The following is a 55,690-nucleotide window of genomic DNA, read 5'->3' as shown; positions in this document are numbered from 1 at the left end:
CGTAGCCGGAGGCGCCCGCCATGATCGCGTCGAAGAGGGCCTCGTCGTCGGCGAAGGAGGTCAGCATGAGGCACCGGACGGACTCGTCCCGGGAGCGGATCTCGCGGCACACCTCCACGCCGCTGCCGTCCGGCAGCCGCACGTCCAGCACCGCGACGTCCGGCCGGGTGGCCGGGACCCGGGCCAGCGCGTCGGCCGCCGTGCCGGCCTCGCCCACCACCTCGATGTCGGGCTCGCCCGAGAGCAGGTCGTGCACCCCCCGGCGGACGACCTCGTGATCGTCGAGGAGGAATACCCGGATTTTTCCGTCTTCGCGCACGCGCTCAGTCTCACACACCGACTCTTCCCGTGCCCGGGGTGGCCGGGATAACGTGCCGTTGTTCCGGCCCCCTGCGAGGCTGTGACCAGTAAAACTTCCGCACTTCGCCGATTTACTTGGAAATCCGAGTAAAAACGCAGGTCAGGAGGGGTTTCACAGAAATGTGGAGTACTGGGTAACGTGCCTTTCGCAGGGCGCTCGCCGGGGCACCTGTCACGCCTGTTCCCGACCGGGCCGCACCCACCCTTGTGCGACCGCCGGGCCGCAGGTGAGCCGCACTGGCTTCCGGCGAACCCGGGGGCCGGACCGACGGAGGAGCACACGTGACCGAGAGCACTGCCGCGCGCAAGCCGCGACGCAGCGCCGGAAGCAAGGCGGCCGGTACCACCGGCGCCAGGCGCACCACCCGTACCGCTGCCGCCAAGAAGGGCTCCGAGACGGAGCTGGTGCAGCTGCTGACACCCGAGGGCGAGCGCGTCGAGGACCCGGCCTACGCCGAGTACGCCTCGTACGTCGCCGACATCACCCCCGACGAGCTGCGCGGCCTGTACCGCGACATGGTGCTCACCAGGCGCTTCGACGCCGAGGCCACCGCGCTCCAGCGCCAGGGCGAGCTGGGCCTGTGGGCCTCGCTGCTGGGCCAGGAGGCGGCCCAGATCGGCTCCGGCCGGGCCACCCGCGAGGACGACTACGTCTTCCCGACCTACCGCGAGCACGGCGTCGCCTGGTGCCGCGGGGTGGACCCGACCAACCTGCTCGGCATGTTCCGCGGCGTGAACAATGGCGGCTGGGACCCCAACAGCAACAACTTCCACCTCTACACCATCGTGATCGGCTCGCAGGCGCTGCACGCCACGGGCTACGCGATGGGCATCACCAAGGACGGCGCGGACTCGGCGGTGATCGCCTACTTCGGTGACGGCGCCTCCAGCCAGGGCGACGTCAGCGAGGCCTTCAACTTCGCCGCCGTCTACAACGCCCCGGTGGTCTTCTTCTGCCAGAACAACCAGTGGGCGATCTCCGAGTCCAACGAGAAGCAGACCCGCGTGCCGCTGTACCAGCGCGCCCAGGGCTTCGGCTTCCCCGGCGTCCGCGTCGACGGCAACGACGCGCTGGCCGTCCTCGCGGTCACCCGCTGGGCGCTGGAGCGGGCGCGGCGCGGTGAGGGCCCGGCGCTGATCGAGGCGTACACGTACCGCATGGGCGCCCACACCACCTCCGACGACCCCTCCCGCTACCGGCACGACGACGAGCGGGCGGCCTGGGAGGCGAAGGACCCGATCCTGCGCCTTCGCCGCTTCCTGGAGTCCGCAAACCACGCGGACGAGGGATTCTTCGGGGAACTGGAAGCGGAGAGCGAGGCGTTGGGCAAACGAGTGCGCGAGGTGGTCCGTGCCATGCCGGACCCGGACCGGTTCGCCATCTTCGAGAACGTGTACTCGGACGGGCACGCGCTCGTCGACGAGGAGCGGGCCCAGTTCGCCGCCTACCAGGCGTCGTTCGCAGAGGCAGAGGGGGTCTGACATGGCTACGGAAAAGATGGCACTGGCCAAGGCGATCAACGAGTCGCTGCGCCGCGCGCTGGACACCGACCCCAAGGTCCTGATCATGGGCGAGGACGTCGGCAAGCTCGGCGGTGTCTTCCGGGTCACCGACGGCCTCCAGAAGGACTTCGGCGAGGACCGGGTCATCGACACCCCGCTGGCCGAGTCCGGCATCGTCGGCACCGCGATCGGCCTCGCCCTGCGCGGGTACCGGCCGGTGGTGGAGATCCAGTTCGACGGCTTCGTCTTCCCGGCCTACGACCAGATCGTCACCCAGCTGGCGAAGATGCACGCCCGTTCGCTGGGCAAGGTCAAGATGCCGGTCGTCATCCGCATCCCCTACGGCGGCGGCATCGGCGCGGTCGAGCACCACTCGGAGTCGCCCGAGGCGCTGTTCGCGCACGTGGCCGGCCTCAAGGTGGTCTCCCCGTCGAACTCGGCGGACGCGTACTGGATGATGCAGCAGGCCATCCAGAGCGACGACCCGGTGATCTACTTCGAGCCCAAGCGACGCTACTGGGACAAGGCCGAGGTCGACACCGAGGCCATCCCGGGCCCGCTGCACACCGCGCGGGTGGTCCGCGAGGGCACCGACCTCACGCTGGTGGCCTACGGCCCGATGGTGAAGCTCTGCCAGGAGGCCGCCGACGCGGCGGCCGAGGAGGGCCGCTCCCTGGAGGTCGTGGACCTGCGCTCGATCTCGCCGGTCGACTTCGACACGGTCCAGGCGTCGGTGGAGAAGACCCGCCGCCTGGTCGTGGTCCACGAGGCGCCGGTGTTCCTGGGCTCGGGCGCGGAGATCGCCGCCCGGATCACGGAGCGCTGCTTCTACCACCTGGAGGCCCCGGTGCTGAGGGTCGGCGGCTACCACGCCCCGTACCCGCCGGCGCGCATCGAGGAGGACTACCTGCCCGACCTGGACCGGGTGCTGGATGCCGTCGACCGCTCGCTGGCGTACTGAGGAGAGGGTCGTGACGACGATGACCGCAGGGTCCGTACGCGAGTTCAAGATGCCCGACGTGGGCGAGGGACTCACCGAGGCCGAGATCCTCAAGTGGTACGTGCAGCCGGGTGACACCGTCACCGACGGCCAGGTGGTGTGCGAGGTCGAGACGGCGAAGGCCGCCGTCGAGCTGCCCATCCCCTACGACGGCGTGGTCCGCGAGCTGCACTTCCCGGAGGGCACCACCGTCGACGTGGGCACGTCGATCATCGCGGTGGCCGTCGGGGACGCCGGCGCCGCGCCGGAGCCCGCGCAGGCCCCCGTGGAGGACGCGGCGGCCGACGGGGAGGAGAAGAAGCCGGAGGGCCGCCAGCCGGTCCTGGTCGGGTACGGGGTGTCCACCTCCGCGACCCGCCGCCGCCCCCGCAAGGGCGCGGAGACCGGGGCCCGGCAGGCCGCCCCGGCCGCCGCCGCGGTCCAGGCCGAGATGAACGGCCACGGGCCGACGGCCCCGGCCGCACCCGAGCCCGCCGCTCCGGCCACCGCCGGGCGCCCGCTCGCCAAGCCCCCGGTCCGCAAGCTCGCCAAGGACCTCGGCGTCGACCTGGCCTCGGTCACCCCGACCGGCCCGGACGGCGTCATCACGCGCGAGGACGTGCACGCCGCGGTGGCCGGGACCCGGGCGCCGGAGCCGGAGGCGGCCCCCGCGACAGAGGCGCCCGCCCCGTCCCCGGCGGCGGCCCCGGCGTCGTACGACACGGCGCGCGAGACCCGCGTCCCGGTCAAGGGCGTCCGCAAGGCGACGGCGGCGGCGATGGTCGGCTCGGCGTTCACGGCGCCGCACGTCACCGAGTTCGTGACGGTCGACGTGACGCGCACGATGAAGCTGGTCGAAGAGCTGAAGCAGGACAAGGAGTTCACGGGCCTGCGGGTGAACCCGCTCCTGCTGATCGCCAAGGCCCTGCTGGTCGCGATCCGGCGCAACCCGGACATCAACGCCTCCTGGGACGAGGCCGCCCAGGAGATCGTGGTCAAGCACTACGTCAACCTGGGCATCGCCGCCGCGACCCCGCGGGGCCTGATCGTCCCGAACATCAAGGACGCCCACGCCCAGACGCTGCCGCAGCTGGCCCAGTCCCTGGGCGAGCTGGTGTCGACGGCCCGGGAGGGCAGGACCAGCCCCGGCGCCATGCAGGGCGGCACGGTGACCATCACCAACGTCGGCGTCTTCGGCGTCGACACCGGCACGCCGATCCTCAACCCGGGCGAGTCCGCGATCCTCGCGGTCGGCGCGATCAAGCTCCAGCCGTGGGTCCACAAGGGCAAGGTGAAGCCGCGTCAGGTGACCACCCTGGCCCTGAGCTTCGACCACCGCCTGGTCGACGGCGAGCTGGGCTCCAAGGTCCTCGCCGACGTGGCGGCGATCCTGGAGCAGCCGAAGCGCCTGCTGACCTGGGCGTAACCGGTCACGACGGAGTCGCGCCCCCCGACTCGGGGGGCGCGGCTCCGTCGTGCGGGCGTTCAGCGAGGGGACCGGTCGGCGGTCATCGCGTTGAGCAGCGCCGCGCCCCGTTCGGCGTCGTCGACGCTCACCGCGAAGTCCGTGCGGCGGCCCCGGGGGCGTACGACCAGGCAGTCACCGGCGCGCAGCATCACCGTGGTGCCGAGGCCGCCGACGCGGTAGCCCCAGCCGCCGACCTGGGCGGGAGCGCGGACCTCCGCGCGCGCCGACTCGATGTCGCCGGGCGCCCAGCGGCGCCGCGGCCAGCCGAGCGGACCGAACGACACCTCCAGGCCCCGCTCCGAGACCCGGGCCCGCACCGAGCAGAACAGGGCGCAGGACAGGGACGCGACGGTGAAGGCCGCGAACAGGCCCCACAGGCCGCCGGGTGCCAGGCCGCCGATCAGGGCGACGAGCGCGGCCGCGGCGACCAGGCCGGTCACGGCCGCCACGAGCCGCAACCACGGGTTGGCCGCCCGGGCGAACCACGCCAGCCGCCGTCCCTCCGGGACGTCCAGGGCAGGCGTGCCCGAACCCGGCGCGTCGGGTGCCGCCGGGGCGGTCGTCCGCCGGGCGGCGACGAACCAGGCGGCCACGCCCGCCAGGAGGGCGGTGGCGAGGACCGCGACGATCCACCCGGTGACCTGACGGGCGTCCTGCCAGTGCGCGCGGTCAAGGTTGGCCCGGACGACGGCGGCCTGCGCACCGGTGAGCGCGATGCCGGTGGACAGGAGGATCGCGGCGGTCCACGGGCGTACCGCCGCGCCGTCGGCGCGCAGCAGCGGGACGGTGGCCGCCGCCGCCGTCACCAGCCAGAGCGCCGCCGGGACGAGGGACGCCGCCCACAGGGGCATCGACCCGTCGGGGGCCCCTTGGCCCAGGCTCCAGTGCGTCGCCAGGCGGTCGGGCAGCCGCTCCCGCGCCAGCAGCGGCAGGCCGGCGAGCACGGCCGCGACACCGGCCGCCCAGACCGCCACCGTCGCCCGTACCGCCGTCGTCGTGCTTCTCATGGCATCCCCCTGATCATGTCGATCACATCGGTCTTGCTGTAACCCAGCCGTGCCGCCTCGGCGACCAGTTCCCGTACGCGGATCCGCAGGCCCGAGTGCCGGTGGGCGCCCTCGGCGACGGTCACCCCCCGGCCCCGGCGGAACTCCAGCAGCCCTTCGTCGCGCAGGCCGCGCAGGCCGCGCAGCACCGTGTTGACGTTGACGTCGAGGGCCTCGGAGAGGTCGCGGGCCGAGGGCAGGCGGTCACCGGGACCGCACTCCCCCTCGGCGATGGCACGGCGGACGGCGCCGGCGACCTGCTCGTGCAGGGGCCGGGTGTCGTTCTTGTCCAGACTCAGCAGCATGGTGCTAATGAAACTATCACCATGTGCTTCATGAGTAAACGGGAACGGGCCCGTCGCGGTGGCGACGGGCCCGTTCGGGAGGGGCGGGAGGGTGTGGCGCCGGGTCAGCCCAGCTTGGCGAAGCCGTAGTTCATGAGCTTCGTCGCGTCCGTGGCGCGCTGGGACGAGGACGAGGAGGTCAGGACCGTGCCGATGACGGTCTTGCCCTTCCGCGTCGCGGCGAAGACCAGGCAGTACTTGGCCTCCGGACCCGACCCGGTCTTCACACCGATCGCCCCGCTGTAACTGCTCAGCAGGGTGTTGGTGTTGGTCCAGGGCGCCATCGTGCGGGTGCCGCCCTTCTTCGTGATCGTCTTCGCCGTGTACTTCTTCGTCTTCACGATCGTGCGGAAGGTGGAGCTCTTCATCGCACTGCTCGCGAGCTTCGTGAGGTCGCGCGGCGTGGAGTAGTTCTTGCCGTTGCCGATGCCGTCGAACGAGTCGAAGTGCGTGTTCTTCATGCCGAGGCTCTTGGCGGTGGAGTTCATCTTGCCGATGAACGACTTCACCCGGGCCGCCCGCGTCGTGCCGGTGCCGAACTTGTCGGCCAGCGCGTACGCGGCGTCGCAGCCCGAGGGCAGCATCAGCCCGTACAACAGCTGACGTACCGTCACCTTGTCGCCGACGATCAGGCGGGCGGAGGACGCGTTCTTCGACACGATGTAGTCGCTGTACGCCATCTGGATCGTGACCTTGGCGTCCAGGTTCAGCTTCGGCTGCGCGAGCACGACCTTGGCGGTCATGATCTTCGTCGTGGAGCCGGTGGAGCGCTTGGTGTCCGCGGCCTTGGTGTAGAGCGACGCGCCGTTCGCGTTGTTCATCACGAAGCCGCCCTTGGCGACGATCGAGGGCACGGCCGGTGCGGCGAGCGGCCGCGCGAGCGCGCCCTGTGCGGACGCCGACGCGGACTTGGTGGGCGCGGCCTGCGCGGGCGCCGTGGTGAGGGCTCCGGTCGCGAGCACGGCGCCGCCGGTCAGGGCGACGGCGACGGCTCTGCGGAGGCGGATGCCCCGAGTGTTCCTTATCAAGTTGATTACCCCGATTGTGTTGAATTCCCCTGGAGCGCGGCCCGGTTGAGGTCGGTGCGTTTCGGTGCGGTTCGGTCCGCGACTGTGCGACACGTGAATAGCACGAATGGTTGTGCCGTGGTGAGAGGGGGCCGCCCCGTCCTCCGCACGGGTGGCCGTGCGTCCGCATCGTGGACCCGTCCCCGCATGCGTCCCTGTTGTATCTATCCTGTCGGCATGACCACGGCAGTGAGGCAACCCCCAGCGGCGGACCGCGTCTACACCCACGTCAAGCGGGGCGTCCTCGAGCGCCGCTACGAGGGCGGGACCCTGCTCACCGAGGGCGAGCTGGCCGAGGCCGTGGGGGTCTCCCGCACACCGGTGCGCGAGGCGCTGCTGCGGCTGGAGGCGGAAGGGCTGATCCGGCTCTACCCGAAGAAGGGCGCGCTGGTGCTGCCCGTCTCCGCGCAGGAGATCGCCGACGTGGTGGAGACCCGGCTGCTGGTCGAGGAGCACGCGGCCAGGAAGGCCGTACCCGCCCCGCCGGGACTCGTCGAGCGGCTGGAGGCGCTGCTGGCGCGGCAGAAGGAGCAGGCCGCCGCCGGCGACTTCGCCGCCGCCTCCGTCACCGACCGCTGCTTCCACGCCGAGATCGTCCGCAGCGGCGGCAACGAGATCCTCTCCCGCCTCTACGACCAGCTCCGCGACCGCCAGCTGCGCATGGGCGTCGCCGTCATGCACTCCCACCCCGACCGCATCGCCAAGACCCTCGCCGAGCACGAGGAGATCCTCGACGCGCTGCGCGCGGGGGACGCGGAGGCGGCCGTCGAGGTGGTCCACCGGCACGTGGGCTGGTTCTCGCACCTGGCCCGGGGGGAGGTCCGATGAGTTCGGCCACGTCGGCCGGGAAGGTCCTGCCCGGGGATCCCCCGGGCGGTCGGCGCGCGCTCGCCGTCTGGGGGATCGGCGTCGCCGTCTACTTCGTCGCCGTCATCTTCCGCACGTCCCTGGGCGTGGCCGGCCTCGACGCGGTCGACCGGTTCCACGTCAACGCCTCGGCCCTGTCCACGTTCTCCATCCTGCAGTTGCTGGTCTACGCCGGCATGCAGATACCCGTCGGCCTGCTGGTCGACCGGCTCGGCACCAAGAAGGTGCTGGGCATCGGCGTCGTCCTGTTCACGGTGGGGCAACTGGGCTTCGCCTTCTCCCCGTCGTACGGCATGGCGCTCGCCTCGCGGGCGCTGCTCGGCTGCGGCGACGCGATGACGTTCATCAGCGTGCTGCGGCTGGGCACCCGCTGGTTCCCGGCCCGGCGGGGGCCGATGATCGCCCAGCTCGCGGGGCTGGTCGGCATGGCGGGCAACCTGGTCTCCACCCTGGTCCTGGCCCGGCTGCTGCACGGCGTCGGCTGGACGGCGGCGTTCGCGGGCAGCGCGCTGGCCGGGGTCGTCGTGCTGGTCCTGCTGCTGCTGTTCCTCAAGGACCACCCCGAGGGACACGAGCCGGAGCCGCTGCCGCACCAGGGGGCCGCGTACGTACGGCGGCAGATCGCCACGTCCTGGCGGGAGCCCGGGACGCGGCTCGGGCTGTGGGTGCACTTCACCACCCAGTTCCCGGCGATGGTGTTCCTGCTGCTGTGGGGCATGCCGTTCCTGGTCGAGGCCCAGGGGCTGACCCGGGGCACGGCCGGCGGGCTGCTCACCCTCGTCGTGCTGTCCAACATGACGGTCGGCCTGGTCTACGGCCAGATCATCGCCCGGCACCACGCGGCGCGGCTGCCGCTGGCGCTCGGCACGGTGGGCGCGACGGCGCTCCTGTGGGCGGCGACGCTCGCCTACCCGGCCGACCACGCGCCGATGTGGCTGCTGGTCGTGCTGTGCGCGGTGCTGGGGGCGTGCGGGCCGGCCTCGATGATCGGCTTCGACTTCGCGCGGCCCGCGAACCCGCCGGAGCGGCAGGGGACGGCGTCCGGGATCACCAACATGGGCGGTTTCGTGGCGTCGATGACGACGCTGTTCGCGGTGGGCGTGCTGCTGGACGCGACCGGCGACGACTACACCGTCGCGTTCTCGTCGGTGTTCGTGCTGCAGGCGGTGGGGGTGTCGCAGATCCTGCGGCTGCGCGGGCGGGCGGCCCTGCGGGAGCGGGAGCGGCTGGTGGCGAGCCGGGTGGAGACGGTGCACGTGCCCGTGTAGGCGCCCGGCGTCCGTGCGGGCCCGGCTGGGGGCTGCCGCCCCCAGACCCCCGCTTCGGCCTGGACGGCCTCGTCCTCAAGCGCCGGACGGGCTGGGATCGCTCACCGGCGTCACTGCGTCACCACGAAGTTCCGCAGGATCGCCGCCGTCAGGTCCGGGTCGCCCTCCGTCTTGATGCGGTCCGCCGCCGCCTCCGGGGACACGCGGCCGCAGGCCAGGCGGACGTAGGTCTCCCAGTCGAGCGCGAGGGTCGCGGCGGGGCCGAGGGCCGGGGACGACTCCAGGGTGCCGCGGCCCTGGATGTCGACGCGGATGGTGCGCAGGAACTCGATCGGGCCGTGCACGTCGAAGACGACGGCCGAGCTGCGCGGCGCGTCCGCCCGCTCGGCGACGACGCCCGGCAGCGCGTCGAGCAGCACGTCACGCGCCACGTGGGCGCCGGGCGAGTCGAGGTTGCCGGGGCGGCCGAGGGCCGTACGCAGGTCCTGCTCGTGCGCCCACACGTCGAAGGCGTGCCGGCGCATCGCCTCCAGCAGGGTCAGCTCGGTGCCGAGCGGCCCGCGCACCTTGGCGCCGGGGTCCCGCGACTCGTTCCGCAGCTGCCGGTTGCGCCGGATGATCATGTACTCCAGCTCGGACGTCATCTCCGGCGCCGTGTGGTGGCGGCGGACGTCCACCTGCATCTCCATGTACCGCTGGTGGTCGGTGGTGACGTGGAAGAGGTCGCGCGGGAGCGTGTGGATGGGACGCGGGTCGCCGAGCATCTCGGAGTCCAGGCCCAGCACATGGGAGACGACGTCGCGCACCGACCAGGCCGGGCAGGGTGTGCGGCGGTTCCACTCTGCTTCCACAAGCGGCTGGACCAGCTCGGATATCGCCTCGATGGAGTGAGTCCAGGCGTCGGCGTAGGGCTGGAGGGTGGGATGCAGACTCACGGAACGGGACCCCTCGGCGGTCGGTACACGGGCGGTGTGGCAGGTGGTGGCGGCGGTGCCAGTGGGAGGTGGCTGCGGTCGGCGTCGTCTTGAGGCTCCCCCGGCTCTCGGCTGCGCTCGATCCGGGAGGACCCCCAAGTTACGCTGCTGTGCGGCACCCCGGCAGTGCTTTCGTGTGACGATCGTAGGCCCGTGTGGACGGCTCGAATGCCAGGACGGTGGTAGTGTGCGCGCCTCTTTGCTCCAAATCGCTGTGAATGAGGACGAATCGGTCCAAGCGCGTCGCCTGCGCGTGGCGGCGCTGGTACGGGACCAGGCGGGGGCCGACCTCGTCGTGCTGCCGGAGCTGTGGACCACGGGCGCGTTCGCCTTCGAGGAGTTCGGTGCCGAGGCCGAACCGCTCCAGGGTCCGACGTACGAGGCGATGGCGAAGGCGGCGAGCGACGCGGGCGTGTGGCTGCACGCCGGGTCCGTCCCCGAGCGCGCTGCCGACGGGCGGCTCTACAACACCTCGCTCGTCTTCTCGCCCTCCGGCGACCTGGCCGCCTCCTACCGCAAGATCCACCGCTTCGGCTTCGACAAGGGCGAGGCCGTGCTGATGGGCGCGGGGAGCGAGCTGGTGACGGTCCGTCTGCCGGGGACCACCCTCGGCGTGGCGACCTGCTACGACCTCCGCTTCCCCGAACTCTTCCGCGGCCTCGTCGACGCGGGTGCCGAGACCCTCGTCGTCCCGGCCGGCTGGCCGGAGCGCCGCCGGTCCCACTGGACGCTCCTGGCGCGGGCGCGGGCGGTGGAGAACCAGGCGTACGTCCTCGCCTGCGGAACGGCCGGGACGCACGCCTCGGTTCCGCAGGCCGGTCACTCGATCGTGGTCGATCCGTGGGGCGAGGTGCTGGCGGAGGCCGGCGCGGACGAGGAGGTCCTCACGGTGGAGTTCGACCCGGCGAAGGTGGGCCGGACCAGGGAGCAGTTCCCGGCCCTCAAGGACCGGGTGCTGGGGCTCGGGACGCCGCGGCGGTAGCGGGGCGCCGCGCGTACGGGCCGGGAGGCGTGCGCGCGTTGCCTAGGATCCCGCGCATGGCACCCAGCGGTATTCCTGACATCCGTCGCGTCCGGGTGGATCCCACCGGCGCCCACTTCGCCTCGGCGTTCGAGCTGCCGGTCGCCGGGCTGCCCCGGCTGACGTCCGAGCAGTGGGTCCGCGCCAGCTTCGAGGACATCCCGCGCCCACTGCGCGAGCTGATCCGGACGGGCTGGTCGGGCGTGCTCGGCCTGCGGCTGGGACCGCGCTCCTCGCCCCGGCACGTGGTGGGGTGGCGCCGGACGGAGTGCCGGCCCGACAGGGTCGCGCTGGAGGCGCGCGCCCCGTCGCTGACGGTCCGCAATGTCGTGACCGTCGAGGAGGCACGGCTGCTCTGGGCGACGTACGTGCGCTACGAGCGCCGGGCGGGCCGGACGCTGTGGGCCCTGGCGGCGCCGGTGCACCACCTGGCCGTACCCCTGCTCCTGGGCCGCGCCGTCCGGCGCATGGGGTGAGGGCCGCGGGGGCGGCGGCCCGTCACCGTCATCGGTCGTCCCCGTCGCCGGTCACCCCCGTCGCCGGTCACCCGTCCTCTTCCCGCTCCTTCTCCGCGAGGTGGATCACGCACACGGTCAGCGCGATCAGCAGCGCCGGGTCGGCGTCGTCCCGGACGACGTCCACGCCGTAGGTGTCCCTGACCGACAGCCACCGCCGCGAGACGACGGCCAGCAGTTCACCGTCGTACTCGATGGCGAACTCCCGGTCGAGGATCTTGCCGCTGACGTCCAGCTCGGTGCCGTCCGCCAGGGCGACCCGGTAGTGGTTGCGCAGCAGGGACAGCCGCTTGCGCTGGATCCGCGCCAGCGGCTCGCCGGCCCGCTCGATCACCATCGTGTCGCGCAGGGCGAACATCTTCTGGTGGATGTCGATGAGCACCCGGCCCTGGGCGTCCTTCAGCTCCCAGGTGTCCCGCAGCCGCATCGCCTTGCCGTCGACGAGGTACGCCTTGTCGCCGTGGTCGTCCTCGATCCAGTAGTCGTCACCGAAGCCGAGGAGCCGGTCGTACACGAGGAATCTCATGTCCGACCGCTTCCCCGTCACGCGCCCGGGGACGCGGCCGGTAGGCCGACAGGAGGACGGCGCGGCGGGACGGCGGGGCGACGGGACGGCCCGGCCCCCGAGGGCTCAGGCGCCGTAGCCGTTGTTGTACCCGTCCCGGGTGTGGTGGTGGGGCCGGTCCTCGACGACGGGGGTCGTCGGCGGCATCACGACGCGGCGGCGCCGGGCGATGCTGCTGAACGTCGCTACGCCGATCAGGCCGACGATCATGAAGATGACACCGACCAGATCGAGGTTGACGCCCTGCATGTCCCAGTCGGTCGCGAACGTGAGGATGGCTCCCACGGCGATGAGGATGATGCACCCGCCGAGGCCCATGAGTGTTGCCTCCCTGTCGAATCCGGTCGGTTCCGGGTTTCCGGTCGATCCGGTTCCGTTCGGGTACCCCCGGCGGGAACACCCATGCGACACAGGGGCGTTCCGGCCGGGACGCGCCCGGGAGACTCAGCCCTCCAGGAACGCCACCAGCGCGTTCGCCAGCAGGTACGGGTCCTCGGCGCCGCACAACTCCCGGGCGCTGTGCATCGAGAGGATGGCCGCGCCGATGTCGACGGTGCTGATGCCGTGCCGGGCGGCGGTGATGGGGCCGATGGTGGTGCCGCACGGCATGGCGTTGTTGGAGACGAAGGTCTGGAAGGGGACGTCCGCCCGCTCGCAGGCGGCGGCGAACACCGCGCGGCCCGAACCGTCCGTGGCGTAGCGGTTGTTGACGTTGACCTTGAGGATGGGGCCGCCGTTGACCCGCGGGTGGTGCGTCGGGTCGTGCCGCTCCGCGTAGTTGGGGTGGACGGCGTGGCCGGTGTCGGAGGACAGGCAGACGGTGCCGGCGAAGGCGCGCGCCCGGTCCTCGTACGACCCGCCGCGCGTGAACACCGAGCGCTCCAGCACGCTGCCGAGGAGCGGCCCGTCGGCGCCGGTGTCCGACTGGGAGCCGGTCTCCTCGTGGTCGAAGGCGGCGAGGACCGGGATGTACGGCAGGTCCGGGCCGGCGGTCGCGACGGCGGCCAGGGCGGCCACCCCGGCGTGCACGGACAGCAGGTTGTCCATGCGCGGGCCGGCCACCAGGTCCCTGTCGCGGCCCAGGTACGCCGGGGGCTCCACGGAGTGGGTCATCAGGTCCCAGCCGGTGACCTCGCCGCGGGTGAGACCGGCCTCGTCCTCCAGGAAGGCGATCAGGTCGCCGTCGCGGACGGTGTCGCCGAGGCCCCAGACGGGCTGGAGGTGACGCTGCTTGTCGAGCTTGAGGCCCTCCGCGGTGACGTTGCGGTCCATGTGGATGGCCAGTTGCGGGACGCGGAGCAGCGGGCGGTCGACGTTCACCAGGCGCGTCGAGCCGTCGCGCAGCGTCAGGCGGCCGGCCAGGCCCAGGTCCCGGTCCAGCCAGGAGTTCATCAGCGGCCCGCCGTAGATCTCCACGGCGACCTGGCGCCAGCCGTACGACCCGGTGTCGGGGCGCGGCTTCACCCGCAGGTTGGGGGAGTCGGTGTGCGCGCCGACGACGCGGAACGGGGTGTGCGGGCCGGCGCCCTCCGGGACGTACCAGGCCACGATCGCGCCGCCGCGCAGCACGTACCTGCCGCCGGAGGTCCCCTCCCAGGCGTCCGTCTCCGCGACCTGCCGGAAGCCCGCCTTCTCCAGCCGCTCGGCGGCGTTCGCCACGGCGTGGTACGGCGTCGGGCTCGCCGCCAGGAAGGACATGAGGTCGTCGGTGTGGCCGCGGTCGAAGCGGGAGGGTGCGCTCATGGGTTCACCTTAACGACGCGCGAGGGCCCGCCTCCGGTAGTCCGGGAGCGGGCCCTCGTGAGGGGTGTGTGGGATTGGTGGAGGCCCGGGAGGGGCCCGCGACCGCCCTAGAACGCCGCCTCGTCCAGCTCCATCAGGTCCAGCTCGACACCCTGGGCGACCTTGCGGGCCATGGTGACGCCGGGCAGGACGTTCGCGGCGAAGAACTTCGCGGCGGCGATCTTGCCGGTGTAGAACGCCTTGTCCTTGGCGGAGGCGGTCGGCAGCTTCTCGGCGGCGATCGCGGCGCCCTTGAGGAGCAGGTAGCCGACGATCACGTCACCGGAGGCGAGCAGCAGGCGGGTGGTGTTGAGGCCCACCTTGTAGATGTTCTTGACGTCCTGCTCGGTGGCGGCGAGGTCGGTGAGCATCAGGCCGACGATGGCCTCCAGCTCGACGGCGGCCTTGGCGAGGTGCTCGCGGGCGCCGGACAGCTCCTCGCCGCCGGTGCCGAGGGCGAGGAACTTCTTGATGTCCTCGGCGAGCGAGTTCAGCGCGGCGCCCTGGTTGCGGACGATCTTCCGGAAGAAGAAGTCCTGGCCCTGGATCGCCGTGGTGCCCTCGTACAGGGTGTCGATCTTGGCGTCGCGGATGTACTGCTCGATCGGGTACTCCTGGAGGAACCCGGAGCCGCCGAAGGTCTGGAGCGACTGGGCGAGCTGCTCGTAGGCCTTCTCCGAGCCGTAGCCCTTGACGATCGGCAGGAGCAGGTCGTTGAGGGCGTGCTCGGTGGCGGCGTCCTCGCCGTTCGCCTCCTTGACCTGGATCTCGTCCTGGACGGAGGCGGTGTACATCACCAGCGCGCGCATGCCCTCGGCGTACGCCTTCTGCGTCATCAGGGAGCGGCGGACGTCCGGGTGGTGCGTGATGGTGACCTTGGGGGCCGTCTTGTCCATGAAGTTGGCCAGGTCGGGGCCCTGGACGCGCTCCTTGGCGTACTCCAGGGCGTTGAGGTAGCCCGTGGAGAGGGTGGAGATCGCCTTCGTGCCGACCATCATGCGGGCGAACTCGATGATGCGGAACATCTGGCGGATGCCGTCGTGCTTGTCGCCGATCAGCCAGCCCTTGGCGGGGTGGCGGTCGCCGAAGGTCATCTCGCAGGTGTTGGAGGCCTTCAGGCCCATCTTGTGCTCGACGTTGGTGGCGTAGACGCCGTTGCGCTCGCCCAGCTCGCCGGTCTCGAAGTCGAACTCGTACTTCGGGACGAGGAAGAGGGACAGGCCTTTGGTGCCCGGCCCGGCGCCCTCGGGGCGGGCGAGGACGTAGTGGAGGATGTTCTCCGACATGTCGTGCTCGCCGGACGTGATGAAGCGCTTCACGCCCTCGATGTGCCAGGAGCCGTCCTCCTGCTGGACCGCCTTGGTGCGGCCGGCGCCGACGTCCGAGCCGGCGTCCGGCTCGGTGAGGACCATGGTGGAGCCCCACTGCTTCTCGACGGCGATCGAGGCGATGTGCTTCTGGACCTCGTTGCCCTCCTCGAAGAGGATGCCCGCGAAGGCCGGGCCGGAGGAGTACATCCACACGGCCGGGTTGGCGCCGAGGATCAGCTCCGCGTACGCCCAGATCAGGGAGCGCGGCGAGGTGGTGCCGCCGATCTCCTCGGGCAGGCCGAGCCGCCAGTACTCGGAGTCCATGAAGGCCTGGTAGCTCTTCTTGAAGGACGCCGGGACCGGCGCGGTGTTGGTCTGAGGGTCGAAGACCGGCGGGTTGCGGTCGGCGTCGGCGAAGGACTCGGCCAGCTCGTTCTCCGAGAGGCGGCACAGCTCCTCGAGGACGCTCTTGGCGGTGTCCGTGTCCATCTCCGCGAACGGGCCGCTGCCGTACACCTTGTCGCGGCCGAGCACCTCGAAGAGGTTGAACTCGATGTCCCGGAGATTCGGCTTGTAGTGCCCCATGGCGACGGCTCCGTTGAGAGATCGGCGAGGCACTGACTCCTCGCATCTGTACACATACCGACTGCGCGTACCAAGCAGTGTCTACGATGATGCTACCCGTCGGTAATAAGAAGCAACCCCGAGCCCGTCATCTGTGACGCGGCACTCGCTACTCTTTGCGGCATGTACGGCTACGACCAGACCGCTGGCCAACAGCAGCAGCAGTACGCCCCGCCGCAGCAGCCGATGTCCGGTGGGTACGGGCAGCAGCCGCCGCTGTACCCCGAGCCGTCCCCGCCGTCGCTCGCGGACGCGGTGCGCGCCTTCACCACGGGCCAGATGTCCGCCGAGGACTTCCAGCAGGTCTTCGCGACCTCGAAGGTCTACTGCCCGCGCGGCGACAACCCCGGCTTCCTCGCGCTGCACAACACCCAGCAGCCGGTGATCCCCATGTTCACGGGGCTCAAGGAGCTGCGCCGCTACGCCGGCAAGGAGTCCAAGTACTTCGTGATCACGGGCGCCGAGGTGATCGACCTCCTGCCGACCGGCTACGGCTTCGTGCTGGACATGGAGGGTGAGCACCGGATGGTGTTCGACGCGAAGGCCGTCGAACAGATGGTCGATTTCGCGATGCGCCGGATGTACGGCTGACCCGCTGTCGTCGCCGAGGAAGCCCGGAGGGAATGCCCTCCGGGCTTTCTCGGTTTGAGGTGGCAAGAAGTTCAACGCTCAACTAAAGTGGGGCGCACACCGCCCGAGGAGGACGACATGCCTGCCGTGACCGTCGAGAACCCGCTGACGCTGCCCCGCGTATCCGCGTCCGCCGACGCCGTCGCCCGTCCCGTGCTCACCGTCACGACCGCGCCCAGCGGTTTCGAGGGGGAGGGCTTCCCGGTGCGCCGCGCGTTCGCCGGGATCAACTACCGCCATCTCGACCCGTTCATCATGATGGACCAGATGGGTGAGGTGGAGTACGCGCCCGGGGAGCCCAAGGGCACGCCCTGGCACCCGCACCGCGGCTTCGAGACCGTCACCTACATCATCGACGGGATCTTCGACCACCAGGACTCCAACGGCGGTGGCGGCACCATCACCAACGGCGACACCCAGTGGATGACGGCGGGCTCCGGCCTGCTGCACATCGAGGCGCCGCCGGAGCAGCTCGTCATGTCCGGCGGGCTCTTCCACGGCCTCCAGCTGTGGGTGAACCTCCCGGCCAAGGACAAGATGATGGCCCCCCGCTACCAGGACATCCGCAGCGGCTCCGTCCAGCTGCTCACCTCCCCGGACGGCGGCGCGCTGCTGCGCGTCATCGCCGGTGAGCTGGACGGCCACGACGGACCCGGCATCACCCACACGCCGATCACGATGGTCCACGCGACCCTCGCGCCCGGCGCCGAGGTCACCCTGCCCTGGCGGGAGGACTTCAACGGCCTGGCGTACGTGATGGCCGGACGCGGGTCCGTGGGCGCCGAGCGGCGTCCGGTCCGCCTCGGCCAGACGGCCGTCTTCGGCGCCGGCGGTTCGCTGACCGTCCGCGCGGACGACAAGCAGGACGCGCACACCCCCGACCTGGAGGTCGTCCTGCTGGGCGGCCGGCCGATCCGGGAGCCCATGGCCCACTACGGCCCGTTCGTGATGAACACCAAGGACGAGCTGATGCAGGCGTTCGAGGACTTCCAGAAGGGCCGCCTGGGCACCGTCCCGGCCGTGCACGGCATGTCGGAGGCCGGGCCGGAGGCCTGAGACGCGGGGCAGGACGACGCGTCACCCGGGCGGGCCGTCCGCGCAGGACAGCCCGCCCGGCGCGTGATCGGCTGAGGGCGTGCAGCTGCTTCCCGGTCCGGTACGTCGGTTCGCCGCCTGGTGCGCCGTCGTCCTGCTCGCCAGCGGGGTCGTCTACGTCGCCATCCGGCTCTGCGTGGAGTTCCGTACCGCGGTGACGCCGGCCCTGCTCGCGCTGCTCGGCACCGCGCTGCTCCGGCCGCTGTACCGGCGGCTGGTCGAGGCGCACGTGCAGCGGTCGCTGGCGGCCGGGCTCACCTGTGTCGCCGTGGTGGCCGTGGTCGGCGGGGCCGTGTACATCGTGGTCTCCGCGCTCGTCGAGACCGGCGACCAGATCGTGGCCTCGCTGCGGGACGCGGCGCAGGGTGTCGCCGACCACTTCGGGGCGGCGGGGACCTCGCTGGACGACCTCGCCTCCAACGCGCGCGAGCTGCTCGGCAGGTTCGGCGGCACCGCCGCCTCCGGGGTGATCACCGGGGTGAGCGTGGTGGGCGAGATGCTGGCCATGGCCGTCCTCGCCCTGCTGCTCGTCTTCTTCTTCCTGCGGGACTCCGACCGGGCCGTCGGCACCGTGCGGGCGCTGGTGCCGGCCCGCAGCGCCGACATGGCCGAGGCGATGGCCCGCCGTGCCTTCGGGGCCGTCGAGGGCTTCATGCGGGGCACCACCCTGATCGCCCTCATCGACGCCCTGTGCATCACCGTCGGACTGCTCGTCTTGCGCGTGCCCGGCGCGGTCGGGCTCGGGGCGCTGGTCTTCGTCGGCGCCTACATCCCCTACCTCGGCGCCTTCCTCTCGGGGGCCGTGGCCGTGCTGGTGGCGCTGGCCGACCGGGGGTTCGTCATCGCGCTGTGGGCCGTCGGGGTGGTGGTGGCCGTGCAGGTGCTGGAGGGGCACGTGCTCCAGCCGATGATCCAGAGCCGGACGGTGCAGATGCACCCGGCGGTCGTGCTGCTGGCGATTACGGCGGGGGCGTCGGTGGCGGGCATCCTGGGGATGCTGCTCGCCGTCCCCCTCACCGCCGCCGCGTTCGGCGTCGTCCACGAACTCCAGGCGCGTTACGCGGCCGCGGGGCCGTCCGCCGCCGCGTCGACAGGCCCCGGGGACTCGTAGACCTCGTACCAGATGCTCTTGCCCTCGCCGCGCGGGGCGACGCCCCACGCGTCCGCGAGCATCTCGACCAGCATCAGGCCCCGCCCGGAGGACGCCATCTCCCCCGGCCGGCGCTTGTGCGGCAGGTCGTCGCCGTTGTCGGTGACCTCCACCCGGATCCGCCGCTCGCCCGGCTCGCCGGTGACCTCGGCGACCAGCAGCGCGTCGGCGTCCGTGTGGACCAGGACGTTCGTCAGCATCTCGGAGAGCAGGAGCACCGCCGCGTCCAGCTGGTCCTCGCTGGGCCAGTCGTGCAGCAGGTCGCGCAGGTGCTGCCGGGCGGTGGCGATGCGCTCCGGCTCGGCCTGCGCGACCGTCAGCATCGTGCGGCGCAGCGGGGTCCGGACCACCGGGCTGTCGCCGCAGCCGCAGCCCTCGCCCTGCCGGCACAGCAGCAGCAGGGCGATGTCGTCCTCCCGCCGGTCGGCCAGCGGGCCGGTGGTGTGGTGCGAGGAAGGGCCGTGCACGGCCTGGACCAGGGCGTCGGCCAGCTCGTCGAGGTCGCCGTCGTGCTGCTCCAGGATGACGCGGAGCCGGTCCCAGCCGGAGTGCAGGTCGTGGCCGCCGGTCTCGACCAGGCCGTCCGTGCACAGCATCAGGGTGTCCCCGGGTTCCAGGGCGAGCCGCGTGATCGGGTAGTCGGAGTCCGGGTCGATGCCGAGGGGCAGGCCGCCCGCCGTGGCCCGGATCAGCGCCGTCCCGTCCGACATGCGGACGACAGGGTCCAGGTGCCCGGCGCGGGCGCTCTCCACGGTGCCGGTCGCGGGGTCGACCTCGGCGTAGTAGCAGGTCGCGAAGCGCGAGTCGGCGGGGTCGTCGTCGGACTGGGCGAGACCGTGGAAGAAGTGGGAGGCGCGGGAGAGCACCGCGTCGGGCCGGTGGCCCTCGGCGGCGTAGGCGCGCAGGGCGATGCGCAGCTGGCCCATCAGCCCGGCGGCGCGTACGTCGTGCCCCTGGACGTCGCCGATGACCAGGGCGAAGCGGCCCCCGGGCAGCTGGATCATGTCGTACCAGTCGCCGCCGACCTGGAGGCCGCCGCCGGTGGGGACGTAGCGGGCGGCGACCCCCATGCCGGGGATGTCCGGGCCGAGCACGGGCATCATGGAGCGCTGCAGCCCCTCGGTCAGCTCCCGCTGGGTCTCGGCGGCGCCCGCCCGGGACAGGGCCTGGGCCAGCATCCGGGCCACGGTGGTCAACACCGACCGTTCGTCCGGCGTGAACGCGACCGGATAGGCGAAGGCGGCCATCCAGGCGCCCATCGTGCGGCCCGCCACGGTCAGCGGCAGGAAGGCCCAGGAGCGGCGGCCGTACTGCTCGACGAGCGGCCAGGTGAGGGGGTAGCGGGACCGGTACTGGTCGGGGGAGGAGAGGTAGACCGCGCGTCCGGTGCGGACCACCTCGGCGGCGGGGTAGTCCGTGTCCAGCGGCATGTTCACGAACGGGTTCATGTCGTTGCGGGGCTGCCCGTGGTGGCCGATGACGGTCAGCCGGTCGCCCGACGCCCCGAACACCGCGAGTCCGTCCGGTGAGAACCCCGGCATCGACAGGCCCGCCGCGACCCGCAGCACCTCCTCGGTGGACCGCGCCTCGGCCAGTGCCCGGCCCGCGTCCAGCAGGAACGCCTCCCGCGAACGGCGCCAGTCGCCGGTGACCGCGCTGCGCCCGGCGGGTGTGCCCGGCGTGGGCTCGGCGACCTCCTGGAGGGTGCCGAGCAGCTCGTACGTCCTGCGTTCCGGGTCGAAGGTGGGCCGGGAGCGGCTGCGCACGATCCGGACGACGTGGCCCAGCTCGTCCATGATCCGGATCCTGACCTCGGCGAGGGTGCCCTCCGCCACGGCGAGCTGGACCACTCCGGTGACCTCGTTCCAGTCCACCGGATGCAGCCGGGCCCGTACCTGCGCCTCGGTGAGGCAGGCCCGTTCGGGGGGCAGCCCGAGCAGCCGGGCCGCCTCCGCGTCGACCGTGACCTGCCCGGCGGCCGTGTCCCAGTGCCACAGGCCGGTCGCGAGAGCGGCAAGGACGTCCCCCACCTCGGGCAGGGGCTCACCAGTGCGCATTTCCCCACTGTAAGAAGAGGTGATCGCACGCTGCCACCGCTCGCTCGCCCGCCCGCTCGCCGCAATGGGGAAGAACGGAGCCACAGGTCCCCGGTACGCTGGGGGTTGTTTCACGCTGGGGTTGTTTCACGTGAAACGCGAAACACCATCCCCGATCCACGAAGGCTGGATGAACGACGATGCATCGGTACAGGTCCCACACCTGCGGCGAGCTCCGCTCCTCTGACGTCGGCACCGACGTCCGACTGAGTGGCTGGCTGCACAATCGGCGCGACCTGGGCGGCATCCTCTTCATCGATCTGCGCGATCACTACGGCATCACGCAGCTCGTGGCCCGTCCGGGCACCGAGGCGTACGAGACGCTGGACAAGCTGACCAAGGAGTCGACCGTCCGGGTCGACGGCAAGGTCGTCTCCCGGGGCGCCGAGAACATCAACTCCGACCTGCCCACCGGTGAGGTCGAGGTCGAGGTCGGCGAGGTCGAGCTGCTCGGCGCCGCCCAGCCGCTGCCCTTCACCATCAACACCGAGGACGGGGTCAACGAGGAGCGGCGGCTGGAGTACCGCTTCCTGGACCTGCGCCGCGAGCGCATGCACCGCAACATCATGCTGCGCACGGCGGTCATCTCCGCCATCCGGCACAAGATGGTGGCCCTCGGCTTCAACGAGATGGCGACGCCGATCCTGACCGCGACCTCCCCCGAGGGCGCCCGCGACTTCGTCGTGCCCTCCCGGCTGCACGCGGGCCGCTTCTACGCCCTTCCGCAGGCGCCGCAGCAGTTCAAGCAGCTGCTGATGATCTCCGGCTTCGACCGGTACTTCCAGATCGCGCCCTGCTTCCGCGACGAGGACGCCCGCGCCGACCGCTCGCCGGGCGAGTTCTACCAGCTCGACGTCGAGATGAGCTTCGTCGAGCAGGAGGACGTCTTCCGCCCGATCGAGCAGCTGATGACCGAGCTGTTCACCGAGTTCGGTGACGGCCGCGAGGTCACCTCCCCCTTCCCGCGCATCCCGTTCCGCGAGGCGATGCTGAAGTACGGCTCCGACAAGCCGGACCTGCGCGCCCAGCTGGAGCTGGTCGACATCACCGACGTCTTCGAGGGCTCGGAGTTCAAGGCCTTCGCCGGCAAGCACGTGCGCGCGCTGCCCGTCCCGGACGTCGCGGGCCAGCCCCGCAAGTTCTTCGACCAGCTCGGCGACTACGCCGTCTCGCAGGGCGCCAAGGGCCTGGCCTGGGTCCGCGTCGGCGAGGACGGCTCGCTGACCGGGCCCATCGCGAAGTTCCTCACCGAGGAGAACGTCGCGGAGCTGACCAAGCGGCTCGCGCTGGCCCCCGGCCACGCGGTGTTCTTCGGCGCCGGTGAGTTCGACGAGGTCTCGAAGATCATGGGCGCGGTGCGGGTCGAGGCCGCCCAGCGTGCCGGGCACTTCGAGGAGAACGTCTTCCAGTTCTGCTGGATCGTCGACTTCCCGATGTACGAGAAGGACGAGGAGACGGGGAAGATCGACTTCTCCCACAACCCGTTCTCGATGCCGCAGGGCGGCATGGACGCCCTGGAGAACCAGGACCCGCTGGACATCCTGGCCTGGCAGTACGACATCGTCTGCAACGGCGTCGAGCTGTCCTCCGGCGCGATCCGGAACCACGAGCCGGACATCATGCTCAAGGCCTTCGCGATCGCCGGCTACGACGCGGAGACCGTCGAGCGCGAGTTCGCCGGCATGCTGCGCGCGCTGCGCTTCGGCGCCCCGCCCCACGGTGGCATCGCCCCGGGCGTCGACCGCATCGTGATGCTGCTGGCCGACGAGCCCAACATCCGCGAGACCATCGCCTTCCCGCTCAACGGCAACGCCCAGGACCTGATGATGGGCGCGCCCACGGAGCTGGACGAGACCCGCCTGCGCGAGCTGCACCTGACGGTGCGCAAGCCGCAGCCGAAGTAGCCACGACGGACAAGGGCCCGTCGGCGGAGCGACTCCGCCGACGGGCCCTTGCCTGCGTCATGTCGCTTCGCAGCGAAGTAGACCCTGAGTGGAATGGTGATCGGTCCGGCAGGCGCGGCGTTACCCCCGGCACCGTCCACGTCCGCGACTCCAAGTACCGGGATGTCAGCCCCCGCCTCGCCCTCGCGCCGAAGGCCCCGGACGGGGTTCGTGGCGTGCACCTGCGGGAGCTGACCTCTCGGCTCACTTCTCGGGGAGATCCGCCGCGCCGGTGCCCGGGGTGAACAGGTCCTCCGCGCGCTCCACCGTGCCGGCGCGGTCGAGCCAGTCGTTCAGGAGGGTGAGGTCGGCGCACGTGGCGATGCGCTCACGAACGGCATCGGTGATCACCAGGCCCCGCACTTCCAGCACCCGCAGCACGCCTTTGGCCTCGCCCTCGGCCTTTCCCTCGGCCTTTCCCTCGGCCTTTCCCGCGAGGTACTTCTCCTCGAACAGCGTCCCGTGACCCGGGAAGTAGGTGACGGCGTTCTGCATCAGTTTTCTCCAATGCTTCTTGGTCGGCGTGGATTCGAGACCGACTTCCACCATCTCGAACCAGTACCTCGTGATGTCCTGCTCGAAGGAGAGCAGCCCGCGCGCGACGGTTTCCAGTATGGCGGGCGCGCGGCGGCTCTCGCTGTGCACGATGGCGGAGAGCACCGCGAGGGCGGGACGCCGGGCCACCATCGCCTCGTCGGTCACCTCGGGGACGGTCTGGGGCCCCAGGACGATCGGCCGGGTGGTCTGCGTCGGCCAGGAGGCCACGGCGCACTCGAAAGGGCCCATGGCCCACTCCGCCGTGGCACGGTCCCGGCAGACCGCCACCAGCACGACCGGCAGGTCGTACTTCGCGCACAGGTACGCGACGTAGTACGACCAGCTCCGCGCCTTGTCGGGGTCCTTCTTCGTCTGGGACTCCACGGCGAGCAGGAAGTGCTCCCCCATGTCGGGCGCGAACCTGAGCACCGTGTCCACGCGGCGCTCCAGCGGCCGGATCTCGGTGGCGTCGGGGGACAGTTCGTCGAAGTTCTCCTTCGAGGGCGGCGGGAGTCCCAATGCCTCGAAGACGGGCGCGAGCGCCTCCGGATGCTCTTGGAAGAGACGGTGGGAGGCCTCGTGTGTCGATGTGACCATGCGCGCTAATCAAGCGCGCTGACGGCAGGAGCGCCTGGCATATGCCGACGCATTCACCCGTTCGGGGAGTGGGGAAACGTTCGCTCCTGCCGGGTGCTCGCGGGTGCTCGTGTCAGCGGGCCACGAACTGGGTCAGGATGGCCTGGACCTCGTAGATGTCGACGCCCTTGGTGAAGGTCTTCTGGATGGGGGCCGGGGAGCCGGAGAGCCAGATCTTCAGTTCGGCGTCGAGGTCGAAGGTGCCGGCCGTCTCGACCGCGAAGTGCGTGATGCTGCGGTACGGGATGGAGTGGTACTCGGTCTTCTTGCCGGTGATGCCCTGCTTGTCGACCAGGATCAGGCGCCGGTCGGTGAACAGGATGGTGTCGCGGATCAGCAGGTACGCGGCGTGGACCTGCTCGCCGTGGCCGAGCAGGCGCGCGTACTCGTGCTGCGCCTGGGCCGGGTCGATGCTGTGCGCGTTGCCGAAGAGTGCCATGGATGTCCCCCCACGTGAGCTGGTTCTTCCTACGATCCTCGCAAACGCGGAAGGCCCGGGAGAAGCGTCTGCCTCTCCCGGGCCCCTGCTGTAGCGAGCGCGTTACGCGGTCGGCTTCTCCTCGAGACGGGGGAAGAGGACCGCGCCCTTGGTGACCGTCGAACCGGCCGGCAGGCGGCCCCAGTCCGCCGCGTCCTGGACCCGCTGGTCCGCGAGGGCGCCCAGGTTCGCCTCGGCGCCGAGGGAGTCCCAGAGCTTCTGGGAGGTGTCCGGCATGATCGGGTTCAGGAGGACCGCCACCGCGCGGAGGGACTCGGCGGCCGTGTAGAGGATCGTCGCCAGGCGGGCCTTGCCCTCCGGGGAGTCGTCCTTGGCGACCTTCCAGGGCTCCTGTTCGGTGATGTAGCCGTTGACCTGCTTGACGAAGTCGAAGACGGCCAGGATGCCGCCCTGGAAGTCCAGCTCCTCGCCGATCTTCCGGTCGGCCTCGGCGACCGCCTTGGCCAGGCCGTCGTGGATGGCCTTCTCCGCGTCCCCGTCGGCCGTCGCGGCCGGCAGCTCACCGCCGAAGTACTTGCCGACCATGGCCGCCACGCGCGAGGCGAGGTTGCCGTAGTCGTTGGCCAGCTCGCTGGTGTACCGGGCGGAGAAGTCCTCCCAGGAGAACGAGCCGTCCTGGCCGAACGCGATCGCGCGCAGGAAGTACCAGCGGTACGCGTCCACGCCGAAGTGCGAGGTGAGGTCCTGCGGCTTGATGCCGGTCAGGTTGGACTTGCTCATCTTCTCGCCGCCGACCATCAGCCAGCCGTTCGCGGCGATCTTCCCGGGCAGCGGGAGGCCCTGGGCCATCAGCATCGCCGGCCAGATGATCGCGTGGAAGCGGAGGATGTCCTTGCCGACCAGGTGCACGTCGGCGGGGAACGTCGACTCGAACTTCTCCGGGTTCTCGTTGTAGCCGACCGCCGTGGCGTAGTTCAGCAGGGCGTCGACCCACACGTAGATGACGTGCTTGTCGTCCCAGGGGACCGGCACGCCCCAGTCGAACGTCGAGCGGGAGATGGAGAGGTCCTGGAGGCCCTGGCGGACGAAGTTCACGACCTCGTTGCGCGCGGACTCGGGCTGGATGAAGCCCGGGTTGGCCTCGTAGTGGGCGAGCAGCTTCTCGGCGTACGCGCTCAGCTTGAAGAAGTAGTTCTCCTCGCTGAGGATCTCCACCGGCTTCTTGTGGATCGGGCACAGCTTCTGGCCCGCGTACTCGCCCTCGCCGTCGAGCAGCTCGCCGGGGAGCTTGTACTCCTCGCAGCCCACGCAGTACGGGCCCTCGTAGCCGCCCTTGTAGATCTCGCCCTTGTCGTACAGGTCCTGTACGAACTCCTGGACGCGGTCGGTGTGCCGCTGCTGCGTGGTGCGGATGAAGTCGTCGTTCGCGATCTCCAGGTGCTCCCAGAGAGGCTTCCACGCCTCGGTGACGAGCTTGTCGGCCCACTGCTGCGGGCTGACGCCGTTCGCCTCCGCGGTGCGCATGATCTTCTGACCGTGCTCGTCCGTGCCGGTGAGGTACCACACCTTCTCACCGCGCTGGCGGTGCCAGCGGGTGAGCACGTCGCCTGCGACGGTCGTATAGGCGTGGCCCAGGTGAGGAGCGTCGTTGACGTAGTAGATGGGGGTCGAGACGTAGTACGCCTTCGTCCCCTGCTTCTCGGTTCCAGTGGCCGCCATGGTCGAAATCCTACTGGTCGGACGGAGATCGACTCACACGCGTTTCGGCGGGCGGACGGAGGGGTCTTCCTCGTCTCCCTCTCCGTCCGCCCGCCCGCGCGGGGCCCTACGGGCGCCAGGTGGCCAGTACGCCCTCGTACAGCTCCTTGTCGGTGAGCTCCTTGGGGGTCTCGCCGGCGAGGAGGTGGGAGGTGTTGGGCGTCTTCAGCTTGCGGAGGTAGTCGAAGGCCTTGTTCTCGGGGTCACCGAAGGCGACGAAGGAGAAGTGGACGTCCGGGTGGTCGGCCGCGGCCTTGGTGAGGGCCTGGGTGGCCGGGGTCTTGGCGTCGGGGGCGCCGTCGGTCTGGAAGACCACCAGGGCGGGGGTGCCGGGGGCTTCCTTCGCGTGGTGGGCGAGGACGGCGTCCACGGCGGCGTGGTAGCTGGTGCGGCCCATGCGGCCGAGCGCCGCGTGCAGCTCGTCGATCTTGTTCTCGTGGTCGGTGAGGGTGAGGTCGCCGGTGCCGTCCAGCTCCGTGGAGAAGAACGTGACGTGGACCGTGGCCTCGGGGTCGAGGTGGGCGGCGAGGGCGAGGGTCTGCTCGGCGAGGGCCTGGGCGGAACCGTCCTTGTAGTACGGGCGCATGGAGGCGGAGCGGTCGAGGACGAGGTGGACCTTGGCGCGGGTGCCGGTGAGGTCGTACTTCTTGAGGGTGGCGGCGGCGGCCTTGTAGGCGGTGGTGAGGCCGGGGGCGGTGGAGCGGATGCGGGTGGCTGGCGTCGCCGACGTGGCCTCCGGCTGGGGGGTGGGGGTCGCCTCGGCTTCGCCTTCGGCGTCCGGGTTCCCACCCGCACCACCCGTGCGGGATTCAGTGTCGGGTGCGGGTGGCCCCTGTGGGGCCTTGGCGCCGTCGGCGGCCGCGGGTTCGGGGGTGGGCTTCGCCTTCGCCTTCGGCTCGGCCTTTACCTCCGGCTCCGGCTCCGGCTCCGTCTTCGCCTCGGGTTCGGGCTCCGGCTTTGCTTCCGGCTCCGGCTCCGTCTTTGCCTCGGGCTCGGGCTCGGCTTTCGCTTCCGGCTGGGGCTCTGGGGCCGACTGCGGGGCGGGGGTGGGCTCGGGGGCCGGTTCGGGCTCCGCCTGTGCCTCCGGCTGCGGCTTCGGCTCGGCCGCCACCTTCGTCTCCGGCTGAGGCTCGGGCTCCGCCTCCGGCTCGGGGGTGGGCTCCGGCTCCGGGGTGGGCTCCGGCTCCGGGGTGGGCTCCCGCTTTGCCTCCGGCTCCTGCTCCTGCTCCCGCTGCGGGGACGCGGGCGTTTCCGGGGTTTCCGTCGGCTTGGGGACTGTGACGTTGGCGAAGGCAGCCTTGACGAGTTCGTGCTCGTCGGGGGAGGTCTCCGTGCGGGGCTCGGGGACCTGGGGTGCCGGTGCGGAGCCGGTGGCCTTCGGGGGGTCCGGGGTCTCGGCCGGCTCCGTGGGCGCGGTGGGCTGGGACGGGAGCTGCGGCTCCGGCGTGGTGGCCGGCGGTGCCGTCTCCTGCGTAGCACCCTCCGCCTGGGCGGCCCGTTCCTTGCGTGACCGGCCGAACACGTTCCGCAGAGAGGTGAGAATGCCCATGTGCGCAACCCTTCGCGTGAGTTGATGCCCGTTAATCCCTGGCCAGGACGGACACGTAAGGTTAGCGGCCCCGACTTGTGATCTTGTGCAGGGTCCGCCACGAACGCGCGGGCGCGTCAAGGTGGGATCGAGACGGCACGGCAATTCCCTTCTGGCTTCCGTGGGTTCACGCGCCGTTCACCGCGGCGCCCGTCTCCCGCACGTATGTGCACCTACGGTCGCGCTGACACCAAGGGCATCCAGGGATTCTCAAGGGGAGAACACAGTGCGCAAGCTCCTGCCGTTGATCGGTACGCCGTCCGGTTCCCACCCCGGCGGCCGGTCCGCCATGACCTGCCGTTTCCGGTGTGGTGACGCCTGCTTCCACGAGGTGCCCAACACCAGCTCCAACGAGTACGTCGGTGACGTCATCGCCGGTGCCCTCAGCCGCCGTTCGATGATGCGTGCCGCCGCCGTCGTCACCGTGACCGCGGCCGGTGCCGGGGCCGTGGGCGTGGCGGGGGCGCCCTCGGCGCAGGCCGCGCCGGCGGCCGGGAAGGGCCACGGGACCGGGCACGGGAAACCGTCGAAGACCCAGGGCGCGCGCGGGCTGCGGTTCGCGCCCGTCGCTCCCAACACCGCCGACGCCGTCACCGTCCCGGAGGGGTACCGGCAGGACGTCGTGATCCGCTGGGGCGAGCCGATCCTGCGCGGGGCGCCCGCCTTCGACCCGGAGCACCAGACCGCCAAGGCCCAGGCCGGCCAGTTCGGCTACAACAACGACTTCCTCGCGCTGCTGCCGCTGCCGGGCGAGCGCGGCCGGCAGATCCTCGTCGCGAACCACGAGTACACCGACGAGGTGCTCATGTTCCGCGGCTACGACGCCGCCAACCCGACCCGCGAGCAGGTCGAGATCGCCTGGGCCGCGCACGGCCTGTCCGCCGTCGTCGTGGAGGAGGACCGCCGGAGCGGCAAGCTGACGCCCGTGACGCGTCACCACCTCAACCGCCGGATCACCGCCACCACCGAGTTCCGGCTGACCGGCCCCGCCGCCGGCTCCGACCTGGTGAAGACCTCCGCCGACCGCTCCGGCCGCAAGGTGCTCGGCACCCTCAACAACTGCGCCGGCGGCACCACCCCGTGGGGCACCACCCTGCACGGCGAGGAGAACTTCAACCAGTACTTCGCCAACAGCAGCCGCGCCACGGACAAGCGGTACGGCATCGGCACCGGCGCCACCGAGCGCAAGTGGGAGCGGTTCGACAAGCGCTTCGACGTGGCCCAGGAGCCGAACGAGCCGCACCGCTTCGGGTACGTCGTCGAGCTGGACCCCTACGACCCCGACGCCACGCCCCGCAAGCACACCCTGCTCGGCCGGTTCAAGCACGAGGGCGCCACCGTACGGCTGACCCGGGACGGGCGCCCCGTCGTCTACACCGGCGACGACGAGCGGTTCGACTACTTCTACAAGTTCGTCGGCAGCAAGCGGATGCGCAAGGGCAACGGCCGCGGGGTCCGCGAGCACAACCTCTCGCTGCTCGACGAGGGCACGCTGTACGTCGCCAAGCTCACCGGCGACTCCCCGGCGATCGAGATCGACGGCACCGGCAAGCTGCCCGCCGACGGCGAGTTCGACGGCAGCGGCGTCTGGATCCCGCTGGTGACGGCCGACGAGGACGGTGCCGTCTCGCACGTCGAGGGCATGACCCCCGAGGAGGTGTGCGTCTTCACGCGCCTGGCCGGTGACAAGGTCGGCGCCACCAAGATGGACCGGCCCGAGGACATCGAGCCCAACCCGCACACCGGCAAGGTGTACGTCGCCCTCACCAACAACTCCAACCGCGGTGTCGGTTCCAACGCCAAGGCGGACGAGGCCAACCCGCGCAACGCCAACAAGCACGGCCACGTCCTGGAGCTGACCGAGCGCTGGAACCAGGCCGACGCCACCAGGTTCGCCTGGTCGCTGTTCCTGGTCGCCGGTGACCCGGCCGACCCCGCGACGTACTTCGCGGGCTTCCCGAAGGACCGCGTCAGCCCGATCTCCTGCCCGGACAACGTGGCCTTCGACGACCACGGCAACCTGTGGATCTCCACCGACGGCAGCGCCCTCGGCGGCCACGACGGCCTCTTCGGCGTCGCGACGCAGGGCGAGCGGCGCGGTGAGCTGAAGCAGTTCCTGACCGTGCCCAAGGGCGCCGAGACCTGCGGCCCGGTCGTCCAGGACCGGCGCGTGCTGGTCGCCGTGCAGCACCCGGGCGAGATCGACGGCGCCTCCGTCGAGAAGCCGGCCAGCACCTGGCCCGACGGACCGGGCAAGCTCGTGCGCCCGGCGGTCGTGGCGGTGTGGCGCGCGGACGGCCGCGACATCGGCGTCTGAGCACTGAGCACCCCTGCCGTGCGCGCCCGCTGAGCGGGGCCGGTGTCAGCCGGCCCCGTGCAGCGTGAGGTCGACGACCAGCGCGCGGTGGTCGGTGTCCGCCAGGTCCAGGAACCGGGCGCGGTGCGCGGCGAACTCCTCCGACACCAGGACGTGGTCGATCTGCACGCCGAACGCCGGCGCGGTCCGGGCCGGCCAGGTGACCGTGCGGTCGGCCCCGGCCAGCCGGGCCGCGTCGCGCAGCCCCGTGTCGAGGAGGCGGCGGAAGGCGGCGTGATCCTGGGAGGCGTTGAAGTCGCCGGCGAGGACGGCGGGGGTCCCGGTGTCCTCGGCGGCGGCGTCGCGCAGGGCGTCCAGTTCCTTCCGCCACAGGCCGACCTGGTCCGGCAGCGGCGGCATCGGGTGGGCGAGCTGGAGGCGTACGGCGTGGCCGCGCACGTCGGCGACGGCACCGGGCATGCCCATGGTGGCGGGGACGCCGGGGGCGGCCCGCAGCGGGAAGACGCTCAGGATCACCGACCCCTCGGAGCCGCCGCCCTCGACGGCCCGCCGGTGGGGGTAGTCGGCGGCCAGCTCGCGCCGTAGCGCCGCGTCGCAGGTGTACTCGCACTCCTGCACGAAGACGAGGTCGGGCTCCTCGCGCCGTACGGCGGCGATCAGCTCGCCCGTCCCCTGACCGAACTCGACGTTCGACGTCAGCACGCGCAGCTCGGCCACGGGTGGCCCGGCGGGCTCGTCCGTCGTGCCGTACGGCTCGATGAACCAGGCCAGCAGGCCGAGCAGCGCGACGCCCCACACCGCGCCGGTCCACCACCGGGCGAGCAGCGACAGCAGCAGGCCGGCGCCGGCCGGTACGAGCAGCCAGGGCAGGAAGGCGAGCAACTGCGGCACCGGCGTGATGCCGTCGGTGTCGGCGACGCGGCAGCCGACGACCACGCTCACGCCGGCGAACAGCAGGGCCGCCCACCAGGCCCCGGGCCGCCACCCGGCACGGCGGGCCGCCGGCCGGTCGCGGGAGTCCGTCCACTCACCGGTCGCCGTGTCGGTGTCCAAGTCCCGGCCCTTCACTCGTGGGGGTGATGCCCGAATCCTCCCTCAAGGACGGGAACCGGGCCCCGGGAGTTGCGCGCACGGGACGCGCTGCGCCCCGCGTGGGACTCCCCGCGGGGGCGCGTCGGAGCCGGTCGGGGAGCGCGGGGCGTCTCACAGGCGGGCGCGGGTCGGGTGGGGCGGTGCCGGGTCGACGGGGTCGGCCGGGGGGAAGCGGCGGCGGTGCAGCAGGTGGCCGTAGCGGCCGGCGAGCCAGGAGGCCAGCGCGACCGTCAGGCCGAGGACGACCAGCAGCCAGGACGCCGTGCGCAGGGTCCCGGTGAGGGCGTCGTAGACGGCGCCGGCGGCCGGGTCGTTCACCGCGTCGGGCAGTTCGGCGAGGGTGAGGCGGCGGCCGACCACGACGGCGAGGGCCAGCAGCGCGCCGCCGACGGCGGTGCCGATCCCGGCGGCCGTGACCGCGCGCCGGCGGCAGGCGGCGACGGCGATGCCGGTGAGCGCGAAGACGACGGCCGTGAGCGGGAGCCACAGAGCGGCGACGTCCAGCACGTGGTAGCCCTTCCTGAGCCGGTCCACCTCGTGGGCCGGGAGCACGGTGACCGTGGTGTGCCGGACCGGGATGCGCCGGGCGAACGGCACGTTGTCCGCGGCGAGCCGGTCCTTGACGCGGGCCGTCACGGGGGCCAGGTCGACGGTGACGGGCCGGCCGGCCGCCCCCTCGTCCCGCAGTGCGCGCAGTACGGCCTCGTGGACGGCGCGGTGGGCCGCGTTCCAGCCCTCGCGGAAGGCGTCGGTGCCGGTGAACGAACGTGCCGCGTCCTGCGCGAAGAGCCGGACGGAGCCGTTCACGGGGCCGGCCGCGACCGCGTCCACGACCCCGTCGCCCACCGTGTCGGCGACGGCCTCCCGGACGTCCGGGTCACCGGCGAGCGGTGCCATGGCGGCGACGTACCGCCCCGTGTCGGCCAGCCCGTACGCCGCCCAGGCCGCCAGCGTGCCGCACGGCGCGAGCAGGCAGGCGAGGGCGATCAGGACGGTCGGCAGGGTGCTCCGAAGACGTGGCGACACCCTTCCAGGCAAGACGCCGGGAGCGGCGCGGGCGACCGGCGTGACTGCATATGGCCCCCGCGACCGGACCGAACGGGCGTCCCGCCCGGGGCGGTCGCGGGGTACGGCGGCCCGTCCGGCCAGGAGGACGCGAGGGGGCGGTGGGGCGTGCCGTCCGGTCCGGCCCAGGGGCCGCGGACGAGCACCCACCTGTGTAGCCAGCCAGCCAGCCCCGCCCCCCGGCCCCGGTCTCGCCCCCCCGCCCCGCCGACGGGGCCGCCCGTCAGGCGATGCGGTGGCCCGTCGCGTCCTCGTGGGTGTAGTAGCGGTAGAACAACGCGGCGAAGACCGCCGCCGCCAGCAGCAGGGACACGACGACGCAGGTGAACATCGCCACGCCGCTCTGCGCGTACAGGAACCCGAGCGCGCTGCCCGCGAACGCGCCCCACAGCACCGCGTGCCCCTCGCGCGGCAGCCGCTGGGCCACCGCCCGGACCACGGCGTAGAGCACGACGAACGCGAGGACGGTCAGGAAGCCGAACAGCAGGTTCCAGCCGGTGATGGGTCCGCCGTGGCGGTTGATGGACGCGGCCCAGTAGCCGTAGACCAGCCCGATCCCGACGGGCACCGCCCACTTCGCCACCTTGTGCGTCCGCTCGTCGAAGACGTCCGGCGTCGTCGTACGGGCGCCCGGGCCCGTCCCGGTGGAAGTTCCGGTGGACGTCCCGGTGGACGTTCCGCGTGCCGGTACCGCGTGAGCCATGGGAGCACTCCTCTCGCCTCGCCCCCGACTACCAGCGCACACCTGTGCGGCCCGGGCGGCAAGTCAGGATGCGTGCCGCCGGGGAGCGTGTTTCGCTGGGGCCCGTGAGGGGTCGCGTCCGCAGGCCGGAAGGCGGCCGGTGGCGGCTGCTCGGCCGGCTCGTCCACGCCGCCGGCCGGGGCGACGCCGTGTCCCGGCACGAACTGCTCAGCGTGCGCGGCCACAGCGTGGCCTGGCTCTTCCCGCTGCTGATGCTCGCCGGCATCGTCCTGGCCGACACCAGGACCGGCAGGTACGAGATCATCTCCTGGACCGTCCTCGTGCCCGGCGTCGCCGCCGCGATCTGCGGGGTGCGGACCACCGCCCTCTACGCGCTGGCCGCCGTCGGCGTCTACGTCCTCGCCGACACCACCTGGCAGCACCGCGAGCAGACCGGGCTGCCCGGCCTGTTCCTGGTCACCGTCGGCGGGACCATCGCCGTGGTGGCCGCCGCGGTCCGGGTCGACGGCGAGCGGCGGATGCTGCACATGCGGGACATCGCCGACACCACCCGCCGCACCGTGCTGCGCCCCCTCCCGCCGGGCTTCGGCGGCCTCGACCACGCCGCCGTCTACCTCTCCGCGGACACCGTGGCCCGGGTCGGCGGCGACTTCTACGACATCCAGCCCGGCCCGCACGGCACCCGCGTCCTGGTCGGGGACGTCCAGGGCAAGGGGCTGGGGGCGGTGGAGACGGCCGCCGCGCTGCTCGGCACGTTCCGGGAGGCGGCGTACCACGAGCCGGACCTCGCGACGGTCGCCGAGCGCCTGGAGATCCGCATGCGGCGCCACCGCTCGCACACCGCCGCCCTCGGCCACGCCGACGGCGACCGGTTCGCCACCGCCGTGCTGGTCGGCTTCTCGGACGACCTGCCCGACGCCGTGGACGCCGCCGTGTTCGGACACGAACCCCCGCTGGCGGCCGGCCCCGGCGGCGTGCGGCGGTTGCCGGCCGTCGGCGGGCTGCCGCTGGGCATGGGCGACCTCGTCCCGGGTCCGAAGACACCGCCGGTGCACCGGCTGGCGCTCGCCGCGGACGAGACGCTGCTGGTGGTCACCGACGGGGTGACCGAGGCGCGCGACGCCGAAGGGTGCTTCTACCGGCACGCCGAGGCGGTCACCGACGCCGTCGCCGCCGACCCCGCGAACGCCGAGCCGTCGCGGCTGGTGGCACTCGTGCGGGACGGCACGCTGCGGCACTGCCGGGGGCGGCTGGAGGACGACACCACGGTCTTCGCGGTACGGCGGCGGGAGGGGCCGGCCGGTGACTGAGTGTCCCGCTCCGCGACCGCAGCGGTTACGGTGCTGCCGTACGTGATCGACAGGGGGAGGGGACATGCCCGGAACCGTGCTGCTGCTCGCGGCGTCGCCCGTGGGCCGGGGAGGGCTGGTGGACGCCGCGTCCGTGCTCCCCGTGCTCGCGGCCGTGCCGCCGGCCGTGCTCTCCGGCACCGACACCGCGAACGTCGTCGAGCTCGCCGACCCGCTGGAGCCGCAGGCCGTCCTCACCCGGCTGCGGGCCGCGGCGGCGGCCCCCGGACCGCTCACCGTCTACGTCGTCGGCCAGCTCCAGCTGGACCGGCGTCAGCGCCTGCCGCACCTGGCGCTGGCCCGTACGACACCGGCGACCGTCCGCTACACGGCCCTGCCCTGGCACTGGATCCGGGAGGAGCTGCGGCTGCGGCCGAGCGGCGCGACGACGCTGCTGCTCGACCTGCACGCGGACCAGGAGACCTGGCAGTGGCTGCGGGCGAACCCGCTGGACTGCGGGCGCAACAACGCCGTCTACGGCCGCGTCGCGCCGCCGCCCTCGCGGCGGACGGTGGGGGCCCCGGCGTACATGCGTGCCGTCGCCACGATCCTGCGCAGCGGGCACCGGCCGCCGCCGGACGAGCTGCACCGGCAGGCGCTGGCCCGTGCCGCGGCCGAGGATGCCGTGGGCGGCGGGCCGGCCGGCGCGGACCTGGTCCTGGCGGCGCCGGGACCGGTGGAGGGCGACCCGCACGCGGTCATCGCCGCCGCCGTGCAGTCGGGGCGGCACGCGGACGCCGACGCGCTCGCCGCGCGGTACGAGCGGGCCGCCGCCCACGCGCACGGGCCCGGCTCGGAGGACGCCCTGCACTGGACGGAGGTCCGGGCCGACCTGGCGATGTTCGCGGGGGACCCGGTACGCAGCTGCCGGGCGTGGCTGACGGTGGCCGAGGCCCGGCTGGGCGCCGGGCAGCCGCCCGAGGCACCCGCGGTCGAGGCGGCCGTCGACCGGGCCCACCACCAGTGGGGGAAGATCCGTGACACCGGGCCCGCCCGCGAACTGGGCGCCGCGCTGGCCGCGCTGCGGGGCCGGGTGCCCGGCAGGCGCGAGGGCGCACTGGACCACGTGCGGCGGGAACTGAGCCGGTTGCAGACCCAGGGGTGAGCGGGGCCGATGCCTGGCGGTCCCGGCTGTCCCCGGCGGTCCCGGCGTCCCGGCCGCCTCAGCCGCCGGTGCCGTCGGAACCGCCGGTCAGGGAGTCCGGGACCGGGGCGGTGTCCGGCGCGGGGGCCGTGGGAGGCGGTGCGACCGCGGCCGTCGGGCCCACGCCGGCGGCCAGCTGCAGGCAGGCCACGGCGGCGACGGCGGCGGCGAGGGCTCTGACGTGGCGTTCGGCGGTGCGGGGGCGGTCGGGCACGGTGTCCTCTGACGGGCTCGTACGGGCCGTGTGCCAAGCTCGGTCGAGCAGACTCGATCCACGATTCAACCTAGGGCCGTCGGAGCACGACGGCAAGAGCGGCCGGCTGGAGGCGGCCCCCGACGCCTGCCGCACGGGCCTCGGACACCGCACGGCGCCCGGCACGACGAACCTGGGGCCGGCCGGCCCCGCGCAGCAGCCGCTGCAGAGGGCTCCCGGCCCGGCCGCACGGGCCGGTGGAACTCCTGCGGCCCCCTGCGTCCGAGAGCGCCGGTCGCCCGCCCGCGGACCGCGTCCCGCCTCGGGTTTCCCCGGGTCGGGCAGGGGTAGTCGTGCCCCGGCCGCGTGAACGAAGGAGGCGGTGTGCGTGCGGCCCAGCGACGAACCCCGGTGGCCCCCGGACGAGCCGCACGCCGCCGAGCTGATCGCGGCCCGGCTCCGCGGCGCGCCGCCGGGCGAGGTGCCCGCACGGCTGTGCGAGCTGGCGGTGCGCCTGCTGCCGGTGAGCGGGGCGAGCGCGTCGCTGCGCGGCGAGGGCGTACCGGTACGGCTGTGCGCCAGCGGTGACCGGGCCTCGTACCTGTCGGAGATACAGACCACCCTCGGTGACGGGCCCTGTGTGAGCGCCGCCGGATCGGGCGTCCCGGTGCTCGCCGGCGACCTGACGGCGGGGGCCGACGCGGGCCGGTGGCCCGTCTTCGCCCAGCAGGCGACGGCGGTCGGCGTACGGGCGGTCTTCGCACTGCCGCTCGGCAGCGACGGCGTCTGCCTGGGCACCCTCGACCTCTACCGGGACGCCCCCGGCGCCCTGACCGGCCCGCAGCTGCGTCTCGCCCGGCTCGTGGCCGGGATCATGACCGTGGCGCTGATGGCGCTGCCGCTCGGGGAGGATTCCTGGCTGGACGAGCTGGCCGGGGACCACGACGAGGTCTACCAGGCGGTCGGCATGATCATGGCCCAGCTGGGTGTCGGCGCCGACGAGGCCCTGGCCCGCCTGCGCGGCGACGCGTTCGCCCGGGGCCGCACCGCCCACGACGTCGCCCACGACGTGCTCACCCACCGCCGCCGCTTCGACCGCGACGCCCCCTAGGACCTGCCCGCCGGTCCCCGGCCTCTCCGGCCCCCGGCCTCCCCGGCCCTCGTACGGCGTCGGCCTCCCCGGCCCCCGCAGGCCCCGGCCCTCCGGGCGCGCACTCGCGCGCCCGGAGGGCCGGGGCGGTTCGGTACTACAGGCCCAGCCACACCGTCGTGTCCGGGCCCAGGCGGCCGTCGTCCAGCGGCGCGCTGCTCAGCAGCACCTCACCGGCCGGCAGGTCGACCGTGGTCGCCGACAGGTTGGTGACACAGCGCCAGCCGTCCGAGCGGTCGAACCGGAGAACTCCGTCCGGGACGTCGTCCGCCCAGGTCAGCGACTCGCCGTCGAGCAGCTTGCGGCGCAGGCGCAGAGCCGTGCGGTACAGCTCCAGGGTCGAGCCCGCCACCCCGTCCTGCGCCTCGACGGCGTACGCGGCGAAGTCCGGCGGCTGCGGCAGCCACGCCCCGCCGGTGCCGAAGCCGTACGACGGGCCCTCCGTCGTCCACGGCAGCGGCACCCGGCATCCGTCGCGGCCCTTGCGGACGTGCCCGGTCTGCTCCCAGATCGGGTCCTGGAGCACCTCGGTGGGCAGGTCGGCCACCTCGGGCAGCCCCAGCTCCTCGCCCTGGTAGACGTAGGCCGAGCCGGGCAGCGCCAGCATCAGCAGCGTCGCCGCGCGCGCCCGGCGCAGTCCGGCCGCCGCGTCGACGGCCGGCGCGTGGCCGCCGGACAGCAGCCAGGCGTCCTTGTCGGTGCCCGGCGGGAGGGCGAGGCGGGTGGCGTGCCGGACGACGTCGTGGTTGGACAGCACCCACGTCGCCGAGGCACCGGCGGCGTGCGCGTCGGCCAGCGAGCCGGTGATGATCTCGCGCAGTTCCGCCGCGTCCCAGCCCGCTTCGAGGTACTCGAAGTTGAAGGCCTGGCCCAGTTCGTCCGGGCGGGCGTACAGCGCGCGCCGGGCGCCCGGGACCCAGGCCTCGGCCACCGCCATCCTCGGCGGGGTGTAGGTGTCGAAGATCTTGCGCCAGTCCCGGTAGACCTCGTGGACGTCGTCGCGGTCGTAGAACGGGTGGGTGCCGGGGGCGAACCCCGCGAGCGCCGCCTCGCTGCTCAGCTCGGGCGAGCCGAGGTCGCGCAGCGGCTCGGTGAGGTCCTTGACCAGGGCGTGGGCGACGTCGACGCGGAAGCCGTCCACGCCCCGGTCGCACCAGAACTTCAGCGTGGTGCGGAAGTCGGCGCGGACCTGCTCGTTGTCCCAGTTCAGGTCGGGCTGCTCGGGAGTGAACAGGTGCAGGTACCACTGCCCGTCGGGCACCCGCTTCCAGGCGCTGCCGCCGAAGACGGACTGCCAGTCGGTGGGCGGGAGTTCGCCGTGCTCGCCGCGGCCGTCGCGGAAGACGTAGCGGTCGCGGGCGGCGGAGCCCGGGGCGGCGGCCAGGGCCTCTTGGAACCAGGCGTGGCGGTGGGAGCTGTGGTTGGGGACGAGGTCGACGATCACCTTCAGGCCCAGGCGGTGGGCCTCGGCGGTCATCGCGTCGAAGTCGTCCAGGGTGCCCAGGCGCGGGTCGACGTCGCGGTGGTCGTCGACGTCGTAGCCGCCGTCGGCGAGTTCGGAGGGGTAGAACGGGCTGAGCCACAGGGCGTCCACGCCGAGGGCGGCCAGGTGGGACAGGCGCTGGGTGACGCCGCGCAGGTCACCGAGCCCGTCGCCGTCGGCGTCGGCGAAGCTGCGGGGGTACACCTGGTAGATGACGGCCTGCCGCCACCAGTCGGGGTCCTGGGACGACAGATCGGGCGTGCTGGTGGTGCTGCGTACGGACACGCGGTCTCCTTCGCGAGCGTGCGGGCGACACGAATAGATCTGTCCACATCACCCGAAAAGTGAACCCGCGCGCCCGCGACGCGCCGGGGCCTACGCTCCTCGGCGTTCGACCGCTCCCAGGTACAGGTCCACGTACCGGGCCACGTCCACGTCCAACGCCACGTCCACCAGAGGCTGTTCGCGCGTTCCTTCGTGCAGTTCGGACTCGCCGGGGCGGGCGCGGCGGTCGACGATCGTCTGGCCGCGGGCCGGCCCCGGGGCGAGGGAGACCTCGACGGGCAGCCGGCGGGTGGTCAGGCCCGCCGGGTCGATCACCGCGCAGACCGCGCCCGCGTCGCCGAGACCGCCGCCGGGGTCCGACTCGTCGGTGGCCGGGCCGCGGTGGGCGAGCAGCTCACCGGCGAGGCGGGTGCCGGGCTCCGTACTCGCCCGCAGCCGCCGCACGTCCGGTCCCGGGACGATCACCCGCTGGAACACGTCCAGCCCGTACATCGTGATCGGCACCCCGGCGGTGAGCAGGATCGCGGCGGCCTCCGGGTCGTGCCAGACGTTGAACTCGGCGACCGGCGTCGCGTTCCCCGTGGCCACCGCGCCGCCCATGAACACGATCCGCTCGATGTTGCGGGTGACCTCCGGGTGGGTGCGCAGGAGGAGCGCGATGTTGGTCGCCGGGGCGGTGGGGATCAGGGTGACCGGGCGCGGGGAGGCGAGGATCTCCCGGCGCAGCAGGGCCACCGCGTCCACGTCGACGGGGGTGCGGCCGGGCGCGGGCAGGCCGAGGTCGCCCATGCCGTCGTGGCCGTGCACGTGCCGGGCGGTGCGCACGCCCTCGATCAGCGGGCGCTCGGCACCCCGGGCCACGGGGACGTCGCCGGCGCCCGCCTGCTCCAGGACCGTCAGGGTGTTCCGTACGACCCCCTCCACGTCGGTGTTCCCGGCCACGCAGGTGACCGCGCGCAGGTCGAGTCCGGGGTGGCGGACCGCCAGGAGCAGGGCCAGGGCGTCGTCGATGCCGGTGTCGCAGTCGATGATCACCGGTATGGGCGGCCGGTCGGCGGAGGCGGTCGTCACTGCGGGCTCCTCGGGCTGGGGGGCGGGCCCCGGTGACCCTACGTGGGGGCGCGGGGCGTCGTCCCACCGCCCGGGAGGCCGTCGGAGGATCGCAGGCCGCGTCAGTAGCGCACCGCGCGGGCCACCACCGCGCGCGGCTCCCCGGGCAGGTCGTGGCTGCTGCGGGCGGTGGCGCGGCCCGACTCCCCGGCCGGTACGTCGGGGACGGTGACGACGACCGTGTCGAGGAGGGTGCCGCCGGCGTCCGTGTAGTTCACCTGCACCGCGAAGGACTTGGCGGAGCCGGCGGTGTTGCGGGCGGTGACCTCGACGGTGGTGCGGCCGTCGGTGCCGGTCCCGGGGGCGCCCAGCCGCACGTCGCCCTTGACGTCGGCGCCTCCCTGGATGTCCTCCAGCCACCGCCCGGCCTCCGCCGTCGCCGAGGCCACGGCGTCCGAGCCCCGGGAGGCCAGCGAGGAGGCCGCCGACGCGGCCCGGCTCGCGGCCTCGCTGCCGGCGTCCGACGGCGGGTCTCCGTCGCCGCCGCCGTCGGAGCACCCGGCGAGCACGGCGCCCGCGAGCGCCACCGCGCCGACCGCCCGTCGTACCCGGTGACCGGCCATGTCGCCTCCAGGGGCCTGGTGAGTACGCGTCCGCCCGCGCGAGCACGCGGGTCCCCTCCAGTGAAGGACCGCGGGTGCGGTCGCGCACGCGGCGGTGGCCGTACGGGGGACGGGGGACGGCGGATGCACGGGCCCCGACCCGCCGCGACGTGCTGGTCACGGCGGGCCGGGGGGCCGGGGCGGGGGCTGAGGGCTGGGGGCGGGGGGACGAGGGCTGGAGGCGGGGCTGGGGAGGAGGGCCAGGCGGACGTGTCCGGTCGGTCAGACGTGTCCGGGGCCGCCGCTGCCGAAGGCTCCGCTCGAACCCGGCTGCCAGCGTCGCCGGCTCTGGTCGTCACCCCGGCGGCTGCCCGAGTGGCGGAGCTCGTACGGCATGAGCCGCGGGCTCCCGTCCGTCGTCAGCGGGATCTCGTCCGGTTCCCGCATCTCCCGTTCCTCGTGGACGGCGCCGGTGGCGGGGAGCTTGCCGTGCTCGTCGGCGTGGGGGCGCTCGGGTTCTCGTTCCATGACCCTCAGGCCCATGCGTACGGCCCAGATCAGCGCGCCGGCGATCACCAGCCCGCCGATGAAGGCGACCGTCATGTTCAGCGCGTGGGAGGACGCGGCCAGCAGTTCATACGTTGCCGTACTCATGTTCTGATTATGTACCCCCAAATGGGATAAAGCGCCAGGAATCTCCCATCGGGCTTCCGGAGGGCCCGCGAGGGCGGTCCGGAGGTGTGATTGGGAGGCCCGGGAGCCTGGTACCCGGCGCGCAGTGCGGCGGCACGGCACCGAGCCCGAGCCCGACCGCCCACCCGCGCCGCCGGTGGAAGGAGCGCCCGCATGACCGCGCCGCTGACGGCCGACGCCCACGCGTACGGCCTCGTCGGGGACGGCACCGCCGACGACGGGCCGGCACTCCAGAAACTGGTCGACGCGCTGGGGGACGCCACCGCGGCCGACGGACGGCCCCGCACCGTGCGGGTGCCCGCCGGCCGGTACGTGATCCGGGACCGGCCCGTGCGCTGGCGCAGCGGCGTCTCGCTGACCGGCGCCGGACGCGGCGCCACCTGCTTCGCGCTCACCAACCCGGGCGCCCCCACGCAGCCGGTCCCGCTGGCCTGGTTCACCACCGCCCAGCACGGCGCCGGGCGGGAGAACCACATCGCCGACGTCACCTTCGCCCACTTCGAGATCGACGGCTCCGGGGTGCGGACCGAGGAGTACGAGGTGCTGGCCAAGGGTCTCGGCCTCCAGTACGTGCTGCGCGGGCGCTTCAGCGACCTGTACATCCACGACACCGCCGCCACCGGCTTCGGGTGCGACTTCCTCCAGGACACCGTCGTCGAGGGCGTGCTCGCCGAGCGGTGCGGGCGGCAGGACCCCGGCGAGGAGATGGGCGGCGCGGGCATCGGGATCGGGGTCGGCGGCTGGGGGCCCGTCGAACGGCTGGCGGTGACGGACTGCACGGCCCTCGGCAACGGCACCAACGGCATCTTCCTCGAACTCCAGCAGGACGACTGGGTCCCGCCGCGCGGCATCCGCGTCACCGCCTGCCACACCGAGGGCAACCGCTACGGCATCTCCGACTGGGGCGCCGACGGGCTGCTGGTCACCGGCTGCGTGATGACCGGCAACCACGTCGCCGGGTTCGACGTGTCGGCGCAGGGCACCACCAGCGTCGGCGGGCGCGGCGGCATCGTCACCGGGTGCGTGATCGACGGCAACGCCGGGGACGGGATCGCGCTCGGCAACACGCCGGGTCCGTACGCCTTCCGCGGCAACCGCGTCAGCGGCAACGGGCGGTACGGCTACTGGCAGCACAACCTGGCCGGCGGTGACCAGGAGGCCGCCACGGACATCGTCCTGGAATCCAACGACCTGCACGACAACGGCCTGGACGGCATCCGCGTCGACGCCCCGCTGCACGAGCCGGCGATCCACGGCAACCGGATCCGGAACAACGGCCGCCGTGCCGCGCCGGCGACGCGGGGCGGCGGCGCGGGCGTGACCTGCGGTCCGCTGTCGCTGACCGACCGGAACGCCCACTGGCTCCCCGGCGGCCACCGCGGCAAGGAGCTGACGGTCGCCGGCCCGGACGGCGAGGTCACCGCCGTGGTCACCGACAACACCGCCACCGGACTCACCCTCGCCCCCGAACGCCCCGGCGCGACGACCGCCTGGCCCCACGGCTCCGGCGCCGGGGGCCAGGACGGCACCCCTGCCCCCGGCGCCGCCTACCGCCTTCCCGGCTCCCCCGCCCCGCGCACCGGCCTCACCGCGGCCGCCGCCGTGACCCACCCGTACGTGCACGGCAACCGCGTCCGGGACGACGGGCGCCCGCGCACCCAGACGCACGCCCTGTGGATCGCGCCCGAGGCCACCTGGACGGGGGGCCGGATCTCCGGCAACGACTTCGGCGGCAACGCCTCGGCGGCGACCCGCTTCGACTCGGCCCCGAGCGGCGGACGCTGGCGGGACAACGACGGCTGACGCTGGCGGACGACGACCGCTGAAGCTCGCGGACGACGACCGCTGACGCGGCCCGCGCGCGGCGGACCCGGCACGCCGCGCCCGGCACGCCGCGCGTTCCTCAGGGGGCCCGCAGCGCGTCCACCGCGATCCGGGCCGCCGTGCCGATCACCGCGTCCGCCGCCGGGAGGGTCGCCGCGGTCTGGGCGGTGCGGGTGAAGACGGCCACGGCGTAGCGGCCCCCGTCGGGGTACTCGACGACGCCGACCTCGTTGCGCAGGGTCGGCAGGGTGCCGGTCTTGCCGGCCACGTGGACGTCGTCGAAGGGGAAACCCGAGGCCAGGCGGTGCGGCCAGACCTGGAGGCCCATGACGCGGCGCATGGCGGCGCCGTACTCGGGCGGGCACGCCTCGTCCCGCCACAGGGCGCCGAGCAGGCGGGTCATGTCGCGGGGCGTGCTGTGGTTGGTGCGGGCCGGGTCCAGGGCGCGCAGCCGGGTGATGACGTGCGGGTCGGTCAGCGCCCGGGCACCGTCCGGACCGGCGTCCTCGCGCATGGTCTCCAGTATCTCGCCGAAGCCGTACACCGCCCGCGTGCGGGTGAGGCCGAGCCGGGCCGTGGTCCGGTTGACGGCGTCCAGGCCCACCCGTCGCAGCAGCAGGTCGGCGGCGGTGTTGTCGCTGACGGACATCATCAGCAGCGCGGCGTCGCGCAGCGACAGCCGGACCGGGTCGAGCATGGCCGCGAGCCCGGTGGGCCCCGGGGTGCGCCCGGCCGGCGGGCACGCGACCTGCTCGGTGAGGTCGAGCGCCCCGGCCGCCGCCAGCTCGTGCAGCGTCACCAGGACGCACACCTTGTGGACGCTGGCCGTGCACACCGGCTGGTCGGCGCCCGCCTCGACCTGCGCGCCGGAGTCGAGGTCCACGGCGTGCAGCCAGCCGGTGACCCCGGCATCGGCGAAGGCCGCGTGCAGGCGGCCGGTGACGGCGCTGTCGGTCACAGCCAGAACTCCGATGCCGGACGAAGGTGCAGGGGCCGGGCGCCGGTCTCGGCGCGGGCGCCGGCCGTGGTGCGCAGGGCGAGGGTGGCCGCGTCCGCGAAGGCGCCGACGGCGGCGTCGCCGCGGCCCCTGGGCCACGCCACGGAGTGCCGCCAGGCCAGCGGGTCCCCGGCCAGCGGCCGCCAGACCAGATCCGGGTCGGCCGGCGCCGCGAGCCGGGTGTCGCGGGGTCCGAGGGCGACGGCCCGGGACGACAGCACCAGACCGCGTACGAAACTGGCGCCCTGGCCGTGCCGTACGGCCGCCGGCGTGTAGCCGCCCCGGGCGCACGCGGTGAGCAGGTCGTCGTAGACCGCGGGGGCGTTCTCGCGCGGGAAGAGGACCAGGTCGTAGCCGGTGAGGGAGGCGAGCGGCACCGCGTCGGGCTCCGCCTCGGCGGCCCCGCGCGGCAGCAGCACGCCGAGGTCGCGGCGCAGGACCGGGCCCAGTTCCAGGCCGGTGACGTCGCAGGGGTGGTGGATGAGGCCGACGTCCAGTTCGTGCGCGGCGAAGCCGGCGAGCTGCTGGGCGGTGGACAGCTCGTGCAGCTCCAGCTCCAGGCCCGCGCGACGGCGCCGGAAGTCCGCCAGCAGGGCGGCGACCGTCTCGCCGGAGATGTCGGGGGACAGGGCGGCGCGCAGCAGCCCGCTCTCGCCGTCCCGGATGCGGCGCGCGGCGGCCAGGAAGGAGTCGGAACGGGCGAGCAGTTCGCGGGCCTCGGCGAGCAGCAGCGTGCCCGCCTCGGTGATCGTCACCTGCCGGCTGGTGCGCTCGAAGAGCCGGACGCCCAGCTCCCGTTCCAGCCGCTGGATGCGCTGCGACAGGGGCGGCTGGGCCATGCCGAGACGGGCTGCGGCACGCCCGAAGTGTGACTCTTCTGCAACAGCCACGAAGCACTCCAGGTGCCGTACCAGGTCCACGACCAGTAATCATATCGGGGATTGATCGATCCGACATCCATATGAATCTTGGACACGGGCCGGCGGGGTTGCTCTCCTCGGGCCATGCGCTCCTTCCGTGACCCCACACCGCGCCCCCGCCGGTGGCCCGGCGCGCTCGCGCTCGGCCTCGTACTGTCCCTGTCCCTGTCGGGCTGCGCCACCGAGACCGGGCGGCCGGACGCGTCACCGCCGGCACCGTCGGCGAGCGGCCCGTCAGCGAGCGGCCCGTCCGCGACCCCCGGCGGTTCGGCCACGGCGTCCACCACGGCGTCCGAGGTCCGCGCCCGGCTGCGGGTGGACGGCCACACCCGCCAGTACCTCCTGCACCGGCCGCCCGCGGCCGACGGCCCGAGGCCGCTCGTCGTCGCGTTCCACGGCCGCGGGTCCGACGCCGCCGAGCTGCGCGAGCAGAGCGCGCTGGAGCGGGCCGCCGGGGCGCGCGGCATGCTGGTCGCCTACCCCGAGGGCCTCGGCCACGGCTGGGGCGCGGGCACGCGGGCCACCCGCGAGAGGCCGGACCCCGACCGCGACGTGCGGTTCACCGAGGCCCTGATCGAGCACCTGGTCCGCACCGAGCGGGCCGACCCCGGGCGGGTCTACGTCGCCGGGTTCTCCAACGGCGGCTCGATGGCCCTGCGGATGGCCGCCCAGCGTCCCGGCCTGCTGGCGGGCGCGGCCTCGGTCTCCGGACAGCTCCCCGCGGGCGACGCCGCGGTGAAACCCACCGGCCCGGTCCCCGTCATGGTCGTCTACGGCGCCGACGACCCCGTACGCCCCCTCGCGGGCTGGCCCTCGCCGCCGCCGGACCCCGAGGAGCCGATCCTCCCGAGCCTGTCGGCCCGGGACAGCGCGGCGGCGTTCGCCGCGGCGGGCGGCGCGGGCAAGCCGGTCACGGAGACGGAACAGGGCTACGACCGCACCGTCTGGCGCCTGAGGAAAACCCCGGCCACCGGAGACGCCCCGGCCCCCGACGATGCCCCGACCGTCCAGCTCCTCGTCGTCCACGGCGCCGGTCACACCTGGCCGGGATCGTCCCTCACCCCGCCCAAGAGCTTCGGGCCCACCAGCCGGGCCCTGGACGCCACCGGCACGATCCTCGACTTCTTCGCCGCCGGCCCGAACCGGTGACGCGGCCCGACCCACAGACAGGAAGCCCGATGCCGGACCCTTCTCCCCTCACCCCTCCCGGCCGCCGCCGGCCGCGCAACGGCGTGCGGGCGTTCGCCGCCGCCGGCGTCGTCCTGGCGATCGCCGCGGGCGGCTCGTACGCCGCCGGCCTCGGCCCCTTCGCGCGCGGCGACGACGGCCCGGACCCCGCCGCGATGAAGCAGGCCCGCGCGTTCCTCGCCGACTGGTCCGCCGGGCGCCTGCCGAGCGCGGCCGCCCGCACCACCAGGCCCGACACGGCGCAGGAGGTGCTGCAGAGCTTCACCGCCGGGCTCGACATCGACAAGCCCGCGCTGACCGCCGCCGGGGACGCCGAGGAGGCCGAGGACGGCACCCTCGGCGTCCCGTTCACCGCCAGGATGCCGGTCACCGGCCTGGGCACCTGGACCTACACCTCACGGCTGCCGCTGCGCGAACAGGAGGACGGCGGCTGGAAGGTGGACTGGCGGCTGTCGCTGGTGCACCCGAGGCTGAGCGACACGGAGAAGTTCCGCCTGGAGCGCGAGGAGACGACCCCGCCGGAGGTCACCGACCGCGAGGGGACCTCCCTCTCGGACGGGACGTACCCGTCCCTGACCCCGCTCCTGGGCCGGCTGGCCGGCGGCACCGGCGGCGGTCCGCGCGGGGCGGTCGAGCTGATCGACCGCGCCACCGGCGAGAAGGTGCGCACCGAGGCGTCCTTCGGGAAGGAGCCCGACCCGGCGACGGACGGCGAGCCCGTCCGCACCACCCTGGACGCCACCTGGCAGTCGGCCGCCGAGAAGGCCCTCGCCGAGGCCGACGGCAAGAACGCCTCCCTCGTCGCCCTGCGCGTCGACAACGGCGAGGTCCTCGCCCTCGCCAACTCCCCCGCCACCGGCTTCAACCGCGCCGCCTCCGGCACCTACGCGCCGGGCTCCACCTGGAAGCTCGTCACCAGCAGCGCCCTGCTGCTCAAGGGCGCGGTGGAACCCGACGACGTCGTGGACTGCCCCAAGTACCTGACCGTGGGGAAGAAGTTCCAGAACGTGGAGACCTCCGAGTTCCCCGGCGCCACCTTCCGCAAGGACTTCACGGAGTCGTGCAACACCGCCTTCATCAGCCTGCGCGGCAAGCTCGACGACGGCGAGCTGGGCGAGGTGGCCCGCACCCACTTCGGCGTCGGCCAGGAGTGGCACATCGGCATCCCCACGTACGACGGGTCGGTGCCCGTGCCCAAGGACGAGACGGAGAAGGCCGCGTCGATGATCGGGCAGGGCCGGGTCCAGGCCAACCCGCTGATCATGGCGTCGGTGACGGCCACCGCGGTCTCCGGCGAGTTCCACCAGCCGTCCGTCACCGCCGGCAACCCGGACGAGACCCGCACCGAGCCGCTCCCCGACGAGGTCGTCACCGAGCTGCGCGCGCTGATGCGGGCCACCGTCACCGACGGCACCGCGCGCGTCCTGGCCGACCTGCCCGGCGAGATCGGCGCGAAGACCGGCACCGCCGAGGTCTCCGACGACCAGGACAACAACGGCTGGCTCGTCGCCCACCGCGGCAACGTCGCCGTCGCCGTGGTCGTCGAGGAGGGCGTCACCGGCGGCGGCTCGGCGGGCCCGGTCGTCCACAGCCTGCTGTCCGCCGTACCGGAGGACCCGTCCTGATCACCCCGGCCCGGGGGCCGGCGCCGGGCGGGCCGGCCCGAGGCGCACCGGCAGTTCCGCCAGTCCTCGCAGCAGGGTGCTGGTGCGCCAGGTGAGCGTGGCGGGGTCGGCGGCGAGGGTGAGCGACGGGTGCCGTGCGAACAGCAGGCGTACGGCGACGGTGGCCTCGACGCGGGCCAGCGGGGCGCCGAGGCAGTGGTGGAGGCCGTGGCCGAAGCCCAGGTGGCCCTGTGTCCGGCGGCCGATGTCGAAGCGGTCGGGGCCGGGGAAGTGGGCGGGGTCGCGGGAGGCCGCGGCGAGGGAGACGAGCACCGGGTCGCCGGCGGCGATCCGGGTGCCCGCCAGCTCCAGCGGCTCGGCCGCGAACCGGAACGCGGACGCGTGGACGGGGGAGTGATAGCGCAGCGACTCCTCCACCGCCCGCTCGGTCAGCTCCGGCTCGGCCCGCAGGCGGTCGAGCTGGGCGGGGTGGGTGAGGAGGCCGTGGACGGTGGCCGAGATCAGGTTCACCGTCGTCTCGTGCCCGGCGACGAGGAGGAGGAAGGCCATGCCGAGCAGTTCCTGAGCGGTCAGGGCGCCGTCGTCCGCGGCGACGGCCAGGTCGCTGAGGAGGGTGTCGTCCGGTGTGCGGCGCTTGTGGGCGGTCAGGCCGGTGAGGAAGCCGGTCAGCGCGCCCGCCGCCGATGCCGCCGCCTCGGGCGACGTGGGCATGACCAGCTCGCGCGACCAGGTGTGGAAGTCCCCGCGGTCGCCCTCGGGCACGCCCAGCAGCTCGCAGATGACCGTGACCGGCAGCGGCAGCGCGTACCGGCCCACCAGGTCCGCCGTGCCCCGCGCCGGCAGGGCGTCGAGCAGGCCGTCGGCGACGCGCTCGACGCGGGGGCGCAGGGCGGCGATCCGGCCCGGTGCGAAGTGGCCGGCGACCAGGTGGCGCAGACGGGTGTGGAGCGGCGGGTCGCTCTGGAGCATGTTGCGTCCGAGGGCGTGTCCGCCGTCGGTGCGCCAGGACGCGGAGTGCCGGATGTCGTTGCGCAGCCGCGGGTCGGTGAGCGCCGCCCGGGCCGCGTCCCGCGACACGACCAGCCAGCACTCGCCGCTCCCCGGCACCAGCACCCGGTGCACGGGCCCCCGGGCACGCAGGACGGCGTAGACGGCGTACGGGTCGGTGACCGGATCGTGTCCGGGCGGGGCCAGTTCCTCAAGGGTGGGTGCGGGCACGGGGCCTCCCGGGAGAGGGGTAAGCGGGGAGCTGCCCCCGTTTCTGAGGGCGACGATAGCATCGGCGTCGCGGGCGCGGGGAGTGCTCCCCGCTTACCCTCCCGGCCCGACCGGCCGGGAACGTACGACCCGGAGGACGAGGATGAGCGGCGGCGCGGACGACGGAACGCCCCGGTTGCGCAGCGACGCGCGGCGCAACCGGGGGCTCCTGGTAGAGGCGGCCCACGAGGTGTTCACCGAGCAGGGGCTGGACGCGCCGCTGGACGTGATCGCGCGCCGGGCGGGTGTCGGCAACGCGACGCTCTACCGGCACTTCCCCACCCGCGCCGCGCTCGTGGACGCCGTCTTCCGGGACGCGCTGACGGACACGATGGACGCCGGGACGCGGGCCAGGCAGGCGCCCGACGCGTGGGCGGGGCTGACCGCCTACCTGGAGGAGGTCTTCGGCGCCCTGGCCGCCGACCGGGGTGCCAACGACCTCATGACCACCCACCTGCGGGGCGTCGACAGCCTGGAGGCGGTGCACGAGCACAACCGCCGGACCGTGGAGGCGCTGCTCTCCCGCTGCCGCGACGAGGGCACCGTGCGCGCCGACGTGACCACCGAGGACGTGCTGTTCGCGCTCGCCGCGCTCGGCCGCGCCGTACCGGCCCTGACCGCCGCGACCGTGCCGGACGCCTGGCGCCGCCCGCTCGCCCTGCTCCTCGCCGGCCTGCGCGCCGCGCCGGCCTCGGAGCCCCTGCCCGCGCCCGCGCTGACCGCCGACGGACTGGGCGACGTGCTGCGGGAGCTGGGCCCCCACCGCACCCGCGCCGGCGGCCCCGCGACGGCCGACGCGTGAGGGCCTCCAGGGACGCGTGACGTGCGAGTCGGCGCCCTCAGCCGCGGGGCGTCGCGGGGCCGCCGTCCCCGGTGTCGTCGCGGCGGACCGCCTCACCCGGGATGACGCGCGGCGCCTCCCCCTCCCGCGCCGGCGTCCGCTCCTCGTCCTTCATCGCACGGGCCTCGGCCTTGAGGATGCGGGCCGACCTGCCCGCCGAGCGGGTCAGCTCGGGGAGCTTCCTGGCGGCGAGGACGGCGATGACGATGATGAGGATGATCGCGAGTTCGCTCAGTCCGAACACGGCCCTCCCTGGGGACGTACGGTGCGGGCCCGCGGCACGGGCCCGCGGGAAATCTACGGCAAACCGGTGAACGGCGCGGGTTCGGAGGCCGAACGCGTGGGGCGGCGGGCCGAGGGCGTGGGGCGGCGGGCGTGGCGTCGGCGCGGTCAGCCGGGCCGGTGCCCGGACTCGTGGCCGTAGACGGCGTGGGAGCCGTACGACGCCCGGTGCTCGACCAGTTCCCGGATCCAGCCGTCGGCCAGATCGGTCCAGTCCCGCGAGGCGGCCGGCCCCTCGTGCGGGACGGTGAAGCGGCTGAGGGCGTCGTGGCCGTCGGCGCACGGGCCGCCGCGCTTGTCCGCCTCCAGCACCACCTCCAGGGCGCCGGCCACGGCCAGGAAGGTCAGCTCGATCTCGGCGACCTGGCCGGCGTAGCGCGGGGGCGGCGTCAGCGCGATCTCCTGGCGGAAGGGCAGCCGCTGCCCGGTGCCGCCGACCCGGCCGTACTCCAGGCCCGCGGAGCGGAAACGGAAGCCGAGCCGCTCGAACGCCTCCAGTACCGCCTCCTGGGCCGGCAGCGGGGCCACGGCGAGCGGGTCCGGGGCGCCCTTGCCCCGCGCGCCGGCCACCGCCAGCTCGGTGCGCACCCCGAGCACGACCCCCAGGGACCGGCCGCGCAGCTCGGTGACCGGCGTCTCCCAGGGCAGCGGCACGGCGAACGGCACGCCGCGCCGCTCGCCCGCGGCCGGCCGGAACGCCCCGCCGACGGTGTGCCGGCCGAAGACGACGACGCCCTCGCCCTCCCCGTCTCCGCCCTCTCCGTCTCCGTCCGGCCCGTTTCCGTACGGCCCGGTTCCGTCCGGCCCGTCTCCGTGCGGTCCGGTCTCGACGCGGGCCACCAGCTCCAGCGTGATCTCCTCGATGGCGTGGCCGTCGACGCCGCCGGTCAGCTCGATGCGGCCCGACAGCGTGCCCCCCGGCCGGGCGGCTCCCGCGTCGAGGACCGTGTCCACCGTGGGCCCGCCCACGCCGAGGGAACCGAGCAGCCGCTTGGGCACCATCGAGGCGTTCTCTCCTTCACGTTCGGGGAAGACGTGCGGTCGGGAACAACCGGTACCGTCCGGCCGTTCTCTACAGGCGAGTAGAAGCATAGGGGTCCAGGGACTCCCTCATGCTTTTGCTCGTCCTTTACCATGAGAGGGAAACCCTCGGGCGGCCGGCAGGTACCGGCCCCCGCCGACCCCGTTAAGGAGTCCCGTTCCGTAATGGAGCCTCCCAGTACCGGCCGTGCCACGGCCGGCCCGCCAGACCCCCTGCATGCGCGTGAGGGAAGCGGGGTGGCACGGTGACCGAGGTCCTGCTGCTCCTGCTGGCCCTCCTCCTCACCCTGGCCTGCGCCCTCTTCGTCGCGGCCGAGTTCTCCCTCACCACCGTCGAGCGCGGTGACCTGGAGCGTGCCGCCGAGTCCGGCGAGCGCGGCGCCGACGGCGCCCTGAAGGCCGTCCGGTCCCTGACCCTCCAGCTCTCCGGCGCCCAGCTCGGCATCACCGTGACCTCGCTGGTCATCGGCATGCTGGCCGAGCCGTCCCTCGCGGTGCTGCTGCGCGGCCCGCTGCGGGCGATCGGCCTGGGCGGTGCCACCTCGACGGTGGCGACCGTGCTCGGCGTGGTCGTCTCCACCGTCGTCCTGATGGTCGTCGGCGAGCTGGTCCCCAAGAACTGGGCGATCTCCCGCCCGCTGGCCGTCGCCAAGGTCGTCGCGGGTCCGCAGCGCGGCTTCACCACCGCCTTCGGCCCCTTCATCCGGCACCTCAACGACACGGCGAACCGGTTCGTACGCCGCTTCGGCCTGGAACCGGCCGAGGAGCTGGCGTCCGCCCGCAGCGCCGAGGAACTGGTCGCCCTCGCCCAGCACTCGGCCGCCGAGGGCGCCCTGGAGGCGGACTCGGCGGAGCTGTTCGTGCGCACCCTGCACCTGAGCGAGCTGACCGCCGAGAACGTCATGACCCCCCGCGTGGACGTCAAGGCCCTGGAGGCCCACGCCACCGCCGCCGACGCCGCGAACCTCTCGCACGCCACCGGCCTGTCCCGCTTCCCGGTCTACCGGGACAGCCTGGACGAGGTCATCGGCACCGTGCACATCCGCGACGTCCTGGCCCTGGAGCCGGACCGGCGCGCGGCCACCCCCGTCACCGAGCTGGCCACCGCGCCGCTCCTGGTGCCGGACAGCCTGCCCGCCGACCGTCTCCTGGAGCGCATGCGCCGCACCCGCACCATGGCCGTCGTCATCGACGAGTACGGCGGTACGGCGGGCGTGGCCACCGTCGAGGACATCGTGGAGGAGGTCGTCGGCGAGGTGCGCGACGAGCACGACCCCGTCGAGGTGCCGGACCTGCTGCCCGCCCCCGCCGAGGCCGACGGCCGCGCCGCCTGGGAGGCCGACGGCTCGCTGCGCCTGAACCACCTGGAGCGCATCGGCCTGACCGCGCCGGACGGTCCCTACGAGACCCTGGCCGGCCTGGTCGCCACCCACCTGGCGCGCATCCCCGCCAAGGGCGACGTCATCGACCTCGACGGCTGGCGCCTGCACGTCCTCGACGTCGACCACCACCGCGCCGACCGCCTGCGGGTCACCGCGCCCGCGCCGGCCGGCGTACCGGCCGGACGGCCGGAGCACGAGCAGCGGGAGATGGCCCGATGACCGCCGTACAGCTCCTCATCGGCGCCCTGACGCTGCTCACCAACGCGTTCTTCGTCGGCGCCGAGTTCGCCATGATCTCCGTGCGCCGCAGCCAGATCGAGCCGCGCGCGAAGACGGGCGACAAGCGCGCCCGGATGACCCTGTGGGGCCTGGAACACATCTCCGCGATGATGGCCACGGCCCAGCTGGGCATCACCGTCTCCTCCCTGGTGCTCGGCGCGGTCGCGGAACCGGCCATCGCGCACCTGATGGAGCCGGTGTTCGAGGCGGTCCACATGCCGCACGCGCTGGTCCACCCGATCGCCTTCGCGATCGCCCTGGCCCTCGCCACGTATCTGCACATGCTGATCGGCGAGATGATCCCGAAGAACATCGCGCTGGCCGCCCCGGCGACCACCGCGCTGGTCCTCGGCCCGCCGCTGGTCGCCCTCACCCGGGCGCTCAAGCCGGTCGTCTTCGGCATCAACGCCTTCGCCAACACGCTCCTCAAGCTGCTGCGGGTGGAGCCGAAGGACGAGGTCGAGGCCGTCTTCACCGACGACCAGCTGGCCCGCATGGTCGTCGACGCCAGCGAGGCCGGACTGCTCACCCCGACCGATGGCGAGCGCCTGCGCGACGCGCTGGAACTGGGCACCCGCCCGGTCGGCGAGATCCTGGTCCCGGCCCAGAAGATGCGCACGGTCGGCCACACGGTCACCCCCGCCGAGCTGGAGCGCGTGGCCGCCGAGGCGGGCTACTCCCGCTTCCCGGTCACCGGCCCTGGCGGCACCGTGCTCGGCTACCTCCACATCAAGGACACGCTGGGCCTCACCGACCGCGACGCCCCCTTCCCGCGCACGGCCCTGCACCGGGTCACGCGGGTGCGCATCGACACCCCGCTGGACGACACCCTCACCGCCCTGCGCGCCGAGGACAGCCACCTGGCCGCCGTCACCGGCGAGACCGGCGCGGTCCTGGGCTTCGTGACGATGGAGGACGTCCTGACGGAGCTGGTGGGCCCGGCACCGGTGGCGTGACCCCGCTGCCCCCGGGAACCTCGGCGTGACCATGGGCGTCTCCTCCGGCGACACCGCTGCGGGGAGGCGCTCATGGCCATGGTCGGCCTGTTCTGGATCACTGAGGAAGCCGTACACGTGGGTGCCGAGCCCGTCGGCACGGCGCCCGGGGTGCGCCTGACCAAGGACGGGGTCGAGACCGTCGGGCTCGACCAGGGCCGGTTCTGGGCCTGGGACGAGGTCCGCGGGCTCGACGTCCAGGACGTGGCCGTGCGGTCCGCCGCGCGGCGGCTGGCCTCCATGGCGATCGACTCGCTGCTCTCCCTGGCCGTCGGCGACGGGGAACTCCCCCCGGCCTTCACCGTGCGGGTGGACACCACCACCGACGGCACGGTCGAGGCGAGCGCCCTGGCCGCCGTCCCCGGCGGCATCCACACCCCGGACGAGTACGACCTCTCCCGCACCCTCCTCACCCGCCTCGCCGACGGCACCACCCCCGTCGAGGACCTGCTGGCCTGGCGCCGCGACGAGCCCGACGACGTCGCCCCGACCAGGGAACAGCGGCTCACCCTGCTGCGGCACTGGACGGGCTCCGCCTGACCGCCGGCCTCCGCCCGGCCCACGGCCGCCGCCTGCGCCCGCCGGCCCCGGCCCCGGGTCCGCCTCCAGGTCCCGGCCGTCGCCCCGTCCGGGCCGCCTCCGCCTCCGCGTCCGGGCCGCCTCCGCGCCTCGGCCGTCGCCGCGACCGCGGGACTAGGCCTTTGGTGCCGGACCGCCCGGGACCCTGGCCCGATCCGCGGCGCCCCGCCCGCGCCTAGCGTCACACCCATGCGTATAGGACTACTTGGCACCGGAAACGTCGGCCGGGCACTGGCCCACGGCTGGAGCGCCGCGGGACACGACGTGCTCCTCGGGTCCCGCCGGCCCGGGGAGCGCGCGGACACCGGGCTCCCCGTGGCGGGCCTGCGCGAGACGGCCGACCACGCGGACGTCCTGGTCAACGCCACGCCGGGGAACGTGTCCGTGGAACTGCTGCGCTCCATCGGGGCGCCCGCGCTGGCCGGCAAGCCCCTCATCGACGTCGGCGTGGGCCTCACCGACGACTACACCGAGCTGTCGCACCCCAACAGCAGCCTGGCCGAGCAGATCCAGGCGGCCTTCCCCTCGACCCCCGTCGTCAAGACGCTGTGCACCATGGACGCCACCGCGATGACCGCCCCCGCGAGCCTCGACGGGCCCAGTACGGTCTTCCTCTCCGGCGACGACACCGAGGCCAAGCGGACCACCGGACGGCTGCTCACCGACCTCGGCTGGCCCCCCTCCTCGCAGCTGGACATCGGCGGCATCACCACCGCGCGCGGCCAGGAGCACTTCGCCCTCCTCTTCATGGGCATCGCGAACGGCCTCGGCTCGCACACCTTCAACATCCGCGTCGTCACCCGCCCGGAGTCCGCGGACATGCCTTCGCCGCGGCAGATATCCGACGGGCGCGACTAGAGTTCAGGTTGCGGGGGAACCGGATTCCCCGCGGCGGTCCGTGTCCCCTGCGGTCCGCGGGAAGGTTGTGCATGCCCCCGGAGAGCAGGCTGAGCGCCGAAGGTCGGCCGCAGGCCGCCGACCGGCTCGACGACGACGCGTACCCGGCGTACACCATGGGCAGGGCGGCCGAGCTGATCGGCGCCACGCCCGGCTTCCTCCGCGCCCTCGGCGGGGCGGGGCTGATCAGCCCGACGCGTTCGGACGGCGGCCACCGCCGCTACTCGCGCCGGGAACTGCGCCGCGCGGCCCGCGCCCGGGAGCTGGTCGACCAGGGCACGCCCGTCGAGGCCGCCTGCCGCATCGTCCGCCTCGAGGACGACCTGGAGGAGGCACTGCGCGTGAACGAGGAACTCCGCCGACGGCGCGAGGGGTGAAAACCTGCCCCGGGCGAAACAGTTTTTCGCCGCACGCCGGAAAAGTTATTCTGCGCGATATCCACGGGGCCCGGCGGGAATTTTTTCTCGGCGATTCATTTCCCGTGCCGCCGATTCATTGCGTGCTAGGGTGGACGTCAGTTGCAGTTGTGGTTGCCATTCGCGTTACCGGTTTTTCCGGGCAGGTGATCATCACAGCGATCGGAAGGCTCGCACGGTGCGGGCCTCCAGCACTGCCTAGGAGTAAAAGACATGGCTTCCGGTATCGTGAAGTGGTTCAACGCCGAAAAGGGCTTCGGTTTCATCGCGCAGGACGGCGGCGGCGCCGACGTCTTCGCCCATTACTCGAACATCGCCACCCAGGGCTTCCGTGAGCTCCAGGAGGGCCAGCGGGTGAACTTCGACGTCACGCAGGGCCAGAAGGGCCCGCAGGCGGAGAACATCGTTCCCGCGTAACGCGCGAACCGCTCGAGAGGGCCCGCACCGCGAGGTGCGGGCCCTCTCGCGTGTCCGGA

52 protein-coding genes (1 of these 52 running past the window's edge) are annotated in these 55,690 nt (G+C 73.3%); 25 read left to right on the top strand and 27 right to left on the bottom strand.

Features of this window, described 5'->3' with window-relative positions:
• Positions 1–319 carry the 5' end (the start) of a response regulator gene (locus ACFIF2_RS14905; protein WP_395573107.1) on the bottom strand. It extends 338 nt beyond the left edge of the window, so the window shows 319 of its 657 coding nt (coding positions 1–319); it begins with the start codon at positions 317–319; the stop codon falls past the left edge of the window.
• A 323-nt stretch (positions 320–642) separates the two neighbouring features.
• Between ACFIF2_RS14905 and pdhA the strand changes: the two genes are divergently transcribed.
• Genes pdhA through ACFIF2_RS14890 form a run of 3 tightly spaced genes read left to right on the top strand, consistent with a single transcriptional unit; the run spans position 643 to position 4,268 of the window.
• Complete coding sequence (gene pdhA / locus ACFIF2_RS14900) at positions 643–1,842, top strand: pyruvate dehydrogenase (acetyl-transferring) E1 component subunit alpha (protein ID WP_395573106.1); 1,200 nt, start codon at positions 643–645, stop codon at positions 1,840–1,842.
• Between the two features lie 16 nt (positions 1,843–1,858).
• Entirely contained in the window at positions 1,859–2,824 is a 966-nt protein-coding gene (locus tag ACFIF2_RS14895; protein WP_395573180.1) for an alpha-ketoacid dehydrogenase subunit beta, read from the top strand.
• A gap of 19 nt (positions 2,825–2,843) precedes the next feature.
• A complete protein-coding gene (locus ACFIF2_RS14890) occupies positions 2,844–4,268 on the top strand; it encodes a dihydrolipoamide acetyltransferase family protein (RefSeq protein ID WP_395573179.1) in 1,425 nt (474 codons plus the stop codon).
• 59 nt (positions 4,269–4,327) lie between these two features.
• On the opposite strand, the gene ACFIF2_RS14885 is transcribed toward ACFIF2_RS14890, so the two are convergent.
• From ACFIF2_RS14885 to ACFIF2_RS14875, 3 genes are all read right to left on the bottom strand, one after another.
• Entirely contained in the window at positions 4,328–5,317 is a 990-nt protein-coding gene (locus ACFIF2_RS14885) for a DUF1648 domain-containing protein (RefSeq protein WP_395573105.1), read from the bottom strand.
• Positions 5,314–5,661, bottom strand: coding sequence for a GntR family transcriptional regulator (locus tag ACFIF2_RS14880; protein ID WP_395573104.1), 348 nt, complete (start codon positions 5,659–5,661; stop codon positions 5,314–5,316). Before ACFIF2_RS14880 ends, ACFIF2_RS14885 begins: the two co-directional genes overlap by 4 nt.
• Positions 5,662–5,765: 104 nt before the next feature.
• Positions 5,766–6,728 carry a D-alanyl-D-alanine carboxypeptidase family protein gene (locus ACFIF2_RS14875; RefSeq protein WP_395573103.1) on the bottom strand — a complete coding sequence of 321 codons (963 nt, stop codon included), beginning with the start codon at positions 6,726–6,728 and terminating at the stop codon, positions 5,766–5,768.
• A gap of 216 nt (positions 6,729–6,944) precedes the next feature.
• Here ACFIF2_RS14875 and ACFIF2_RS14870 point away from each other — a divergent pair, with 216 nt between their 5' ends.
• Both ACFIF2_RS14870 and ACFIF2_RS14865 read left to right on the top strand, forming a co-directional pair.
• On the top strand, positions 6,945–7,595 hold the full coding sequence (locus tag ACFIF2_RS14870; protein WP_395573102.1) for a GntR family transcriptional regulator: 651 nt from the start codon (positions 6,945–6,947) through the stop codon (positions 7,593–7,595).
• Positions 7,592–8,902 (top strand): nitrate/nitrite transporter, encoded by a 1,311-nt coding sequence (locus ACFIF2_RS14865; RefSeq protein WP_395573101.1) that lies wholly within the window; start codon positions 7,592–7,594, stop codon positions 8,900–8,902. Before ACFIF2_RS14870 ends, ACFIF2_RS14865 begins: the two co-directional genes overlap by 4 nt.
• 110 nt (positions 8,903–9,012) lie before the next feature.
• On the opposite strand, the gene ACFIF2_RS14860 is transcribed toward ACFIF2_RS14865, so the two are convergent.
• Positions 9,013–9,837: a maleylpyruvate isomerase family mycothiol-dependent enzyme gene (locus ACFIF2_RS14860; RefSeq protein WP_395573100.1), complete on the bottom strand. Its 825-nt coding sequence runs from the start codon at positions 9,835–9,837 to the stop codon at positions 9,013–9,015.
• 226 nt (positions 9,838–10,063) lie between these two features.
• Between ACFIF2_RS14860 and ACFIF2_RS14855 the strand changes: the two genes are divergently transcribed.
• Both ACFIF2_RS14855 and ACFIF2_RS14850 read left to right on the top strand, forming a co-directional pair.
• Positions 10,064–10,858: a carbon-nitrogen family hydrolase gene (locus tag ACFIF2_RS14855; RefSeq protein WP_395573099.1), complete on the top strand. Its 795-nt coding sequence runs from the start codon at positions 10,064–10,066 to the stop codon at positions 10,856–10,858.
• 56 nt (positions 10,859–10,914) lie between these two features.
• Complete coding sequence (locus ACFIF2_RS14850; protein WP_395573098.1) at positions 10,915–11,373, top strand: DUF2867 domain-containing protein; 459 nt, start codon at positions 10,915–10,917, stop codon at positions 11,371–11,373.
• A 67-nt stretch (positions 11,374–11,440) separates the two neighbouring features.
• On the opposite strand, the gene ACFIF2_RS14845 is transcribed toward ACFIF2_RS14850, so the two are convergent.
• The 4 genes from ACFIF2_RS14845 to ACFIF2_RS14830 all read right to left on the bottom strand — a co-directional run bounded on the left by ACFIF2_RS14845 (position 11,441) and on the right by ACFIF2_RS14830 (position 15,654).
• Positions 11,441–11,938 (bottom strand): LURP-one-related/scramblase family protein, encoded by a 498-nt coding sequence (locus ACFIF2_RS14845; RefSeq protein WP_395573097.1) that lies wholly within the window; start codon positions 11,936–11,938, stop codon positions 11,441–11,443.
• Positions 11,939–12,043: 105 nt separating this feature from the next.
• On the bottom strand, positions 12,044–12,295 hold the full coding sequence (locus ACFIF2_RS14840) for a DUF6458 family protein (RefSeq protein ID WP_376674559.1): 252 nt from the start codon (positions 12,293–12,295) through the stop codon (positions 12,044–12,046).
• A gap of 126 nt (positions 12,296–12,421) precedes the next feature.
• Entirely contained in the window at positions 12,422–13,720 is a 1,299-nt protein-coding gene (locus ACFIF2_RS14835) for a M18 family aminopeptidase (RefSeq protein ID WP_395573096.1), read from the bottom strand.
• A gap of 107 nt (positions 13,721–13,827) precedes the next feature.
• Positions 13,828–15,654, bottom strand: a complete 1,827-nt coding sequence (locus ACFIF2_RS14830) for an acyl-CoA dehydrogenase (RefSeq protein WP_395573095.1) — start codon at positions 15,652–15,654, stop codon at positions 13,828–13,830.
• Positions 15,655–15,816: 162 nt separating this feature from the next.
• On the opposite strand from ACFIF2_RS14830, the gene ACFIF2_RS14825 reads away from it, so the two are divergent.
• The 3 genes from ACFIF2_RS14825 to ACFIF2_RS14815 all read left to right on the top strand — a co-directional run bounded on the left by ACFIF2_RS14825 (position 15,817) and on the right by ACFIF2_RS14815 (position 18,529).
• A complete protein-coding gene (locus tag ACFIF2_RS14825) occupies positions 15,817–16,284 on the top strand; it encodes an SseB family protein (protein ID WP_395573094.1) in 468 nt (155 codons plus the stop codon).
• A gap of 117 nt (positions 16,285–16,401) precedes the next feature.
• Complete coding sequence (locus ACFIF2_RS14820) at positions 16,402–17,379, top strand: pirin family protein (RefSeq protein WP_395573093.1); 978 nt, start codon at positions 16,402–16,404, stop codon at positions 17,377–17,379.
• Positions 17,380–17,458: 79 nt separating this feature from the next.
• Positions 17,459–18,529: an AI-2E family transporter gene (locus ACFIF2_RS14815; RefSeq protein WP_395573092.1), complete on the top strand. Its 1,071-nt coding sequence runs from the start codon at positions 17,459–17,461 to the stop codon at positions 18,527–18,529.
• Here the strand turns inward: ACFIF2_RS14815 and ACFIF2_RS14810 are convergent.
• Positions 18,475–20,625: a SpoIIE family protein phosphatase gene (locus ACFIF2_RS14810; RefSeq protein WP_395573091.1), complete on the bottom strand. Its 2,151-nt coding sequence runs from the start codon at positions 20,623–20,625 to the stop codon at positions 18,475–18,477. The genes ACFIF2_RS14815 and ACFIF2_RS14810 overlap by 55 nt on opposite strands.
• 179 nt (positions 20,626–20,804) lie before the next feature.
• On the opposite strand from ACFIF2_RS14810, the gene aspS reads away from it, so the two are divergent.
• Positions 20,805–22,568 (top strand): aspartate--tRNA ligase, encoded by a 1,764-nt coding sequence (aspS, locus tag ACFIF2_RS14805; RefSeq protein WP_395573090.1) that lies wholly within the window; start codon positions 20,805–20,807, stop codon positions 22,566–22,568.
• Between the two features lie 243 nt (positions 22,569–22,811).
• Here the strand turns inward: aspS and ACFIF2_RS14800 are convergent, their stop codons facing one another.
• The 4 genes from ACFIF2_RS14800 to ACFIF2_RS14785 all read right to left on the bottom strand — a co-directional run bounded on the left by ACFIF2_RS14800 (position 22,812) and on the right by ACFIF2_RS14785 (position 27,526).
• The gene (locus tag ACFIF2_RS14800) at positions 22,812–23,741 is read right to left on the bottom strand and encodes a hypothetical protein (RefSeq protein ID WP_395573089.1); all 930 of its coding nucleotides are present in this window, start codon (positions 23,739–23,741) and stop codon (positions 22,812–22,814) included.
• A gap of 112 nt (positions 23,742–23,853) precedes the next feature.
• Positions 23,854–24,219, bottom strand: coding sequence for a PH domain-containing protein (locus ACFIF2_RS14795; RefSeq protein WP_395573088.1), 366 nt, complete (start codon positions 24,217–24,219; stop codon positions 23,854–23,856).
• A 102-nt stretch (positions 24,220–24,321) separates the two neighbouring features.
• Positions 24,322–25,938 carry a methionine--tRNA ligase gene (metG, locus tag ACFIF2_RS14790; protein ID WP_395573087.1) on the bottom strand — a complete coding sequence of 539 codons (1,617 nt, stop codon included), beginning with the start codon at positions 25,936–25,938 and terminating at the stop codon, positions 24,322–24,324.
• Positions 25,939–26,044: 106 nt separating this feature from the next.
• The gene (locus ACFIF2_RS14785) at positions 26,045–27,526 is read right to left on the bottom strand and encodes a VWA domain-containing protein (RefSeq protein ID WP_395573086.1); all 1,482 of its coding nucleotides are present in this window, start codon (positions 27,524–27,526) and stop codon (positions 26,045–26,047) included.
• A gap of 265 nt (positions 27,527–27,791) precedes the next feature.
• On the opposite strand from ACFIF2_RS14785, the gene ACFIF2_RS14780 reads away from it, so the two are divergent.
• The gene (locus tag ACFIF2_RS14780) at positions 27,792–29,882 is read left to right on the top strand and encodes a PhoX family protein (RefSeq protein ID WP_395573085.1); all 2,091 of its coding nucleotides are present in this window, start codon (positions 27,792–27,794) and stop codon (positions 29,880–29,882) included.
• A 45-nt stretch (positions 29,883–29,927) separates the two neighbouring features.
• On the opposite strand, the gene ACFIF2_RS14775 is transcribed toward ACFIF2_RS14780, so the two are convergent.
• From ACFIF2_RS14775 to ACFIF2_RS14765, 3 genes are all read right to left on the bottom strand, one after another.
• Positions 29,928–30,935 (bottom strand): endonuclease/exonuclease/phosphatase family protein, encoded by a 1,008-nt coding sequence (locus tag ACFIF2_RS14775; RefSeq protein ID WP_395573084.1) that lies wholly within the window; start codon positions 30,933–30,935, stop codon positions 29,928–29,930.
• 150 nt (positions 30,936–31,085) lie between these two features.
• Complete coding sequence (locus tag ACFIF2_RS14770) at positions 31,086–32,000, bottom strand: hypothetical protein (protein ID WP_395573083.1); 915 nt, start codon at positions 31,998–32,000, stop codon at positions 31,086–31,088.
• Between the two features lie 262 nt (positions 32,001–32,262).
• Entirely contained in the window at positions 32,263–32,742 is a 480-nt protein-coding gene (locus ACFIF2_RS14765; protein ID WP_395573082.1) for a hypothetical protein, read from the bottom strand.
• A 68-nt stretch (positions 32,743–32,810) separates the two neighbouring features.
• On the opposite strand from ACFIF2_RS14765, the gene ACFIF2_RS14760 reads away from it, so the two are divergent.
• Both ACFIF2_RS14760 and ACFIF2_RS14755 read left to right on the top strand, forming a co-directional pair.
• Positions 32,811–34,052, top strand: coding sequence for a PP2C family protein-serine/threonine phosphatase (locus ACFIF2_RS14760; protein WP_395573081.1), 1,242 nt, complete (start codon positions 32,811–32,813; stop codon positions 34,050–34,052).
• A 64-nt stretch (positions 34,053–34,116) separates the two neighbouring features.
• A complete protein-coding gene (locus tag ACFIF2_RS14755) occupies positions 34,117–35,196 on the top strand; it encodes a hypothetical protein (RefSeq protein WP_395573080.1) in 1,080 nt (359 codons plus the stop codon).
• A 58-nt stretch (positions 35,197–35,254) separates the two neighbouring features.
• Here the strand turns inward: ACFIF2_RS14755 and ACFIF2_RS14750 are convergent, their stop codons facing one another.
• Entirely contained in the window at positions 35,255–35,449 is a 195-nt protein-coding gene (locus ACFIF2_RS14750) for a hypothetical protein (protein ID WP_395573079.1), read from the bottom strand.
• Positions 35,450–35,810: 361 nt separating this feature from the next.
• Between ACFIF2_RS14750 and ACFIF2_RS14745 the strand changes: the two genes are divergently transcribed.
• On the top strand, positions 35,811–36,539 hold the full coding sequence (locus ACFIF2_RS14745; RefSeq protein ID WP_395573078.1) for a GAF and ANTAR domain-containing protein: 729 nt from the start codon (positions 35,811–35,813) through the stop codon (positions 36,537–36,539).
• 136 nt (positions 36,540–36,675) lie between these two features.
• Here the strand turns inward: ACFIF2_RS14745 and ACFIF2_RS14740 are convergent, their stop codons facing one another.
• From ACFIF2_RS14740 to ACFIF2_RS14725, 4 genes are all read right to left on the bottom strand, one after another.
• Positions 36,676–38,346 carry a glycoside hydrolase family 13 protein gene (locus tag ACFIF2_RS14740; protein WP_395573077.1) on the bottom strand — a complete coding sequence of 557 codons (1,671 nt, stop codon included), beginning with the start codon at positions 38,344–38,346 and terminating at the stop codon, positions 36,676–36,678.
• A gap of 90 nt (positions 38,347–38,436) precedes the next feature.
• Positions 38,437–39,417 (bottom strand): nucleoside hydrolase, encoded by a 981-nt coding sequence (locus ACFIF2_RS14735; protein ID WP_395573076.1) that lies wholly within the window; start codon positions 39,415–39,417, stop codon positions 38,437–38,439.
• 101 nt (positions 39,418–39,518) lie between these two features.
• A complete protein-coding gene (locus tag ACFIF2_RS14730; RefSeq protein WP_395573075.1) occupies positions 39,519–40,019 on the bottom strand; it encodes an FxLYD domain-containing protein in 501 nt (166 codons plus the stop codon).
• Between the two features lie 261 nt (positions 40,020–40,280).
• Positions 40,281–40,652 carry a DUF6479 family protein gene (locus ACFIF2_RS14725; protein ID WP_395573074.1) on the bottom strand — a complete coding sequence of 124 codons (372 nt, stop codon included), beginning with the start codon at positions 40,650–40,652 and terminating at the stop codon, positions 40,281–40,283.
• A gap of 192 nt (positions 40,653–40,844) precedes the next feature.
• Between ACFIF2_RS14725 and ACFIF2_RS14720 the strand changes: the two genes are divergently transcribed.
• Positions 40,845–42,494 (top strand): right-handed parallel beta-helix repeat-containing protein, encoded by a 1,650-nt coding sequence (locus ACFIF2_RS14720; RefSeq protein ID WP_395573073.1) that lies wholly within the window; start codon positions 40,845–40,847, stop codon positions 42,492–42,494.
• Positions 42,495–42,594: 100 nt separating this feature from the next.
• Here ACFIF2_RS14720 and ACFIF2_RS14715 read toward each other — a convergent pair whose 3' ends face one another.
• Entirely contained in the window at positions 42,595–43,473 is an 879-nt protein-coding gene (locus ACFIF2_RS14715; RefSeq protein WP_395573072.1) for a serine hydrolase, read from the bottom strand.
• Positions 43,470–44,432 carry a LysR family transcriptional regulator gene (locus ACFIF2_RS14710; RefSeq protein ID WP_395573071.1) on the bottom strand — a complete coding sequence of 321 codons (963 nt, stop codon included), beginning with the start codon at positions 44,430–44,432 and terminating at the stop codon, positions 43,470–43,472. The genes ACFIF2_RS14715 and ACFIF2_RS14710 overlap by 4 nt, the downstream gene beginning before the upstream one ends.
• Positions 44,433–44,516: 84 nt before the next feature.
• Between ACFIF2_RS14710 and ACFIF2_RS14705 the strand changes: the two genes are divergently transcribed.
• Both ACFIF2_RS14705 and ACFIF2_RS14700 read left to right on the top strand, forming a co-directional pair.
• On the top strand, positions 44,517–45,581 hold the full coding sequence (locus ACFIF2_RS14705) for an alpha/beta hydrolase family esterase (RefSeq protein ID WP_395573070.1): 1,065 nt from the start codon (positions 44,517–44,519) through the stop codon (positions 45,579–45,581).
• 29 nt (positions 45,582–45,610) lie between these two features.
• On the top strand, positions 45,611–47,245 hold the full coding sequence (locus tag ACFIF2_RS14700; protein WP_395573069.1) for a penicillin-binding transpeptidase domain-containing protein: 1,635 nt from the start codon (positions 45,611–45,613) through the stop codon (positions 47,243–47,245).
• On the opposite strand, the gene ACFIF2_RS14695 is transcribed toward ACFIF2_RS14700, so the two are convergent.
• Positions 47,246–48,463 (bottom strand): cytochrome P450, encoded by a 1,218-nt coding sequence (locus ACFIF2_RS14695; RefSeq protein ID WP_395573068.1) that lies wholly within the window; start codon positions 48,461–48,463, stop codon positions 47,246–47,248.
• A 142-nt stretch (positions 48,464–48,605) separates the two neighbouring features.
• Between ACFIF2_RS14695 and ACFIF2_RS14690 the strand changes: the two genes are divergently transcribed.
• Complete coding sequence (locus ACFIF2_RS14690) at positions 48,606–49,304, top strand: TetR/AcrR family transcriptional regulator (protein WP_395573067.1); 699 nt, start codon at positions 48,606–48,608, stop codon at positions 49,302–49,304.
• Positions 49,305–49,341: 37 nt separating this feature from the next.
• Here the strand turns inward: ACFIF2_RS14690 and ACFIF2_RS14685 are convergent, their stop codons facing one another.
• Together ACFIF2_RS14685 and ACFIF2_RS14680 are read right to left on the bottom strand one after the other, a co-directional pair.
• Entirely contained in the window at positions 49,342–49,587 is a 246-nt protein-coding gene (locus ACFIF2_RS14685) for a twin-arginine translocase TatA/TatE family subunit (protein ID WP_395573066.1), read from the bottom strand.
• 146 nt (positions 49,588–49,733) lie between these two features.
• Positions 49,734–50,627: a sporulation protein gene (locus ACFIF2_RS14680; RefSeq protein WP_395573065.1), complete on the bottom strand. Its 894-nt coding sequence runs from the start codon at positions 50,625–50,627 to the stop codon at positions 49,734–49,736.
• 284 nt (positions 50,628–50,911) lie between these two features.
• Between ACFIF2_RS14680 and ACFIF2_RS14675 the strand changes: the two genes are divergently transcribed.
• The 6 genes from ACFIF2_RS14675 to ACFIF2_RS14650 all read left to right on the top strand — a co-directional run bounded on the left by ACFIF2_RS14675 (position 50,912) and on the right by ACFIF2_RS14650 (position 55,631).
• Complete coding sequence (locus tag ACFIF2_RS14675) at positions 50,912–52,267, top strand: hemolysin family protein (protein ID WP_395573064.1); 1,356 nt, start codon at positions 50,912–50,914, stop codon at positions 52,265–52,267.
• On the top strand, positions 52,264–53,283 hold the full coding sequence (locus ACFIF2_RS14670; protein ID WP_395573063.1) for a hemolysin family protein: 1,020 nt from the start codon (positions 52,264–52,266) through the stop codon (positions 53,281–53,283). The genes ACFIF2_RS14675 and ACFIF2_RS14670 overlap by 4 nt, the downstream gene beginning before the upstream one ends.
• A gap of 72 nt (positions 53,284–53,355) precedes the next feature.
• Entirely contained in the window at positions 53,356–53,862 is a 507-nt protein-coding gene (locus ACFIF2_RS14665) for a hypothetical protein (protein ID WP_395573062.1), read from the top strand.
• A 192-nt stretch (positions 53,863–54,054) separates the two neighbouring features.
• Complete coding sequence (locus ACFIF2_RS14660) at positions 54,055–54,759, top strand: NADPH-dependent F420 reductase (protein WP_395573178.1); 705 nt, start codon at positions 54,055–54,057, stop codon at positions 54,757–54,759.
• Positions 54,760–54,830: 71 nt separating this feature from the next.
• Positions 54,831–55,175 carry a MerR family transcriptional regulator gene (locus ACFIF2_RS14655; protein WP_395573061.1) on the top strand — a complete coding sequence of 115 codons (345 nt, stop codon included), beginning with the start codon at positions 54,831–54,833 and terminating at the stop codon, positions 55,173–55,175.
• Positions 55,176–55,427: 252 nt separating this feature from the next.
• Positions 55,428–55,631 (top strand): cold-shock protein, encoded by a 204-nt coding sequence (locus ACFIF2_RS14650; protein WP_395573060.1) that lies wholly within the window; start codon positions 55,428–55,430, stop codon positions 55,629–55,631.
• The last annotated feature ends 59 nt before the right edge of the window (positions 55,632–55,690 follow it).

The sequence above is a fragment of the Streptomyces sp. BK79 genome, from assembly GCF_044142145.1.
Taxonomy (GTDB): domain Bacteria; phylum Actinomycetota; class Actinomycetes; order Streptomycetales; family Streptomycetaceae; genus Streptomyces.
Note: the sequence above shows the minus strand (reverse complement) of the source record. Positions and strands in the feature narration are given on the sequence as shown.

Bases quoted from the DNA above. Each gene is read 5' to 3' on its own strand.
- ACFIF2_RS14895 (WP_395573180.1), top strand. From the start codon at position 1,859: ATGGCACTGGCCAAGGCGATCAACGAGTCGCTGCGCCGCGCGCTGGAC.
- ACFIF2_RS14890 (WP_395573179.1), top strand. From the start codon at position 2,844: ATGACCGCAGGGTCCGTACGCGAGTTCAAGATGCCCGACGTGGGCGAG.
- ACFIF2_RS14885 (WP_395573105.1), bottom strand. From the start codon at position 5,317: ATGAGAAGCACGACGACGGCGGTACGGGCGACGGTGGCGGTCTGGGCG.
- ACFIF2_RS14880 (WP_395573104.1), bottom strand. From the start codon at position 5,661: ATGCTGCTGAGTCTGGACAAGAACGACACCCGGCCCCTGCACGAGCAG.
- ACFIF2_RS14870 (WP_395573102.1), top strand. From the start codon at position 6,945: ATGACCACGGCAGTGAGGCAACCCCCAGCGGCGGACCGCGTCTACACC.
- ACFIF2_RS14865 (WP_395573101.1), top strand. From the start codon at position 7,592: ATGAGTTCGGCCACGTCGGCCGGGAAGGTCCTGCCCGGGGATCCCCCG.
- ACFIF2_RS14850 (WP_395573098.1), top strand. From the start codon at position 10,915: ATGGCACCCAGCGGTATTCCTGACATCCGTCGCGTCCGGGTGGATCCC.
- ACFIF2_RS14845 (WP_395573097.1), bottom strand. From the start codon at position 11,938: ATGAGATTCCTCGTGTACGACCGGCTCCTCGGCTTCGGTGACGACTAC.
- ACFIF2_RS14840 (WP_376674559.1), bottom strand. From the start codon at position 12,295: ATGGGCCTCGGCGGGTGCATCATCCTCATCGCCGTGGGAGCCATCCTC.
- ACFIF2_RS14835 (WP_395573096.1), bottom strand. From the start codon at position 13,720: ATGAGCGCACCCTCCCGCTTCGACCGCGGCCACACCGACGACCTCATG.
- ACFIF2_RS14830 (WP_395573095.1), bottom strand. From the start codon at position 15,654: ATGGGGCACTACAAGCCGAATCTCCGGGACATCGAGTTCAACCTCTTC.
- ACFIF2_RS14825 (WP_395573094.1), top strand. From the start codon at position 15,817: ATGTACGGCTACGACCAGACCGCTGGCCAACAGCAGCAGCAGTACGCC.
- ACFIF2_RS14820 (WP_395573093.1), top strand. From the start codon at position 16,402: ATGCCTGCCGTGACCGTCGAGAACCCGCTGACGCTGCCCCGCGTATCC.
- ACFIF2_RS14810 (WP_395573091.1), bottom strand. From the start codon at position 20,625: ATGCGCACTGGTGAGCCCCTGCCCGAGGTGGGGGACGTCCTTGCCGCT.
- aspS (WP_395573090.1), top strand. From the start codon at position 20,805: ATGCATCGGTACAGGTCCCACACCTGCGGCGAGCTCCGCTCCTCTGAC.
- ACFIF2_RS14800 (WP_395573089.1), bottom strand. From the start codon at position 23,741: ATGGTCACATCGACACACGAGGCCTCCCACCGTCTCTTCCAAGAGCAT.
- ACFIF2_RS14795 (WP_395573088.1), bottom strand. From the start codon at position 24,219: ATGGCACTCTTCGGCAACGCGCACAGCATCGACCCGGCCCAGGCGCAG.
- metG (WP_395573087.1), bottom strand. From the start codon at position 25,938: ATGGCGGCCACTGGAACCGAGAAGCAGGGGACGAAGGCGTACTACGTC.
- ACFIF2_RS14785 (WP_395573086.1), bottom strand. From the start codon at position 27,526: ATGGGCATTCTCACCTCTCTGCGGAACGTGTTCGGCCGGTCACGCAAG.
- ACFIF2_RS14765 (WP_395573082.1), bottom strand. From the start codon at position 32,742: ATGGCTCACGCGGTACCGGCACGCGGAACGTCCACCGGGACGTCCACC.
- ACFIF2_RS14760 (WP_395573081.1), top strand. From the start codon at position 32,811: ATGCGTGCCGCCGGGGAGCGTGTTTCGCTGGGGCCCGTGAGGGGTCGC.
- ACFIF2_RS14755 (WP_395573080.1), top strand. From the start codon at position 34,117: ATGCCCGGAACCGTGCTGCTGCTCGCGGCGTCGCCCGTGGGCCGGGGA.
- ACFIF2_RS14730 (WP_395573075.1), bottom strand. From the start codon at position 40,019: ATGGCCGGTCACCGGGTACGACGGGCGGTCGGCGCGGTGGCGCTCGCG.
- ACFIF2_RS14725 (WP_395573074.1), bottom strand. From the start codon at position 40,652: ATGAGTACGGCAACGTATGAACTGCTGGCCGCGTCCTCCCACGCGCTG.
- ACFIF2_RS14720 (WP_395573073.1), top strand. From the start codon at position 40,845: ATGACCGCGCCGCTGACGGCCGACGCCCACGCGTACGGCCTCGTCGGG.
- ACFIF2_RS14705 (WP_395573070.1), top strand. From the start codon at position 44,517: ATGCGCTCCTTCCGTGACCCCACACCGCGCCCCCGCCGGTGGCCCGGC.
- ACFIF2_RS14700 (WP_395573069.1), top strand. From the start codon at position 45,611: ATGCCGGACCCTTCTCCCCTCACCCCTCCCGGCCGCCGCCGGCCGCGC.
- ACFIF2_RS14690 (WP_395573067.1), top strand. From the start codon at position 48,606: ATGAGCGGCGGCGCGGACGACGGAACGCCCCGGTTGCGCAGCGACGCG.
- ACFIF2_RS14680 (WP_395573065.1), bottom strand. From the start codon at position 50,627: ATGGTGCCCAAGCGGCTGCTCGGTTCCCTCGGCGTGGGCGGGCCCACG.
- ACFIF2_RS14670 (WP_395573063.1), top strand. From the start codon at position 52,264: ATGACCGCCGTACAGCTCCTCATCGGCGCCCTGACGCTGCTCACCAAC.
- ACFIF2_RS14665 (WP_395573062.1), top strand. From the start codon at position 53,356: ATGGCCATGGTCGGCCTGTTCTGGATCACTGAGGAAGCCGTACACGTG.
- ACFIF2_RS14655 (WP_395573061.1), top strand. From the start codon at position 54,831: ATGCCCCCGGAGAGCAGGCTGAGCGCCGAAGGTCGGCCGCAGGCCGCC.
- ACFIF2_RS14650 (WP_395573060.1), top strand. From the start codon at position 55,428: ATGGCTTCCGGTATCGTGAAGTGGTTCAACGCCGAAAAGGGCTTCGGT.